The organism is Amycolatopsis sp. NPDC043885 (assembly GCF_056435685.1).
Genome location: NZ_JBWKEA010000008.1, coordinates 1 through 54,429, shown reverse-complemented (window position 1 = coordinate 54,429; position 54,429 = coordinate 1). Strand labels below are relative to the sequence as shown.

The 54,429-nt window shown below is 69.2% G+C and carries 56 protein-coding genes and 2 pseudogenes (1 of these 58 only partly in view); 30 read left to right on the top strand and 28 right to left on the bottom strand.

Annotated elements, in window-relative coordinates; genetic code table 11:
• Both AC069I_RS23310 and AC069I_RS23305 read left to right on the top strand, forming a co-directional pair.
• Window positions 1-470: the 3' portion of a helix-turn-helix domain-containing protein gene (locus AC069I_RS23310; RefSeq protein WP_478266394.1), read on the top strand. 349 nt of this gene lie to the left of the window's left edge; the window shows 470 of its 819 coding nt (coding positions 350-819); its start codon lies off the left edge, out of view; the stop codon is at window positions 468-470.
• A gap of 27 nt (window positions 471-497) precedes the next feature.
• Window positions 498-923, top strand: a complete 426-nt coding sequence (locus tag AC069I_RS23305) for an acyl-CoA thioesterase (protein WP_478228578.1) — start codon at window positions 498-500, stop codon at window positions 921-923.
• Here AC069I_RS23305 and AC069I_RS23300 read toward each other — a convergent pair.
• The gene (locus AC069I_RS23300; protein WP_478228513.1) at window positions 894-1,247 is read right to left on the bottom strand and encodes a GNAT family N-acetyltransferase; all 354 of its coding nucleotides are present in this window, start codon (window positions 1,245-1,247) and stop codon (window positions 894-896) included. The genes AC069I_RS23305 and AC069I_RS23300 overlap by 30 nt on opposite strands.
• A 181-nt stretch (window positions 1,248-1,428) precedes the next feature.
• Here AC069I_RS23300 and AC069I_RS23295 point away from each other — a divergent pair, with 181 nt between their 5' ends.
• Window positions 1,429-2,307, top strand: coding sequence for an aminoglycoside phosphotransferase family protein (locus AC069I_RS23295; RefSeq protein ID WP_478266393.1), 879 nt, complete (start codon window positions 1,429-1,431; stop codon window positions 2,305-2,307).
• A 21-nt stretch (window positions 2,308-2,328) separates the two neighbouring features.
• Window positions 2,329-2,841, top strand: coding sequence for a GNAT family N-acetyltransferase (locus tag AC069I_RS23290; protein WP_478266392.1), 513 nt, complete (start codon window positions 2,329-2,331; stop codon window positions 2,839-2,841).
• A gap of 479 nt (window positions 2,842-3,320) precedes the next feature.
• Here AC069I_RS23290 and AC069I_RS23285 read toward each other — a convergent pair whose 3' ends face one another.
• Window positions 3,321-4,577, bottom strand: coding sequence for an HNH endonuclease signature motif containing protein (locus AC069I_RS23285; RefSeq protein ID WP_478231708.1), 1,257 nt, complete (start codon window positions 4,575-4,577; stop codon window positions 3,321-3,323).
• A 415-nt stretch (window positions 4,578-4,992) separates the two neighbouring features.
• On the opposite strand from AC069I_RS23285, the gene AC069I_RS23280 reads away from it, so the two are divergent.
• Both AC069I_RS23280 and AC069I_RS23275 read left to right on the top strand, forming a co-directional pair.
• Complete coding sequence (locus AC069I_RS23280; RefSeq protein ID WP_478266391.1) at window positions 4,993-5,844, top strand: nitroreductase/quinone reductase family protein; 852 nt, start codon at window positions 4,993-4,995, stop codon at window positions 5,842-5,844.
• Window positions 5,845-6,304: 460 nt separating this feature from the next.
• The gene (locus AC069I_RS23275; RefSeq protein ID WP_478228508.1) at window positions 6,305-7,291 is read left to right on the top strand and encodes an acyl-CoA desaturase; all 987 of its coding nucleotides are present in this window, start codon (window positions 6,305-6,307) and stop codon (window positions 7,289-7,291) included.
• A 5-nt stretch (window positions 7,292-7,296) separates the two neighbouring features.
• On the opposite strand, the gene AC069I_RS23270 is transcribed toward AC069I_RS23275, so the two are convergent.
• The 5 genes from AC069I_RS23270 to AC069I_RS23250 all read right to left on the bottom strand — a co-directional run bounded on the left by AC069I_RS23270 (window position 7,297) and on the right by AC069I_RS23250 (window position 10,794).
• Complete coding sequence (locus AC069I_RS23270; protein WP_478228507.1) at window positions 7,297-8,091, bottom strand: alpha/beta hydrolase; 795 nt, start codon at window positions 8,089-8,091, stop codon at window positions 7,297-7,299.
• A 2-nt stretch (window positions 8,092-8,093) separates the two neighbouring features.
• Window positions 8,094-9,041, bottom strand: a complete 948-nt coding sequence (locus tag AC069I_RS23265; RefSeq protein WP_478266390.1) for a sigma-70 family RNA polymerase sigma factor — start codon at window positions 9,039-9,041, stop codon at window positions 8,094-8,096.
• A 5-nt stretch (window positions 9,042-9,046) separates the two neighbouring features.
• Window positions 9,047-9,703 carry an enoyl-CoA hydratase-related protein gene (locus tag AC069I_RS23260; protein WP_219149199.1) on the bottom strand — a complete coding sequence of 219 codons (657 nt, stop codon included), beginning with the start codon at window positions 9,701-9,703 and terminating at the stop codon, window positions 9,047-9,049.
• 1 nt (window position 9,704) lies between these two features.
• Window positions 9,705-10,313, bottom strand: coding sequence for a TetR/AcrR family transcriptional regulator (locus AC069I_RS23255; protein ID WP_478228505.1), 609 nt, complete (start codon window positions 10,311-10,313; stop codon window positions 9,705-9,707).
• A gap of 61 nt (window positions 10,314-10,374) precedes the next feature.
• Window positions 10,375-10,794, bottom strand: coding sequence for an alpha/beta fold hydrolase (locus AC069I_RS23250; protein ID WP_478228504.1), 420 nt, complete (start codon window positions 10,792-10,794; stop codon window positions 10,375-10,377).
• 84 nt (window positions 10,795-10,878) lie between these two features.
• Between AC069I_RS23250 and AC069I_RS23245 the strand changes: the two genes are divergently transcribed.
• Complete coding sequence (locus AC069I_RS23245; protein ID WP_478228503.1) at window positions 10,879-11,226, top strand: DoxX family protein; 348 nt, start codon at window positions 10,879-10,881, stop codon at window positions 11,224-11,226.
• A 22-nt stretch (window positions 11,227-11,248) separates the two neighbouring features.
• Here AC069I_RS23245 and lexA read toward each other — a convergent pair whose 3' ends face one another.
• Complete coding sequence (lexA, locus tag AC069I_RS23240; RefSeq protein ID WP_340683553.1) at window positions 11,249-11,905, bottom strand: transcriptional repressor LexA; 657 nt, start codon at window positions 11,903-11,905, stop codon at window positions 11,249-11,251.
• Window positions 11,883-12,344: a nuclear transport factor 2 family protein gene (locus tag AC069I_RS23235; RefSeq protein ID WP_478228502.1), complete on the bottom strand. Its 462-nt coding sequence runs from the start codon at window positions 12,342-12,344 to the stop codon at window positions 11,883-11,885. The genes lexA and AC069I_RS23235 overlap by 23 nt, the downstream gene beginning before the upstream one ends.
• Window positions 12,345-12,472: 128 nt before the next feature.
• Here AC069I_RS23235 and AC069I_RS23230 point away from each other — a divergent pair, with 128 nt between their 5' ends.
• Window positions 12,473-12,907 (top strand): hypothetical protein, encoded by a 435-nt coding sequence (locus AC069I_RS23230; protein WP_478228501.1) that lies wholly within the window; start codon window positions 12,473-12,475, stop codon window positions 12,905-12,907.
• 1 nt (window position 12,908) lies between these two features.
• Here AC069I_RS23230 and AC069I_RS23225 read toward each other — a convergent pair whose 3' ends face one another.
• A complete protein-coding gene (locus AC069I_RS23225) occupies window positions 12,909-13,358 on the bottom strand; it encodes a MarR family winged helix-turn-helix transcriptional regulator (RefSeq protein WP_478228500.1) in 450 nt (149 codons plus the stop codon).
• 53 nt (window positions 13,359-13,411) lie between these two features.
• Here AC069I_RS23225 and AC069I_RS23220 point away from each other — a divergent pair, with 53 nt between their 5' ends.
• Window positions 13,412-13,783, top strand: coding sequence for a VOC family protein (locus AC069I_RS23220; protein ID WP_478266389.1), 372 nt, complete (start codon window positions 13,412-13,414; stop codon window positions 13,781-13,783).
• Window positions 13,784-13,807: 24 nt separating this feature from the next.
• Here the strand turns inward: AC069I_RS23220 and AC069I_RS23215 are convergent.
• Window positions 13,808-14,626 (bottom strand): annotated as a pseudogene (locus AC069I_RS23215) (helix-turn-helix domain-containing protein); the annotation flags it as partial.
• A gap of 102 nt (window positions 14,627-14,728) precedes the next feature.
• Here AC069I_RS23215 and AC069I_RS23210 point away from each other — a divergent pair.
• The 3 genes and pseudogenes from AC069I_RS23210 (at window position 14,729) to AC069I_RS23200 (ending at window position 17,985) form a co-directional block, all read left to right on the top strand.
• Window positions 14,729-15,634 carry an MBL fold metallo-hydrolase gene (locus AC069I_RS23210; RefSeq protein WP_478228499.1) on the top strand — a complete coding sequence of 302 codons (906 nt, stop codon included), beginning with the start codon at window positions 14,729-14,731 and terminating at the stop codon, window positions 15,632-15,634.
• 10 nt (window positions 15,635-15,644) lie between these two features.
• Window positions 15,645-16,910 (top strand): carboxylesterase/lipase family protein, encoded by a 1,266-nt coding sequence (locus AC069I_RS23205; RefSeq protein ID WP_478228498.1) that lies wholly within the window; start codon window positions 15,645-15,647, stop codon window positions 16,908-16,910.
• A gap of 98 nt (window positions 16,911-17,008) precedes the next feature.
• Window positions 17,009-17,985: pseudogene (locus AC069I_RS23200) on the top strand (FAD-dependent oxidoreductase).
• Between the two features lies 1 nt (window position 17,986).
• Here the strand turns inward: AC069I_RS23200 and AC069I_RS23195 are convergent.
• Entirely contained in the window at window positions 17,987-18,511 is a 525-nt protein-coding gene (locus AC069I_RS23195; RefSeq protein ID WP_478266388.1) for a TetR/AcrR family transcriptional regulator, read from the bottom strand.
• 88 nt (window positions 18,512-18,599) lie between these two features.
• Between AC069I_RS23195 and AC069I_RS23190 the strand changes: the two genes are divergently transcribed.
• From AC069I_RS23190 to AC069I_RS23175, 4 genes are all read left to right on the top strand, one after another.
• A complete protein-coding gene (locus AC069I_RS23190; RefSeq protein WP_478266387.1) occupies window positions 18,600-19,949 on the top strand; it encodes a carotenoid oxygenase family protein in 1,350 nt (449 codons plus the stop codon).
• Between the two features lie 27 nt (window positions 19,950-19,976).
• Window positions 19,977-20,891, top strand: a complete 915-nt coding sequence (locus AC069I_RS23185; RefSeq protein WP_478266386.1) for an RNA polymerase sigma-70 factor — start codon at window positions 19,977-19,979, stop codon at window positions 20,889-20,891.
• A 112-nt stretch (window positions 20,892-21,003) separates the two neighbouring features.
• Window positions 21,004-22,170, top strand: coding sequence for an NAD(P)/FAD-dependent oxidoreductase (locus AC069I_RS23180; RefSeq protein ID WP_478266385.1), 1,167 nt, complete (start codon window positions 21,004-21,006; stop codon window positions 22,168-22,170).
• A gap of 30 nt (window positions 22,171-22,200) precedes the next feature.
• On the top strand, window positions 22,201-23,055 hold the full coding sequence (locus AC069I_RS23175; protein ID WP_478266384.1) for an NAD(P)H-binding protein: 855 nt from the start codon (window positions 22,201-22,203) through the stop codon (window positions 23,053-23,055).
• On the opposite strand, the gene AC069I_RS23170 is transcribed toward AC069I_RS23175, so the two are convergent.
• Complete coding sequence (locus AC069I_RS23170; RefSeq protein WP_478266383.1) at window positions 23,031-23,237, bottom strand: hypothetical protein; 207 nt, start codon at window positions 23,235-23,237, stop codon at window positions 23,031-23,033. The two genes, AC069I_RS23175 and AC069I_RS23170, sit on opposite strands and share 25 nt — an antisense overlap.
• Between AC069I_RS23170 and AC069I_RS23165 the strand changes: the two genes are divergently transcribed.
• Complete coding sequence (locus tag AC069I_RS23165) at window positions 23,226-23,471, top strand: hypothetical protein (protein ID WP_478266382.1); 246 nt, start codon at window positions 23,226-23,228, stop codon at window positions 23,469-23,471. The two genes, AC069I_RS23170 and AC069I_RS23165, sit on opposite strands and share 12 nt — an antisense overlap.
• Window positions 23,472-23,569: 98 nt before the next feature.
• On the opposite strand, the gene AC069I_RS23160 is transcribed toward AC069I_RS23165, so the two are convergent.
• Window positions 23,570-24,208: a TetR/AcrR family transcriptional regulator gene (locus tag AC069I_RS23160; RefSeq protein ID WP_478266381.1), complete on the bottom strand. Its 639-nt coding sequence runs from the start codon at window positions 24,206-24,208 to the stop codon at window positions 23,570-23,572.
• A gap of 101 nt (window positions 24,209-24,309) precedes the next feature.
• Here AC069I_RS23160 and AC069I_RS23155 point away from each other — a divergent pair, with 101 nt between their 5' ends.
• On the top strand, window positions 24,310-25,329 hold the full coding sequence (locus AC069I_RS23155) for a hypothetical protein (RefSeq protein ID WP_478228491.1): 1,020 nt from the start codon (window positions 24,310-24,312) through the stop codon (window positions 25,327-25,329).
• Window positions 25,330-25,376: 47 nt separating this feature from the next.
• Here the strand turns inward: AC069I_RS23155 and AC069I_RS23150 are convergent, their stop codons facing one another.
• The 3 genes from AC069I_RS23150 to AC069I_RS23140 all read right to left on the bottom strand — a co-directional run bounded on the left by AC069I_RS23150 (window position 25,377) and on the right by AC069I_RS23140 (window position 30,136).
• Window positions 25,377-27,983, bottom strand: a complete 2,607-nt coding sequence (locus tag AC069I_RS23150; RefSeq protein ID WP_478266380.1) for a hypothetical protein — start codon at window positions 27,981-27,983, stop codon at window positions 25,377-25,379.
• A gap of 66 nt (window positions 27,984-28,049) precedes the next feature.
• On the bottom strand, window positions 28,050-29,177 hold the full coding sequence (locus AC069I_RS23145) for a C40 family peptidase (protein WP_478266379.1): 1,128 nt from the start codon (window positions 29,175-29,177) through the stop codon (window positions 28,050-28,052).
• Complete coding sequence (locus tag AC069I_RS23140; protein WP_478228488.1) at window positions 29,177-30,136, bottom strand: nucleoside hydrolase; 960 nt, start codon at window positions 30,134-30,136, stop codon at window positions 29,177-29,179. Before AC069I_RS23140 ends, AC069I_RS23145 begins: the two co-directional genes overlap by 1 nt.
• A 53-nt stretch (window positions 30,137-30,189) precedes the next feature.
• Between AC069I_RS23140 and AC069I_RS23135 the strand changes: the two genes are divergently transcribed.
• Entirely contained in the window at window positions 30,190-30,948 is a 759-nt protein-coding gene (locus tag AC069I_RS23135) for an acyltransferase (protein WP_007031648.1), read from the top strand.
• Window positions 30,949-31,092: 144 nt separating this feature from the next.
• Here AC069I_RS23135 and AC069I_RS23130 read toward each other — a convergent pair whose 3' ends face one another.
• Window positions 31,093-31,659: an NADAR family protein gene (locus tag AC069I_RS23130; protein WP_478228487.1), complete on the bottom strand. Its 567-nt coding sequence runs from the start codon at window positions 31,657-31,659 to the stop codon at window positions 31,093-31,095.
• 56 nt (window positions 31,660-31,715) lie between these two features.
• Entirely contained in the window at window positions 31,716-32,972 is a 1,257-nt protein-coding gene (ilvA, locus tag AC069I_RS23125) for a threonine ammonia-lyase IlvA (protein WP_478266378.1), read from the bottom strand.
• A gap of 2 nt (window positions 32,973-32,974) precedes the next feature.
• Between ilvA and AC069I_RS23120 the strand changes: the two genes are divergently transcribed.
• Window positions 32,975-34,267 carry a serpin family protein gene (locus AC069I_RS23120; protein WP_478228485.1) on the top strand — a complete coding sequence of 431 codons (1,293 nt, stop codon included), beginning with the start codon at window positions 32,975-32,977 and terminating at the stop codon, window positions 34,265-34,267.
• Window positions 34,268-34,278: 11 nt separating this feature from the next.
• On the opposite strand, the gene AC069I_RS23115 is transcribed toward AC069I_RS23120, so the two are convergent.
• Together AC069I_RS23115 and AC069I_RS23110 are read right to left on the bottom strand one after the other, a co-directional pair.
• Window positions 34,279-35,103: an NAD(P)H-binding protein gene (locus tag AC069I_RS23115; RefSeq protein WP_478231685.1), complete on the bottom strand. Its 825-nt coding sequence runs from the start codon at window positions 35,101-35,103 to the stop codon at window positions 34,279-34,281.
• Window positions 35,104-35,182: 79 nt separating this feature from the next.
• Window positions 35,183-36,610 (bottom strand): short-chain fatty acyl-CoA regulator family protein, encoded by a 1,428-nt coding sequence (locus tag AC069I_RS23110; RefSeq protein WP_340683536.1) that lies wholly within the window; start codon window positions 36,608-36,610, stop codon window positions 35,183-35,185.
• Between the two features lie 228 nt (window positions 36,611-36,838).
• Here AC069I_RS23110 and aceA point away from each other — a divergent pair, with 228 nt between their 5' ends.
• From aceA to AC069I_RS23090, 4 genes are all read left to right on the top strand, one after another.
• On the top strand, window positions 36,839-38,125 hold the full coding sequence (gene aceA, locus AC069I_RS23105; RefSeq protein ID WP_072030536.1) for an isocitrate lyase: 1,287 nt from the start codon (window positions 36,839-36,841) through the stop codon (window positions 38,123-38,125).
• Between the two features lie 102 nt (window positions 38,126-38,227).
• Complete coding sequence (gene aceB, locus AC069I_RS23100; protein WP_478228483.1) at window positions 38,228-39,832, top strand: malate synthase A; 1,605 nt, start codon at window positions 38,228-38,230, stop codon at window positions 39,830-39,832.
• A gap of 262 nt (window positions 39,833-40,094) precedes the next feature.
• Window positions 40,095-40,880: a class I SAM-dependent methyltransferase gene (locus AC069I_RS23095; RefSeq protein WP_478266377.1), complete on the top strand. Its 786-nt coding sequence runs from the start codon at window positions 40,095-40,097 to the stop codon at window positions 40,878-40,880.
• A 119-nt stretch (window positions 40,881-40,999) separates the two neighbouring features.
• The gene (locus AC069I_RS23090) at window positions 41,000-41,131 is read left to right on the top strand and encodes a hypothetical protein (RefSeq protein WP_478231683.1); all 132 of its coding nucleotides are present in this window, start codon (window positions 41,000-41,002) and stop codon (window positions 41,129-41,131) included.
• Window positions 41,132-41,448: 317 nt separating this feature from the next.
• Here AC069I_RS23090 and AC069I_RS23085 read toward each other — a convergent pair whose 3' ends face one another.
• Window positions 41,449-42,702: a glycosyltransferase family 4 protein gene (locus tag AC069I_RS23085; RefSeq protein WP_478231682.1), complete on the bottom strand. Its 1,254-nt coding sequence runs from the start codon at window positions 42,700-42,702 to the stop codon at window positions 41,449-41,451.
• A 108-nt stretch (window positions 42,703-42,810) separates the two neighbouring features.
• Between AC069I_RS23085 and AC069I_RS23080 the strand changes: the two genes are divergently transcribed.
• Window positions 42,811-44,577 carry a glycoside hydrolase family 2 protein gene (locus AC069I_RS23080; RefSeq protein WP_478266376.1) on the top strand — a complete coding sequence of 589 codons (1,767 nt, stop codon included), beginning with the start codon at window positions 42,811-42,813 and terminating at the stop codon, window positions 44,575-44,577.
• Here AC069I_RS23080 and AC069I_RS23075 read toward each other — a convergent pair.
• From AC069I_RS23075 to AC069I_RS23055, 5 genes are all read right to left on the bottom strand, one after another.
• Window positions 44,565-44,792 carry a hypothetical protein gene (locus tag AC069I_RS23075; protein ID WP_478228480.1) on the bottom strand — a complete coding sequence of 76 codons (228 nt, stop codon included), beginning with the start codon at window positions 44,790-44,792 and terminating at the stop codon, window positions 44,565-44,567. The two genes, AC069I_RS23080 and AC069I_RS23075, sit on opposite strands and share 13 nt — an antisense overlap.
• Complete coding sequence (locus tag AC069I_RS23070) at window positions 44,792-45,853, bottom strand: chymotrypsin family serine protease (RefSeq protein WP_478228479.1); 1,062 nt, start codon at window positions 45,851-45,853, stop codon at window positions 44,792-44,794. The genes AC069I_RS23075 and AC069I_RS23070 overlap by 1 nt, the downstream gene beginning before the upstream one ends.
• 281 nt (window positions 45,854-46,134) lie before the next feature.
• Complete coding sequence (locus AC069I_RS23065) at window positions 46,135-46,620, bottom strand: glutathione peroxidase (RefSeq protein ID WP_478228478.1); 486 nt, start codon at window positions 46,618-46,620, stop codon at window positions 46,135-46,137.
• Between the two features lie 13 nt (window positions 46,621-46,633).
• Complete coding sequence (locus AC069I_RS23060) at window positions 46,634-48,145, bottom strand: 1,4-alpha-glucan branching protein domain-containing protein (protein ID WP_478266375.1); 1,512 nt, start codon at window positions 48,143-48,145, stop codon at window positions 46,634-46,636.
• A gap of 76 nt (window positions 48,146-48,221) precedes the next feature.
• Window positions 48,222-48,995, bottom strand: coding sequence for a class I SAM-dependent methyltransferase (locus AC069I_RS23055; protein WP_478228476.1), 774 nt, complete (start codon window positions 48,993-48,995; stop codon window positions 48,222-48,224).
• A gap of 135 nt (window positions 48,996-49,130) precedes the next feature.
• Here AC069I_RS23055 and AC069I_RS23050 point away from each other — a divergent pair, with 135 nt between their 5' ends.
• Window positions 49,131-49,553 carry a hypothetical protein gene (locus AC069I_RS23050; protein WP_478228475.1) on the top strand — a complete coding sequence of 141 codons (423 nt, stop codon included), beginning with the start codon at window positions 49,131-49,133 and terminating at the stop codon, window positions 49,551-49,553.
• Here the strand turns inward: AC069I_RS23050 and AC069I_RS23045 are convergent.
• A complete protein-coding gene (locus tag AC069I_RS23045) occupies window positions 49,534-50,385 on the bottom strand; it encodes a DegV family protein (protein ID WP_478228474.1) in 852 nt (283 codons plus the stop codon). The two genes, AC069I_RS23050 and AC069I_RS23045, sit on opposite strands and share 20 nt — an antisense overlap.
• Before the next feature lie 243 nt (window positions 50,386-50,628).
• Here AC069I_RS23045 and AC069I_RS23040 point away from each other — a divergent pair, with 243 nt between their 5' ends.
• From AC069I_RS23040 to AC069I_RS23025, 4 genes are all read left to right on the top strand, one after another.
• Window positions 50,629-51,414: an electron transfer flavoprotein subunit beta/FixA family protein gene (locus AC069I_RS23040; protein WP_016336566.1), complete on the top strand. Its 786-nt coding sequence runs from the start codon at window positions 50,629-50,631 to the stop codon at window positions 51,412-51,414.
• A gap of 26 nt (window positions 51,415-51,440) precedes the next feature.
• Window positions 51,441-52,400: an electron transfer flavoprotein subunit alpha/FixB family protein gene (locus AC069I_RS23035; protein ID WP_465435382.1), complete on the top strand. Its 960-nt coding sequence runs from the start codon at window positions 51,441-51,443 to the stop codon at window positions 52,398-52,400.
• Window positions 52,401-52,577: 177 nt separating this feature from the next.
• Window positions 52,578-53,360, top strand: a complete 783-nt coding sequence (locus tag AC069I_RS23030) for a GNAT family N-acetyltransferase (RefSeq protein ID WP_478231675.1) — start codon at window positions 52,578-52,580, stop codon at window positions 53,358-53,360.
• Window positions 53,357-54,259 carry a lysophospholipid acyltransferase family protein gene (locus AC069I_RS23025; protein WP_478266374.1) on the top strand — a complete coding sequence of 301 codons (903 nt, stop codon included), beginning with the start codon at window positions 53,357-53,359 and terminating at the stop codon, window positions 54,257-54,259. Before AC069I_RS23030 ends, AC069I_RS23025 begins: the two co-directional genes overlap by 4 nt.
• Window positions 54,260-54,429: the final 170 nt, after the last annotated feature.

Below are 54,429 nucleotides of genomic sequence, written 5' to 3'. Positions count from 1 at the left end.
CCACCCCGTTGCGCGACCTGTTGCCCGCTGGTGCTCGCCGCGCGGAGGCCAGGCTGGCCGAATGCGGAGCGCCTGGTGAGGCGCGATCGGTGCTGGAATCGCTGGTCGCCGAAAGGCTTCGGGACGTCGAGGTGGACGGGCTGTCTCTCGCGGCCGCTAGCGCGCTGCGTGCGCCCGGTGCTCGTACCGACCGGGTGGCCGCCGCGCTGGGTGTGAGCGAGCGCGGCCTTCGGCGGCATATGCGGCACGACGTCGGTGTCGGTCCCAAGGAGTTGCAGCGGGTGCTGCGGTTCCACCGGTTCCTCGAGCGCGTCGAGGCCGTGGCACGGGATCAGGCGTCGCTCGCTGACATCGCCGCCGACGTGGGCTACGCGGATCAGTCGCATCTCGGGCGCGAGTGTCGTCGGCTGTCGGCCGCGTCGCCGGGCGCGCTCGTGCGGTCCTGGACTGGCCGAAACGTTCCAGACTGAGCGGCCCGCCGGGGCGAAGATCGAGAGGTGCCCGAACCTTTCCGCGTCACCATCGACATCCGCACCGACGATCTCGACATCAACGGTCACGTACGCGGCCCGGCCTACTTGGCGTACGCCGACCACGCGCGCTGGGAGTGCGTCTGGGCGGCCGGCGTGGACCCGTTGGAGCTCAAGGCCGGGAACCTCGGCCCGGTCAACCTCGAAACGACGATCCGGTTCCGCCGGGAACTGCGTGCCCGCGCGCGGATCGACGTCCTGACCAGGTTCACCTGGGAGCCGGGCAAGGTGTCCCGGGTCGTCCAGGAATTCGTGACACCGGACGGCGCCGTCGTGGCCGAGGTGGAGAGCCTTTCCGGACTGCTGGATCTCGAAAGGCGACGGCTGGTCCCGGATCCGGGACGGCACTGGCGGAAATACGCTTCACGGCCGGAGATCCTCGGCTTGCCGTGACCCGGCCGCCTTTTCGTAGAGGCTGGTGGGCCATTTCGCCTCGGGCGGGTCGGCCACGTGCTCGAAACCCCTGCGCTCGTAGAGCCCGCGCAAGGCCGGATTGTCCCTCGTGGTCGCCACCCGGACGAAGGCCTTGTGGTGAACCGCGGCCTTCTCAGCGACCCAGTCGATGATCCTGTTCCCGAGTCCGGCTCCGGCCGCTTCCCGCGCCACCGCGAGGCGGCCCAGACAGTAGGCCGGTTCCGTCTTTCCGCCCCAGAGTCCGGGATCCGCCTCGGTCACCACACAGGTCGCGATCGGCTTGCCGTGCCTGACGACCAGCAACGCTCGCCCGCCTGGATCTGGTGGTGTACCGACTCCCGGGGAAAGCGTTGCGGCCACAGGTGGATTCCGCGTCCGGCGAGCCAGGCGGCGTCCTCCTCGCCCGGCCGGGCCGGACGGACGGTGAGTTCCGGGGTGAGCGGCTCGGAGCCGGTCAGGATCGGCATGCCCGCGCGGTGGTTGGATGTCCGTCGTGGTCGACGAGAACCTGGTACGGAAGCTGCTCGCGGCACAGTTCCCGCGGTGGGCCGGACGGACGGTCGAACGGTGGCCGTCCGGTGGCACGGTCAACGCCATGTTCCGGTTGGGCGACGACATGGTCGTACGGCTGCCACTGACCAAGGGCGGCGCGAAAGACGTGGCGCTGGAGCAGGAGTGGCTGCCGCGTATCGCGTCGCGGCTGCCCACGCCGATCCCCGAGGCGCTCGGCGCGGGGCTGCCCGCCGACGGCTACCCGTGGCCATGGTCGGTGTATCGCTGGCTGCCGGGCGAGAACCCGCGGCCGGACGCGCTCGGCCGGCCCGTACCGCTGGCCGAAGACCTGGCCGAGTTCGTGCTCGCGATGCGGCGTATACCCACCGCGCAGGCGCCGAAAGCACACCGCGGCGGACCGCTCACGACACTGGACGCGGAGACGCGATCGGCGATCGAACGCCTGCGTGCGATCCCTGAGGAGAACGTCGACTGCGACGCCGTCCTCGCTCTCTGGGAGAACGCTCTGGGGATGCCCGAGCCATCGGCGGCGCCGGTGTGGCTGCACGCGGACCTGGTGCCGGGCAACCTCCTGCTGGACGGCGACCGGCTCTCCGCGGTGATCGATTTCGGCTGCATGGGCGCGGGCGATCCGGCCTGCGACCTCTTCCCGGCGTGGAACCTCTTGCCCTCTTCCGGGAGGGAAGTCTTCCGGGAGGCACTGAGCGTCGACGACGCGACCTGGAACCGCGGCCGCGCGCGGACGCTCTCGCAGGCACTGATCGCGCTGCCGTACTACCGGAAGACCAACGAGGCGATGGCGGGAAACGCGCGGCACGTGATCCAGGCGGTGCTGGACGAAATGAGTTGATCACCGGTTTACGGTGCGAGTATGACGAGGACACTCAGGCTGGCCGAGGTCACCGCCGCCAACTTCGACGCCGCGATCGAACTGAAGGTCCAACCGGAGCAAAGCCATTTGGTCGCGCCGGTGGTGAAGTCCCTCGCCGAGGCCTACGTGCATCCCGGCATCGCTTGGCCCCGTCTCATCTTCGACGGTGACCGGCTGGTCGGTTTCCTCATGGCCTTCCTGGACATCGACTTCGCCGGCGACGGCACGGGTACGGACATCCGCTCGGGCCTCTGGCGGCTCAACATCGCGGCGGGCGAACAGGGCCGGGGCTACGGTCGTTTCGCGGTCGACGCCGTGGCCGCCGAGATCCGCCGCCGGGGCGGTGACCGCCTCACCGCTTGCTGGCACCCCGGCGACGACGGGCCCGAGCGCTTCTATCTGAAGCTCGGGTTCCGGTTGACCGGGGAGATGAGCGGGGACCAGGTGGTCGGTGAGTTGGCGTTGGATCAGGGATTTCCGCCTGGTGTCACGGGTTTGGATGGGGGCAGGTGAGGTGAAGGGGGACTTTCCTCGCCCACGCCGGGGTTTCCGATGGGTGGCGGGGCGCTGTGGCTGAGGTAGGGGCGCGCGGTCGTGTCGCTAAAGAAGCTTCGCAACGTGGCGAAGGCGGGGCAGTCGCCTTGGGGGTGGGATATCGAGGGCAGGGCAAGGTGTGAACAAGCCCCTGTCTTGTAGGCATTCCGCGCTGGCCTCAAGGGCTGAGAGCCTTCGTGGGTGGGCTGGGCGGCGGGTCGGCCGTGCCCTCTGTGTCCACACTGGACACTCTGGTCGCCAGATGCCTGATTGGCGCCGCTGGGCATGCTTCTTTCTGGGGTCGTGAGTGATAAAGAGCGTTAGAACGCTCTTTATCACTCACGACGCCTTGCGAAGTGTCAAATCGGTGCTTTGACTCGGGACCACGTCTCACGTGGACAGTCAGAGATCTGGTAGGTCTCTGTGTCCGGTGTGCGACCGGGCCCGATCGGGTCGGCTTATGTCCTGAGGTGCATGGTGTTCCGCCTTGGTGTTCCGGTGGGGTCGAGGTAGGTGGGTGGGGTGAACTCCGGCAGGCCGTCTTGGGCGATCTGGACTTTCCATTCGCTGTGGTGGATCAACCGGTGGTGCTTCGTGCACAGCAGGACGAGGTTGTCGATTTTCGTTTCGCCGTGGTGGCGCCAGAAGACGATGTGGTGGGCGGTGCAGCGGGGTACGGGCATGTCGCAGCCCGGGAACGAACACCCACCATCGCGGAGGGTGAGTGCGTATTTCTGGGCGAGGGATACGGTGCGTTTGGAGCGTCCGATGTCGAGGGGTTCGCCTGCGGTGCCGAGGACGCCGGGTCGGACGCGGGCGTCGCAGGCGAGGATGCGGGCGTCAGTGGCGCTGATCGGGCCGACCAAATCGAGGTGCGCTTCGCCGATGTCCCGGATGAGGTCGTCGTAGGACATGGTGACCAGGATGTGAGTCGCCTCGCCCGCCTGGCCGGGAAGGTTGCGGCTGGTGGTCTTCAACCGCACGTAGTCGGTGAAAGCATCCCCGTAGCGTTCGTCCTGGCTGCGGGAATCCCGCACCCCGTCGATGGCCTTGTGAGGTTTGGCCATCGGATCGAGGTCGGACTTCAGGCGGGCGTAGGTTTCGAGGTCGAGTCTGGCTTTGAGGCCGAGGGTGCCGTCGCGGTGTTTGACGAACCGCAGCTCCGGGCGGGTGTCTTTGGGGTCCTCGTTGCGGGGTTCTTTCCCGTCGGGGTCGAGCTTGTCCAGCAGGCGGCGCCCGGCGCGGGCGATCTGCCGGGGCCCGGCGCGGCGGGCGAGGTCGACGAGGATCTTCTCCCCCGCACGCACGTCTTCTTCGGGGACGGAGGAGGGGATGCGTGCCAGGGTGCGGATGATGGCGTCGATCTGACTGCCGCCGATCGCGCCCTCGGCGGCAGCTTCGGCCGTCAACGGCGCCAGGGGTGGTTCGGGGTCTCCGCCGATGGACGGGCCGGGATGCAAAGCGAGGACCCGGTCGGCGCGGGCGTCGGCTTCCTTGTCGGTCACGAGGAAGTCCTCGAATATCAGGGCCGACAACGTCGAATGACCACTACACCCGCGAATCCCACGGGAATTGATTTCAGCCAGGATCGCGTTCTGCTCTGCGTCTATCTGACGTTTTTGGATCTCAAGTTCCTGTTTACGGGCATGTAGCGTCGCGGTATCGACGCGCCACCACTCGGTGGACGTCCTCGGGGATGTATCGTCGCTGGCCACGACACCGACATTACTCCGAATCGAACACCTGCGCTAGCCCAAACGGTCTAGCGGAGAAAATTGCCAAAAATGGCAGCCGCGAAGGGGATTTAAAGCAGCGAAGCGCCTTAACGGTGCGAAGAGGCTTAGTTCGCCGAGTGTCTTTCGGTTAAGCGAAAGAGGCAAGGTAGGTGCGCATCGGCCCGGTCCCGTGCTAACGTCGTCGTCGAGCCCCGTATGGGCCTACGCATGGAGGTAGCGGCTACTCGGCCACCAGAGATCGGCACACACCGTCTCTCGTTTTCAGTCATCCCCGCGTCGTGGGATGACGCCTCCATGCGATGCGCCCGAAAATCGGGTGCGTCCAGGCTTGTGTGCGCTCTTTCGGTGGCGGTTCCGCGCCCTCCTGTCGACACATCGACGGGAAAGGATCGCATTGACCGGCTTCAACGACCAGGTGATCGAAGAATTCAGGCGGAGCAAGGGAAAGCTCGGCGGCATGTTCGAGGGGTGGCAGCTGATCCTGCTCACCACCATCGGTGCCAAGAGTGGTGAGCGGCGGACGAATCCGCTGGGATATCTCGAAATCGACGGCAAGATCGTCGTCGTCGCTTCGAACATGGGGGCGCCGGCGCATCCGGGCTGGTATCACAACATCCGGCGTGACCATCGGGTCACGATCGAGACGGGGACCGAGACCTACGAGGCCGTCGCGGCAGTTCCGCCCGCGGCGGAGCGTGACGCGCTGTTCGCGAAGATCGTCGCCGTGGAGCCGGGTTTCGCCGAGTACCAGGCGAAAACGACGCGCGTGCTGCCGGTCGTGATCCTGTACCGGATCGACGACCGGGTGCGGGGGTTGGGGGACTTCCTGGTGGAGGTCCACGACTGGCTGCGGGAGGAGCTCAAGACGCTGCGCACCGGGGTGGACGACATCGTGGCCGGGCGCGCGGACGCGCTCTTCATGGAGAAGTCCCTGCGGGCGCACTGTGTTTCGTTCTGCGAGGCGTTGACCAAACATCATACCGGCGAGGACATGGGAGCGTTTCCCATGCTGGCGCAACGGTTCCCGGCGCTCGCGCCGGTGTTGACCGAGCTCGGGGAGGACCATGTCGCCGTCGCGGACCTGCAGAAGCGGATCCGGAAGCTCGTCGAGGGGTACGTCCACGGTGAGAGTGACCCCGTTCGCTTGCGCGACGAGTTCGACGCGCTCGCGGGGACGCTCGAAGCACATTTCGCCCACGAAGAGCGGACGCTCGTGGCGGCGCTCAACGTGACGGCACCCGGCTGATCGATGCGGACGCCCTGGGGTTCCGGCCCCGGGGCGTGTATCGTGGGTGATGGCGGCGCCTTCACAGCGCGACGCCGATCCGGCACGAGGCGGGTGGAATTCGCCCCCGGCCTCGCCGAAGACCGCGAATCCGCGGTCCCTTCGAAAGGGTTTCACCGTCAAAACTCACAGCACCGACAGTGCGCTGTTCAGCCACCCGCTCGACACCCAGGTCGAGCGTCACGATCCCGCGACCCCTCAAGGTGAGCGATACCGGGATCTTTTTCGCGAACCCTCTTATCCCGCACCGGAACCTTCGGCCGACGCCGTTCGTTGACCGGAGCAGACCAACGTTTTGGGTGTCGTGTTGTCCAAGCACGCTCGCGCAGAATTCGTCGCGGGCGTCGCGTTCCGTGCGTCGCGCCGTGACATCGGCTGACACCGCCGATACCAGTCCTGGCCATCGACAAGAAGCGACGATATGACTTCAGTTCTAAGACACCCGGACAGCGAAGAACGGCAGGCGCCACAGCCCCTGCTGTCCGGGGAGCAGACCACCACCGAAAACTTTCTCGTCAAGCTGTTCGCGGTGGTGCCCCTGCTGGCGCTCGCCGCCTCCGTCCCCTTCGCGTGGGGCTGGGGCCTCGGCTGGGTGGACCTCGGCCTGGCCGCCGGGTTCTACTTCCTCACCGGTCTCGGCGTGACCATCGGTTTCCACCGCTACTTCACCCACGGCGCCTTCAAGGCCAACCGCGGCCTGCGGATCGCCCTCGCGGTCGCCGGCAGCATGGCCATGCAGGGCCCGGTCATCGGCTGGGTCGCCGACCATCGGCGCCATCACGCCTTCGCCGACCGCGAGGGCGACCCCCACTCCCCGTGGCGGTTCGGCACCACCCCGGCCGCGCTGGCCCGCGGCTTCTGGCACGCCCACATGGGGTGGCTTTTCGAGCGCGAGAAGACCAACGCGCAACGGTTCGCCCCCGATCTGCTCGCCGACCGTGACATCGCCCGGATCGATCGCCTGTTCCCGCTGCTCACCGTCGTCACGCTGCTCGCGCCCGCCGTCCTCGGCGGCGTGATCACGATGTCGTGGTGGGGCGCGGTCACCGCCTTCTTCTGGGCGAGCCTGGTCCGCGTGGCGCTGCTGCATCACGTCACCTGGTCGGTGAACTCGCTCTGTCACATGATCGGCGACCGCCCGTTCGCCGCCCGCGACAAATCCGCGAACTTCTGGCCGCTCGCGATCGCCTCGATGGGCGAGTCCTGGCACAACTCCCACCACGCCGACCCCACCGGCGCCCGGCACGGCGTCCGCCGTGGCCAGCTCGACATCTCGGCGCGGCTGATCTGGCTGTTCGAGAAGGCGGGCTGGGCGACGGACGTCCGCTGGCCCAAGGCCGATCGCCTCGGCCGCAAGCTCAACCCCGGCCACTCCCTGTCACTGGGCCGGAGCGCAAGCCGGGTCTGAGCCCGTCAGCGAACCGCGCCCGCGATGGCGCCGATCAGTTCCGGTCCGTCGGACAACGCCGGATCGTTGTGATCGGCGCCGGGGACCTCGATCACCTCGGCACCGGCCGCCCGCGCCACGGCGCGGCTCTGCTCGGCCGGGACGATCGAGTCCGCGGCGCCGTACACGACGGTCACCGGTGCCTTCACCCGCGCGACGTTGTCCCTCGTCGGGAACTCGTCCCGCAGGAGCCAGCGGACCGGCAGGAACGGATAGTGCCGCTGTCCGACCGACGCGAGGTCGGCGAACGGCGAACGCAACACGAGTGCGGACGGCGGCCGCTCGACGGCCAGTTCGGTGACGACCGCGGAGCCGAGGCTCTCGCCGAAGTAGATCAGCGGCGTCCCGGCCTCGCGTACCAGGAAGTCCTGCGCGGCACGGACGTCCAGCGCGAGGCCGTCCTCGGACGGCTCTCCGGGATTGCCTCCGTATCCGCGATAGTCCAAGAGCAGCACCGAGAGCCCGCGCGCGGTCAGCGCGCGGGCCATCGGCACGCGGTACGACCGGTTCCCGGCGTTGCCCGGCGCGACCAGCACGGCCGCCTTCGCGCCGGTGACCGGGAAGTACCAGCTCGCCAGGCCCAGCCCGTCCGCGGTGGTGAGCGTGACGTCCCTGCCGCCGGGCAGGACGTCGGCGGCACCGGCGAGCGGACCTGCCTCGGGGAGGTAGATCAGCTTGCGCTGGAAGGCGAACGCGCCACCGAAGACCACACCGACGATGGTGACGGCCACCGCCAGCGTGATCAACACCCTCTTGCGCATGCTCAGGCCTTCGCCGGGGGAAGGCCGAACCGCGCGAACAGGTCCGCGTCGAGGAACGAGGTGATCTCGCGGATCCGGTCTTCGCGCAGGGAAAGCACGTTGATGGACCAGGCGCGATGGACGGCGTCGGCCGATTCGCCCAGGTAGCAGGCGACGGCGGGCTGCCCGTTGGCGGTGAGGACCTCGGTGCGCCAGCTCGGGCACCGGCCCAGCGGGACCGCGACGGCGAAGCCGGTCACGGCCTCGATGCCGCTGTACCAGCGCATGAGCGGGGGCATGGACCAGGTGACGTCCTTGGTCAGCAACGCCACGAGCGCGTCGGCGTCGCCACGTTCCAGCGCGGACGCGAAGTCCGCCGCGATCTCGCGTGTCCGGGTGTCTTCGAGCTTCCGCTGCTCCTCGGGCGCCGGGACCTTCTCGGCCACGATCGCCCGCGCGCGTTGCAGCGCGCTGTTCACCGCCGCGACCGAAGTGTCCATTGTGGACGCGATTTCGGCGGCGGAGAAACCGAGCACGTCGAAGAGCACCAGCGCGGCCCGCTGGTTGCCAGGCAGGTGCTGCAACGCGGCGACGAAGGCCAGCTCGACGGCCTCGCGCCGCTCGTACCTGGCGTCCGGCGCGTCGGGGTACGGGCCGAGCCACGCCACCTCGGTCGCCGGGGCGTCTTCGAACACGACTCGCTCGCTCGACGGGCCCAGGTCCATCGGCAAGGCCCGGTTGCCGCGGGCGGCCGCGATGTCCAGGCAGGTGCGGGTGACGATGGTGTAGAGCCAGGTGCGCATCGAGCTGCGGCCCTCGAACCGGTCCATCCCCCGCCAGGCTCGCAGGAGCGCGTCCTGCAGCGCGTCGTCGGCGTCGTGGGCCGAGCCGAGCAGGCGGTAGCAGTGGGCGTGCAGCTCGCGGCGCAACGGCTCGACCAGGCGATCGAACGCCGCGTCGTCGGTGCGCACGACGGCTACTTGGCGCGAAGCGCGGTGACGGCAGGGCTGAACATCGTCGTCTTGATCGCGGACAGCGTGCCGCGATCCTTGCCTGCCAGCGGGCGGACGAGGTCGGTCGCGTACTCCAACAGCGCGGGCTTCTCGGCGACGGCGTCGACGAGCCCCAGATCACGCGCGTCCGTCCCGCCGAACCGCCGCCCCGTGGTCATCGACGCGATCGCGGCGGCGGGAGTGAGCTTGCCCTGGATCAGCGCCGCCATCCCCGGCGTGAACGGGATGTTGATATCCGCTTCGGGGAAGCAGAAGTACCCGCGGTCGGCGCGCATCACCCGGAAGTCGTGCGCCATCGCCAGCATGGCCCCGGCGCCGAACGCGTGCCCGTTGATCGCGGCGACCGTGTGCACGCCGAGGGTGAGCACGCGGGCCAGCAGTTCGTGGACGTCGGCGACGTACTGCGCGGCCTGTGCGGGGTTGCTGGTGAGCCATTCGAGGTCGAGGCCGTTCGAGTAGAACTTCCCGGAGCCGACGGTGACCAGCACGGCCGGATCCGGATAGGCGACGACGGTGTCCAGCTGGGAATGGACGGTTTCCAGCCAGGAGGGCGAGAAGCGGTTCTCGTCGTCTCCGAGGTCCAGCAGGAACACCGGGGCGTCTTGGCGCAGGGTGGGCATGTCAGTCCTTTCGCGGGGGTGGGAGCAGGAGTATGGCGCGGACCGCGGCGGTGAGCCGGGTGCGGGAGTCTTCGGAGATCGGCTCGCCCGCGGCGAACGCGCGGCGGAACAGGGCTGTCGGCAGATCGACCACGCAGGTGGTCAGCACCTCGACGGCCTGCGCGTCCCGCCGGTCCCAGAGCCGCTCGGCGAGCCGGACCAGGAGCGCGATCAGGCGTTTGTCGAGTGCGAGGAGTTCGCCCGCGAGGTCGTCGGGGACCTGCGGGCCGAGTACGTCTTCCTTCTTGACGGTGATGAGCAGGCGGGCCGCCTCCGGCCTGCGGTCGGCGAACGCGGCCGGTGTGCCCGCCGCGGCCGTGACCGCCTCGACCGGGTCTTCCGCTTGATCCGCCAGCTCGGTCTGGAGGTCGAGGAACTCGCCCGCCGCACGGAGCCAGACGCGGGCCAGCAAGGCGCCGAGTGAGCCGAAGGCGTGGTAGATCGTGCCGTTGGACACTCCCGCGGCGGCCGCGAGGGACCGGACGGTGACGCCGTGGGCGCCCGTCTCGACGACGAGGCGTTCGGCCGCGTCGAGCAGCCTGTCCAGGTCGTGCACGCGGGGCCGGGGCATGGGGCGACAGTAACAGAGCACTTGCTCTAAAACAATAAGAGAGCGATTGCTCCAAAACGCGTCAGGCGAAGAAGTCCGCCAATACCTTCGCGAACACCTTCGGATCGGCGACGTGGCTCTGCCCCGCCACGATCCGCCTTGTCGCGTCCGGGAGCGCGGCGGCGACGGCGTCCGCGGCCGCTTCGAGGACGAGCGCGCCGCCGGACGACGCCCCGAACACCGACGCGGAGCCGCCGGCGGCCGTGATGAGCGCGTCGAGGTCTTCGAACTCCCGGTGCACCGAGTACGGCGGGGTGTCGCCGCTTTCGCCTCGCCCTTGCCTCGCGTAGTCGAGCACGGTGAACCGCCCGGCCAGTTCCGGGACGAGTGGAGCGTTCTCGGAGCCGTCGTCGAGGCCGCCGCCGACCAGGATGACGGCGGGCCCGGAGCCTGCCCGTTCGCAGGCGATCGGTGTGCCGTCCCGGGATGTGACATGGGTCACGGCGCCTCCGTCGCCAGGTTGTCACATCCGGCGAGCGGCGGGGGCCAACCCGGCGAACCATCGAGAACCCGAGGAGAAACCGAAATGACCACCGCCTATGTCATCGTCACCGTCGTCGGAGCCATCATGGCCGCCTTCTCGGCCGCCTCGATCTTCTTCCGCGCCAAGTGGGTCGTACAGCCGCTGGCCGACTACGGCGTTCCCCGCGGCTGGTGGACGCCGCTCGGCGTCGCCAAGGCGGCGGGCGCGCTCGGCCTGATCGCCGGCCTGTGGGTGCCCGTGCTCGGCGTCGCGGCCGGGATCGGCCTGGTGCTCTACTTCACCGGCGCCGTGATCACCGTGCTCCGCGCGCACTGGCCGTCGCACGCCGCGTTCCCGCTGATGTACCTGGCGCCCGTCGCAGCCTCGTTGGTGCTCGGATTCGTCGCTTGAGCACGCCGCCGCCCGGAAAGTGTCAGACGCTGCGCAGGACCGACACCACGACGCCGAGCACGCTCGCGCGGTCCCCGTCGATGACGTCGTAGGCGGGGTTGCGCGGTTCGAGGTACACGTGGCCGTCGCGGCGGCGGTAGACCTTGACCGTGGCCTCTTCGTCGATCATCGCGGCGACGATCTGGCCGGAGTGCGCCTCCTGCTGCTGCTTCACCACGACGATGTCGCCGTCGCAGATCGCCGCGTCGATCATCGAGTCACCGCGCACCCGCAGCCCGAAGACGTTGCCGCGCCCGGTGAGTTCACGCGGCAGGGTCATCACGTCGTCGACGTGCTCGACGGCCGAGATCGGCGTTCCCGCGGCGATGTCACCGACGACGGGCACCGGCACGGAGTCCTCTGTGGACGCTTTCGACGTGGTGCCGTGCAGGAAGGCGCGGACGTCGATGGGGCGGGAGATCGAGCTGCTGCGGCGGAGGAAGCCCTTCTCCTCCAAGGCCGCGAGGTGCTTCGACACCGAGGACGTCGAGCGGAGCCCGACCGCTTCACCGATCTCGCGTGTGCTCGGCGAGTATCCGTACTCCATCACCCATTCGCGGATGGTCAGCAGGATCTTCTGTTGCCGTTCCGGCAGGGAAGCGGCTTCCTCGAACAGCTCAAGATCTTGGTAGGCGGTCATCAGCGGAATGGTAGTTCGTGCAGGCCGCCGCGATCGCCGCGGTGTCCCAGTAGAACGGCCGCACCTCGGTGATGCGCCCGTCCTCGACGGTGATCGTCTGCAGGATCGGGAAGCCCAGCTCGCGGCCGGTGGCCCTGGCACGGGCGTGCACGTGGGTCAGGACGACCAGCGGGCTGGTCTCGCTCAGGAAGCTCTGCTCCACCATGTCGAAGACGTCCCAGGTGTCGCTCATCGCGGCGAAGAACCGCTCCATTCCCTCATGGCCGCGCCAGATTCCGCCGTAGGGCAGGGAATCCGCCTGGTGCAGCACCACTGCGGGGGAGAAGAACGGGGCGAGCGGCGCGAAGGCGGCCTCGCCGGGGCCGCCCGCGGTGAGGTACTCGGCTTCCGCCGCGTACATGCCCTTGAGTACGGACAGGGCGTCTGTTGTCGTTGTCACGACGACCACTGTGGTGCGCCGCGTCGCCGATCGCTGGCGGTTATCCGTCGTGGAGATCGGCCGGATGGCGGCGCGGGCGAGCCGAAAGTCCGATCCCGCGGACGGTTCCGCGAGGTTGACTCGATCGTATGAACACGAAGATCACCGCGGCGGTCCTCGCCGCCGCGACGGCCACGGTCGCCCTGTCCGGATGCGGTCTCAAGGAAGGGCTGACCGAAAAGGCGAACGGGCACGTCAAGACGGTCGGCTACGCGACCGGCGCGGAGGGCAAGCGGAACGAGGACGCCCGCCTGCCGGAGTGGGTGCCGGACGGGGCGACGTCGGTCACCGAAGTCATCCGGACCACGGGTTCGGAGCGGCTCCTGAGGTTCACCGGTGGGACTCTGCCCGCCGTCTGCGTGCCGGGGGCGGCCGCGACACAGCCTGCCACCCTCGCCGCCCAGTGGTGGCCGCAGGGACAGGAAAGCCGGACCGACAAGGTCTGCGGTGAATGGCACGTGCTGGTCCAAGGCACCGACGTGTACGCGTTCAAACCGGAAACGCTGGTGAGCAAGAGGTCTTGAGTCATTCCTCGGACGCGAGCGCGTCGGCGCAGGCGGCGAGGTCGTGGAGCAGCCGGTCCCGCTCGTCCGCCGAAAACGGCGTGAGCATCCGGTCTTGGACCGTGCGCACGACGCCGCTGGCGGCGCGGAGCCGTTCGCGTCCGGCGGGGGTGAGCGTGCTGGGCAGGGCGCGGCCCTGAGGCGCCGTCGTCGGGCGGGTGATGAGCCCGCGGTCCTGCAATCCGCGCAGGACCAGGTTCATCGACTGCCGGGTGACGAACACGGCCCTGGCCAGTTCCGCGTTGGACAGCCCCGGCCGCTGCGAGAGCACTTCGAGGCAGGAGTACTGCGGCACGGTCAGGTCGAGGGGGCGCAACGCGGTGTCCATCGCCGTCCGGAGCGCCGTCGCCGCTCGTTTCAGCATGTACCCCACCGCTTGGTCCAGAGGCCCGACCTGCTCACCTTGACTCATGTCAGCATCATGACATACGTTGGCTATGTCAACACACTGACATGGAGGACGACATGACCGTGACCGGACCCGATTTCTTCTCACTGCAGGTGCGCGACCTCGACCGTGCCGCCGCGTTCTACGAGACCCACCTCGGGCTGAGCAGGCTGCCCGTCGCACCGCCGCACGCGGTGGTGTTCGGCACGAAGACGATCCCGTTCGCGGTGCGGGAACCCGTGCCGGGCACGGATCTCGACGCCATCTCCCCGCGGCCGGGATCAGGGGTGGCGATGTGGCTGCACGCCGACGACGCGCAAGGCCTGCACGACCGGCTGGCCGACGCCGGCGTCACCATCCTCACGGAGCCGTTCGACGGGCCGTTCGGCCGCACGTTCACCTTCGCGGACCCGGACGGCTACGCGATCACCGTGCACGACAAGGCCTGAGCCCGCCTGCCGGAGCAGCGCGAGGGCCTGCGCGTCGGACGAGCCGGCGGGGGTCGTGCACACGATCAGCAACTGATCCGGTGAACGGGCGATCGACAGGGTCTGCTGGGTCACCGTGACCGCGCCGACGACCGGATGCCGTAGTTCGTAGCTCTCGGCGTCACAGGGCCGCACGCGATGGTCGCTCCAGAGCGCGACGAACTCGGGACTCTTCATCGTCAGTTCGCCGATCAGTTCCGCGAGCAGCGGGTCTTCGGGATGCCTGCCGACCGCGATCCGCAGGCTGCCGACCACCGCGCGGACCTTCCGCTTCCAGTCGGTGTACAGGTCCCGGCAGTGCGGGTCCAGGAACAGCATCCGGCTCATGTTCGGCCGTCGCGCCGGGTCGTCCGGGGCGTGGAAGTCCAGATGCCCGCCCAGCAGGGCGTGGCCGAGGGCGTTCCACGCCAGGACGTCCGAGCGGCGGCCGAGCACCAGGGCGGGAGCGTCGACGGTACCCAGGAGATCCCGTGTCTCGTCGTGGAGCGTTTCGGGCCGTGGACGGCGTGCCCGCGGGGTGCGGCGGGCGGCGGTGGCGAGCCTTTCGAGGTGTTCGCGTTCGTGGCCGTCGAGCCGGAGCGCGCGAGCGATGGCGTCGAGCACCTCGGCCGAGGCGCCGCGCGACATGCCCTGCTCCAGCCGCGCGTAGTAGGAGACGCTGACTCCCGCGAGCTGGGCCAGTTCCTCGCGCCGCAGCCCGGCCACCCGGCGGCGTGCCCCGAAATCGCGCAGGCCGACGTCTTCCGGGCGCAGCCGAGCCCGTCGCGCCTGCAGGAAGTCGCCGAGCGGGCCAGGTCCGTCCATGAACCCGAGTATCCGTGGCGTGGCCACACTCAGCCACACCCTCCCAGTGGGAGGAAAAGCGGGGCGTGGTCCGGGCGCGCACGGGCCGCCAGGCTCGGTGGCATGGACGAGATCATCATCGGAGACGTCACGGTCACCCGGGTCAAGGAGTTCTACGGTTCGCTCGGCATGACGCCGGCCGAGTTCATGCCGGACAGCCCAGGCGGCGCGTGGGACGAACACCGCGACTGGCTGGCGCCCGATTTCTGGAACCCCGAGACGAACGAGTGCCGTGCGGCGCTGCAGTCGTGGCTGATCCGCAGCGAAGGACGCACGATCCTCGTCGACACCGGGGTCGGCAACCACAAGGACCGGCCGTACGCGGCGGTGTGGAACCGCCTCGACACCGCCTACCTCGACAACCTCGCGGCCGCCGGTGTGCGGCCCGAGGATGTCGACGTCGTGGTCAACACCCATCTGCACATCGACCACGTCGGCTGGAACACGCGGCTCGACGGCCGCACCTGGGTGCCGACCTTCCCGAACGCCACGTATCTGATGCCGCGGCCCGATTTCGACTTCTGGAATCCGGCCGAAGCACACGATTCCGTGCTGGGCCGCGGAAACCAGAACGTCTTCGAGGACAGTGTCGCGCCGGTGCACGAGGCGGGGCTGACCCATCTGTGGGACGGCACGCACCGCGTCGACCGGAATCTGCGGCTGGATCTCGCGCCCGGCCACACCCCCGGCTCGTCCGTGCTCACCCTGGAATCGGGCGGGGAGCGGGCGTTGTTCGTGGGTGACCTCGTGCACACCGCGCTGCAGATCGTGGAGCCGGACACCAATTCGCCCTATTGCGAAGACCCGGCCGGCTCCCGGGCCACCCGGCACAAACTGCTCGGCCAGGCCACCGACGACAACGCTCTCGTCTTCCCGGCGCATTTCGGCGCTCAGGGCGCCGTGCGCGTCGAGCGCCGAGGATCGAAGTTCGCGATCGCGCGGTGGGCCGGGTTCTCCGCCCTCTCCTGAGGAGTTTTTCGTGTACGTGCAAGCAGAAACCCCATCCGGTGTCGTGCGCGGCCAACGCGACTCCTCCGGTGAGCTCTACCGCGCCATCCCGTACGCGGCGGCGCCGATCGGGCCCGGCCGCCTTCTCCCGCCGACGCCGCACCCGGGCTGGTCCGGTGTCCGCGACGGCACGCGGCCCGGGCCGACGGCACCTCAGCCGGTGCGCGACTTCGGCGGGCTCGACATGACCCCGTATTTCGGACCCGGCTGGGTGCGCGGTGACGAGTACCTCACCGTCGACGTCCGGACACCCGCCGCGGACGACGGCCGTCGTCCGGTCATGGTGTTCGTGCACGGCGGCGGTTTCGTCACCGGTTCGGCCCGCGCCGAACTGTACGACGGACGGGCGTTCGCGCGTGACGGCGTCGTCCTGGTGACGGTGAACTACCGCCTCGGCGTCCCCGGTTTCCTCGATCTGGAGGGTGCCCCACCCAACCGGGGGCTGCTCGACGTGCTCGCCGCGCTCGGCTGGGTGCGGGACACGGTCGCGGTGTTCGGGGGCGATCCGGACAACGTCACCGTCTTCGGGCAATCCGCGGGGGCGACGCTCACCGGCGCGCTGCTCGCGACGCCGGAGGCCAAAGGAACGTTCCGCCGGGCGATCGTCCAGAGCGGCAGCGGAACCGGCGCCTTCACACCGGAACAGGCCGCCAGGGTCACCGCGGCGGCCGCTTCCGCGCTGAGAACCGAGCCCACCGCGCGAGCGTTCGGCGAGATCCCGGACGAGCGGTTCGTGGAGATCCTGCCCGCGCTGGCCGGTCTCGATCTGCGGACCGAAACCGCCGAGGATCCGCTGGCCGGGCTGAGCCCGTTCAGCCTGGTGTCGCCGGTCCAGCCCGCCGACGGTCCTCTCGACGGCGACGTCGCGCTGCTCATCGGCACCAACACCGAGGAAGGAAACCTTTACGGCCGAACAGATCTCGGGCGGACACTGTTCGGCGCCGGTACCGAGCGGCTGGCAACGGCACACGCGCGGATCTCGGACGGCCACACCCACCGGTACTCGTTCGGCCATCGCTCGACGGCGTTGAACGGACGGCTCGGCGCCGCCCACACCGTCGAGTTGCCGTTCGTCTTCGACGTCGCCGGCGAGCCGTGGCTGCACGGGGAGACGGGCCTGCTCGGGCCCGATCCCGCCCCGGAAGGTCTCGCGGCCAGGATGCACGGCGCGTGGGTCGCCTTCGCGAGGACCGGCGACCCCGGCTGGTCCGGAGACACCGTCGAATTCTTCGGCTGACAGCGCCTGCCAGCCCGGTGCCAGCGTCGTGTGCGCCGCCTGCCAGCGGCCCGGAGCACGCTCTGGAATGTCATTCCAGAAGCGCCTCGAGGGGCACCATGAACACATCTGTCACGATCATCGGCGCCGGGCTCGGCGGCCTCACCCTGGCGAGGGTCCTGCACGTCCACGGCATCCCGTCCGAGGTCTATGAAGCGGAAGCGTCCCAGACTTCGCGTCTGCAGGACGGGATGCTCGACATCCACGACTACAACGGCCAGCTCGCCCTCCAGGCAGCCGGGCTGACCGAGGAGTTCCGCGGCATCGTCCTGGAGGGCCGTCAGGCGCTGCGCGTCCTCGAAGGGGACGGGGACCGTCCTGTTCGAACGGGGCGACGACGGCACGGGCGGGCGCCCCGAGGCGCAACGCGGGGATTTGCGGCGGATGCTGCTCGACTCGCTCCCCGAAGGCACCGTCCGGTGGGGTCGCAAGGCCGTCGGCGCCCGGACACTCGACGACGGCCGTCACGAGGTGACCTTCGACGACGGCACCACCGTCGTCGCGGGGCTCCTGGTCGCGGATCCGGCCGCTGCTCACCGACGCCGTTCCCGAGTACTCCGGCATGTCGTTCGTCGAGACCTAGCGGAGGGCGCGAGTATCAACGCCCACCGGGAAAGCGGCGACACGCTGCACGCCTACGTGGAGCTCACCAAACCGCTGGAGTGGTTCGACGCCATCGACCTCACCGACGCCGAAGCCGCCAAGGCGCGGATCGCGGCGGAGTTCGACGGCTGGTCGCCGGAGCTCACCGCGCTGATCACCGAAAGCGACGTCGCGCCGATCCATCGTCCCGCCTTCGCCTTGCCGTCCGGGCCGCGCCGGGGAAGGCGCCAACCTTGCGATGCTCGACGGCGCCGAACTCGCCAAAGCCCTCGCCGCGTGTCCCGGCGACGTCGAGACCGCCCTCGCCGAATACGAGCAGGCCATGTTCGTCCGCTGTGAAACGCCCATGGAGGAGGACTTCCTGCTCGAAAGCGTCTTCGGCGACGACATCCCCGAGCGGCTGCTGAACCTGTTCGAGGAAAGGAAGGCCTGAGTCAGGCCGTGCCGACGGCGAGGGCCTTCAGGCCGCGGACGATCGTTTCCGCGCCGGGGGCCCGGTCCGGCGCGACGAGGTGCTGCATCATCACGCCCGCGATGAGGGCGAACTGGACGGCACCCGCCGCGTCGGCGTCGGTGGCGGACAGCCGTTCGCCGAGGACCTTCCGGGCTTCGTCCTGGGCGTCGGCGAGCCGTTCGCGAAGTTCCGGGAAGCGGATGGCCTGGGTGGCGCTCTCCAGGACGGCGGTCCACAGGTCGCGCTGCTCGGTGAAGGAGTCGACAAGGCCCTGCCAGATGGTGGTGAGCGAAGCGTCCTCGGGCTCCCGCAGGCGCTCGACCACTTCGGTGGAAAGCTCGATCATGGCCTCGTTCATGAGGGCCTCTTTGGAACCGAAGTGATACCCGATGGAGCCGAGGTTCGCCCCCGAGGCCGCGGTGATGTCCCGCGCGGTGGTGTGCGCGTAGCCGCGTTCGATCAGGCAGCGCTTGGCCCCGTCGAGGAGGTCCTCTCGTTGTCCCATGCGGTGATCCTAGCGGCAGGCTGTGACAAGCGTCTTATACAAATGTATTATACAAATGTTCAAGACGCTTCGTAGCAAGGGAACGACGATGAATCGCTATGTCCTCGGCAACTTCGCCCCGGTCACCGAAGAGATCACCGCCTTCGATCTGCCCGTCACCGGGAAGCTCCCGGACGACCTCGACGGCCGCTACCTGCGTATCGGCCCGAACCCGCTCGGCATCGAAGACGCGTCGGCGCACATCTGGACCCTCGGGGAGGGCATGGTCCACGGCGTGCGCCTGCGCGACGGCCGCGCCGAGTGGTACCGCAACCGCTGGGTGCGGTCGGCCTCCGTGGCCGACCGGCTCGGGGAACCGCGGCGTGGGCAGGTCGCCGACGAGCGCCTCGACTTCGCGCCGAACGTCCAGGTCGCGGGACACGGCGGCCGCCTCTACGCGCTCATCGAAGGAGGCCTGGCCCCGTACGAGCTGACCGACGAACTCGACACCGTCGGGCCCGCCGCCCTCGGTGCGACGGAACAGGGTTTCTCCGCCAACGCGCACAGCAAGTACGACCACGCGACCGGCGAGCTGCATTCGCTGGCCTTCCGGTACGGCGCGGATTTCGTGCAGCACATCGTGATCGGCCCCGACGGGCGCAACCGGAGCGTCACTGACATCAAGGCGCCGACGCTGCCGTACATGCACGACTTCGCGCTCACCGAGCACTACGTGGTGTTCTACGAGTCCCCGATGGTCTTCGAGGCCGAACGTCTGGCGACGGGCGTGCCGTTCCACTGGAACCGGGAACTGCCGTCACGGCTGGGGCTGCTGCCGAGAGCGGGCGGGACGGTGCGGTGGTTCGAGACCGCGCCCGTCATGGTCGGTCACACCCTGAACGCCTTCGAGGACAACGGAACCGTGGTGGTGGACGTGGTCGTGCATCCCCGGCCGATCGACTTCGCCGACGTCGGCGCCTCGAAACCCGTGCTCGAACGCTGGACGGCGGACCTCACGGCCGACCGGGCCACGCGCACACTGCTGCACGGCCGCCCGCAGGACTTCCCTCGCCTCAACGGCCGGTTCGGCGGAAAGCCTTACCGCTACGGCTATTCGGCGGCGGCCGAGCTGTACGCCACGCCGAGCGCCACCGAACCGGACCGCCCCGACGAAGGCTTGAGCAGCGCTCTCCTCAAACACGACCTCCTGACCGGCGTCACCGAAGCCCACGAGTTCGGCCGCGACGCGAACGCGGGGGAGACCGTGTTCGTCCCGTCGGCCCGCGCGGCCGCGGAGGACGACGGCTACAACCTGGTCTACGTCCACGACCGCGACCGGGGTGCGGCGGATCTGGTGATCCTGGCGTCGCAGGACTTCACCGGCGAACCCCTGGCGAGGGTCCACCTGCCCACCCGTGTCCCGCTGGGACTGCACGGCAGCTGGATTCCCGCCGCCTGACTCCGGTGTGATGGCTAATCTGGAGCGATGCTGACCGGTGCGCGCGAGGTCGAGGTGTTCGAAGGGGCCCGTGGCCGGCTGGAGGCGATCGCGTATCGCCTGCTGGGGTCGGCGAGCGACGCGGAGGACGCGGTGCAGGACACTTTCCTGCGCTGGCAGTCCGCCGATCGCGAGTACGTCGAGACGCCGGAGGCGTGGCTGACGAAGGTGCTCACCAACCTCTGCCTCAACCGGCTCACCTCGGCGCGGGCCCGGCGGGAAACCTATGTGGGCCAATGGCTCCCCGAGCCGGTTTTCGCGGGGGACCGGATGCTCGGCCCGTCCGACACCGTCGAGCAGCGTGAATCGGTCTCCATCGCGATGCTCACGCTGATGGAGCGGCTCTCGGCCAAGGAGCGCGTCGTGTACGTGCTGCGCGAGGCGTTCGGGTACTCCCACGCCGAGATCGCCGAGGTCCTCGACGTCGCCGAGTCGAACTGCCAGCAGATCTACCGGCGGGCCAAGCAGCATCTGGCCGCCGACCGGCGCCGGGTGGAGGTCGACACGGCCGCGGCCCGCAAGATCGTCGAGGAGTTCCTCGCCGCGGCGCTCAGCGGCCGGACCGACGCGCTGGTGCGGATGCTGGCCGACGACGCGATCAGCGTGGGCGACGGTGGCGGTGTGCTCTTCTCGCTGCCGCGGCCGATCACCGGCGCGGTCCGGGTGGCGAGGTTCCTGCGCGGCCTCTTCAAGCCGAGCGCGGCCAAGTGGTCGTTGATCGGCGGCAAGCCCGAGCTGTTCTCCACCGTCGCCAACGGCGTGCCCGCGCTGGTGCTGACGGTGGAGGGCAGGCTCGTCGGCGTTGTCTCCTTGGAGGTCACCACCGACGGCATCACAGCGGTCCACGCCCAGGTGAACCCCGCGAAACTCGACCGCGCGGCGAGCCAGTGGGGCACCTCCTAGCACGGGGAACCGCTCACCGTCGCTTGGTGACCCGGATCACAGTCCGCCGCTGTCAGGTTTCGTGTCGCCGTCCGGTTCAGGAAGCGAACACCGACCGGACAGGAGTGAGACCATGAAGCACCGAATCGTCGTTCTCGGAGCCGGATACGCCGGAGCCAACGCCGCCGGGCGCCTTGCCAAGCGGCTGCACCCCGCCGACACCGAGATCACCCTCGTCAGCGCCGATCCCGAGTTCGTCGAGCGGGTCCGCATGCACCAGCTCGCGACCGGCCAGGACCTGAAACCCCGCCTGCTGACCGACGTCTTCGCGGGCACGGGCGTGCGGGTGCGGACGGCGCGGGTCACCACGGTCGACACCGAACGCAAGACCGTCGCCCTCGACGACGGCGAAATCGCCTACGACACGCTCGTCTACGCGCTCGGCAGCGCGGCCGCGGACCGCGGCGTTCCCGGCGTCGCGGAACACGCTCACCACATCGACGGCAAGGGTTCCGCGCTGCGGCTGCGTGACCGTCTCGCCGCCCTGGCGGCGGGCGGGACCGTGCTCGTCGTCGGCGGTGGACTGACCGGCATCGAAGCCGTCACGGAGATCGCGGAAGCGCGGCCGGATCTCGAAGTCTCCTTCGCGGTCCGCGGCGGCCTCGGCGCCTGGATGAGCGAGAAGGCCCAGCGTCATCTGCGCGGGACCTTCGAGAGGCTCGGCATTACCTTGTACGAGGACACCGACATCACACGTGTCGGGCCGGACGGGGCGATGACCGCGGCCGGCCGCGAGATTCCCGCCCAGGTGACCGTTTGGACGGCCGGTTTCGCCGTCCATCCCATCGCCGCCGCCACGACCCTGGACGTCTCCGCGACGGGACAGATCGTCGTGGACGACACGCTGCGGTCGGTCTCGCACGCGGACGTCTACGCCGTCGGCGACGCCGCGCTCGCGCCGGGCGTGAACGGCATGCCACTGCGCATGTCCTGCGCCTCGGGAGTTCCCACGGCTTACCGCGCGGCCGACGCCATCGTCGCCGTTCTGACCGGAGGCTCGCTCCCCGAGAACAAGATCGGGTACACCGGCCAGTGCGTCAGCCTCGGCCGCCGCGACGCCGTCGTGCAGTGGGTGACCCCGGACGACCGGCCCAAGGACTCGGCGCTCACCGGCAAGACGGCCGCACGCCTCAAGGAGATCATCTGCAAGGCCGCGGCCTGGAGCATCTCGCATCCGACGTCGATGCTTCCCGTGCGCCGCCGCCGGATCGTCCCGGCCCCAGCACCCGTCAGCGTGTGACACCCCGCCCCGCCGAACAAGGGAACGATCATGATCCTGATCACCGGAGCGAACGGCGTCGTGGGACGTCAGGTGATGAATGTGTTGCTGAACCAAGGAATCGACGTCGCCGCGGTCACGCGCGGCGACGGGTCCGGGCTTCCCGGCGACGTGGAAGCCGTTGCCGGGGACCTGTTTCGCCCTGGCTGGATCGAGACGGCCCTGGAAGGTGTCGAAGCGGTCCAGATCAGCCCGCGTGCCACCGGTCCCGGCCTCGAAGAGCTGCTGAAGCTCGCGGCCGAGCGAGGTGTACGGCGTGTGGTGCTGCTGTCGGCCACCACCGTGGAGTACCCGGCCGGGGAAGCCCGTTTCGCCGCACAGTTCCAGTACGCAGAAGACCTCGTCACGCGTTCAGGTCTGGAGTGGACGGTGCTGCGCCTGGCGGATTTCGCCGCCAACGCGCTGGCTTGGGCACCGCAGATCAAGGCGGGCGACGTGGTGCGCGGCGCGTACGGCCGGGCCGCCACGTCCCCGATCCACGAAACCGACATCGCCGCAGTGGCCGCGCGAGCACTTCGCGGCGATCTCCCGGCGGAGTCGGTGTACACGCTGACCGGCCCGGGATCGGTGGACCAGCACGAGAAGGTGCGGCTCATCGGTGCGGCCATCGATCGGCCACTGTCCTTCCAGGAGCTTCCACCCGAGCAGGTACGGCAGGGCATGCTCGCGCAGGGACTCCCCGAGGAAGTCCCCGCCCGCCTGCTCGGCTCCCTGGCCGACTACAGCGAGCGTCCCGGACCGACGACCACCACGGTGGAAGCACTCCTCGGCCGTCCGGCGCTCACGTTCGACGGCTGGGCGCGCGACAACGCGGCGGCTTTTCAGGCCCAGCCGATCTTTTCGTAGAACGGCGTGATCCAGGCCCCGAACCGTTCCCCGTGGGCCTCCTGAGCAGCGGCCACGACGCCGTCCGGATCCTCGGCCGGCGTCAAGCCGCGCTCCCGGAGCCACTCGACGAACAGCTCGTGCGAGCCGCTGTGGTCGTCGTCTTCCTCGCGGTAGTAGTAGGCCGAATCGTGGTCGACCATGATCTCGGCGTCGAAACCCAGCAGCCGCAGGAGATCCGTGAACTCGCGGGCGACGACGTGCTCACCACCTCGTCGCCGAAGACGACGACAGGCGACCGGGCGAGGTCCGTCTCGTCATCGGCTCGCCAGATCGCGTACGTCGAGCCGCTCCCGTTCGCCTGGGCGAAGGGGACCACCCGCGAGAGGAACTCGGGGTCGTCCAGTTCCTGGGGGAAGCGGCTTTTGTCGTCGTAGTCGTGCAGCTCGAAACCGTCGGCGAGGTAGTCGCGCGTCGAGTCGTAAAGGTCCTTCAGCTCGTTCAGGACCGGAATCGGTGAGTACACGCGGTCACTTTATTCCGCTCGGACTTCGGCGGCGTCGAGTGCGGGCGCGAGTGGTGCGAGTGCGGTGCGGAGCAGGTCGGGCAGTGAGCCGGACGGTACGACGAGCCCGCCGGCCGTGAGAGACGCGGCGCTCGGCTGGAGCCATCGCTGCAGCGCGATGCGCACCGCGGCGGTCACGCTCGCCGCGAGCACAAGGGCGATGTGCGGCGGGATGTCGCCCTGGCGTTGGGCGATCGCGTCGGCGAGGGGGAGTTCGAGCGCGCTGGTGGTGTCGGCGAAGGCGTCGCGCAGTGCTGGACGGGTGGTGATCAGCAGCAGCGCGTCGCGATGGTGTTCGCCCGGGTCGGTGTACTGCTCGACGATCGCTTCGATCACGGCGTCGGCGAGGCCGACTTCGGCGGGCCGGGCCACCACCGCCGCCGCGATCCGCGCTTCCCGATCGGCGGTGACGGCGGCGACGATGGCGTGCTCGCGGCTGGAGAAGTAGTTGTTGTAGGTCCGGGGCGAGACTCCGGCGGCTTCGGCGATGTCGTCGACGCGCACGTTCTCGGGACCACGCTCCAGGGCCAGCCGCAGCGCCGCCTCGCGCAAGGTCTTTCGGGTGGCCTGCTTCTTCTGATCGCGCAATCCGGTCCGCCGTGTCGTCACCGGCCGAGTATCCCAGCATACTTGCGCGAACGCAAACTTGCGCGCGCGCAAGTTTCTGCCTAGCCTCGGGCACCACATTCCGACACGAGAGGACCGAACCCATGCGTGCCAAAGGCATCGCCTACGACACCGGCTTTGTCCGGGGCGGCGAGAACTCCCGCGAGAACTTCGATCTCGACCTGGTGAAACGGGAGCTGGCCATCATCCGTGACGACCTGCACTGCAACGCCGTGCATCTCGTCGGCGGCGATCCGGAACGGCTGGAACAGGCCGCTCACCTCGCCGCCGAGCTCGGGCTGGAGGTCTGGTTCTCGCCCTACCCGCTGGAGCTGACGGCCCAGGAGATGCTGGCGTTGTTCACCGACAGCGCGCGGCGGGCGGAGCGGGTCCGGCGGACTGGAGCCGAAGTCGTGTTCGTCACCGGCGTCGAGCTGAGCCTCATGGACCACGGATTCCTGCCCGGTGACGACATCGCCGAGCGGCTCGAACGACTGTTCAGCATGCCGGAGAGCCTGGGTGAGCGAGTCGCCGAGGCGAGTGCGCGCCTCAACGACTTCCTCGAGGAGGTCGTGGCAACGGTCCGTGAGCGCTTTCACGGGAAGATCACTTACGCCTGCATCCCGTTCGAGCGGGTCGACTGGACCCTCTTCGACATCATGTCGGTCGAACTCATCCGGTCCGCGGAGGTGGCCGACCGGTTCCAGGAAGGGGTGCGCGCCCTTGTGGCGCAAGGAAAACCGCTCGCGATCACCGGCTTCGGCACGGCCACCTGGCGCGGCGCGGGCGACCTGGCGCCGCGCAGTATGGAGATCGTCGAGCACGACGAGATCGGCCGCCCGGTCCGGCTGAACGGGGAGTACGACCGCGACGAGGCCGGGCAGGCCAAGTACCTGCGCGAGCTGCTGGAGATCTTCGACGCCGAAGGTGTCGACGGCGCCTTCGTCTACCTTTTCGCGCTCTCCAACTACCCGCACCGTCCCGACGACCCTCGCCGTGACCTGGATCTGGCCAGTCTCGGCATCGTCAAAGTCCTCGAAGACCGCGACGGCGAAACCTATCCGGGCATGCCGTGGGAACCCAAGGCCGCGTTCGCGGCCCTCGCCGACTACTACCGCGGCTGAACACGGCGGCCCCGCTCCCTGGGGGAACGGGGCCGCCGGTCACGCGGTTATCTGACGTACACCGAGTAGCCGATGCCACCCGACTTGGCGCCGTCGGCCGTATTGCCCCGCACGTGGACCGAGTAGATACCTCGGTCCGGTGGGGTCCACGTCATCGTCCCCGCACCCGAACCGTCCGCCGGTACGGTGATCTCCTCGGTCACGGCACCCCGGTCGTTCCGGACGGAGTAGGTGTACGAGACGATGCCCGGCATACCCGGCGTGAAGGTGAACGTCCCCGGCACACCGGCACCGCCCGACCATGTGCTTTCCGGGTATTCCTTCGACGACACGTACGGCGCGCTCAATATGTTGAAGTAGTACGTTTTCTCCTGCGAGGAGACGTTGTCGGCGGTCACCGTACGCACCCGCAGGTTGTGGCCGGCCGAGCCGGCCGGTGGCAGCGGGGGAGTCCACGCCAGCACGGCGCGCCCGTTCTCGGCGGCCGTCCGCTGGAACGGACCCCAGTTGAACGAGTATTCGAACGCCACCGCGCCCGGCTGGCGGGCTTCGAACGTGAAGCTGCCGGGGAACACCCGCCCGTTCGCCTGGAACTCCTTCGAGGTCACCGTCGGATCGTTCGTCACCGTCCACGTGATGTTGCCCGTCGAGGACCACACGCCCGCCGTGTTCCTCGCGCGCACCAGCATCTCGTAGTCGCCGATCCTCGGCGGGGTGTAGCTCACCGTCGCGGTGTTCCCGCTGACCGGCACGGTCCACCTGGTCGCCGGGTCCGCCGCCGGCCAGTACTCGAACTCCACGGCGTTCGGCATCGGGGTGGTGAACGTGAACGTGACGGCTCTGCCCTCCGTCCCGATGTCGCCCACGTAGCCGATCGTGGGTCGCCAGGTGTTGAGCCACAACCGTTTCTCCGTCACCGGGGACAGCTCGCCGGACGCGTCGCGGGCCTGGACCCGCAGCAGGTTCTGGTCGGCCGAGGCGAATTCGACCGGCAGCGCGGCGGTTCCGTCGGCGTTCGCCTTGACCGTCCACTTCGTACTCTCGGCACTCGCGAACCAGTAGTCGTACTCGACGACGTGCGGCATTCTCGGTTTCGCCGTGTACGTGACCGACGTGCCCAGGTCGACGTTTTCGGGCCCGCTCACCACCGGTGACGCGTCGACGAGGAATCGGTACTCCCGTTCCGGCGACTTCACGCCCGACGTGTCGGTGCTGCGCACGAACAGCACGTGATCACCACCGGTGGCCGGCGTGATCGTCACCTCGGCGACGCCGTCCTGGCCCGCCGTGACCGTGGCGGACGCGCCGTCGTCCAGCCGGTAGCCGTACGCCACGACGTTCGGCATCCCCGGCGCGAACCGGAACACGCCCGGCACGCCGATGCCGCCGTCCGGGCCGCCCTGCGGCGGGTAGCGGTCGGACGTGACCGTCGGCCGCGTCTCCTTGACGATGAACGAGTAGTAGGTGCTGAGCGAGAGGTTGCCAGCCCGGTCCCACGCCCGCACGACCACCGACTGCCAGCCGTTGGCCGTCGGCGTGAAGCTGACCGTGCCCGTGCCATCGGGGCCCGCGGCGATCTCCCGCGTCCCCGCGCCGAAGTTGTAGTCGTACCGCACGACGTCGGTGGAACCGTTGGGGGAGAAGGTGAACTCGCCCGCCACACCGACCCCGCCGCCCTCGGCGCCTGCCGGGTACGTCGCGGAGACGACGGCAGGCGCGTTCGGATCCGTGCGGTCGACGGTGAACCGGCACGGGGCAGTCGTGGACGACTTCGCCCCCCAGCTGTCCTGTGCGTACACCTCCCACGCGTAGGTACCGTCGGCGAGGCCCGAGGTGTCCGGGTACGCCGCGGCGGGATTGCCCGACCCGGTACCCGTGTGCCGTTGCGCCGGGTCCGCCACCGGCCACCACGTGAACCGCCCGTACGTGGGGTCGCCGTCCGGGTCGGATATCTGTGCGCTCAGCTTCGCCTGGTCGCTCACCAGCGCGCCGGCGCCGTCCTTGGCACAGGGTTCGTCATTGGTGCGCAGGTCGGTCGGCGTCGCGGGCGGAGCGTTGTCGACCACCCGCAGCGTCGCCGGGGCCTTGATCATCCGATAGAACGCCGGGTCCGCCTCGTGGGCTTCGGCGACGCGGAAGCCCAGTGTGAGGTGACGGACCTTGTGTTCGATCGCGTCCCGCACCGCGGTGGTGACGTCGAACGTGGCGTCGTTGTCGATGCAGGTGCCATCGGCACCCCTGGACGCCACCCGTGTCCGCTCCGCCGGGCGGCTCTGCCAGGTCGATTGCTTGGTGTAGGCGGAGGTCCGCCACACCTCGGTGGCGCGGCCGTCACAGCCGACGTAGTGCGTCTCGCCTGCCGACAGCAGCACCGTCGTGAACGGCACACCCCGCAACGAGCGCAGGTCGAAATTCACGTAGGAGCGTTGAAGGTGCGGTGTGCTGTCCCCGGTGCCGATCGGCAGGTTGCCGGATGGCTTGAAGTAGGCGGTGGTCGGTGTCGCCGAGTCGACGTAACCCCAGGACGTCGCGGACAGCGTCGCCTCTGAACGCTGTTGATCAGTGGTCGCCGCTGCCGCCATCCCGCCATCGGTGACGGTGAGCGCGATGGCGAGCGCGACAGCGGGCAACGTCAGTGATCTTCGTAAGGTCATGCTGGCCCTCCCCTTGAGGCATGCACGACGTACACGCCTCAAGGGGAGGGTTGGTTGCCCCTCGTCCTAAGCCGTCGGGCGGCCGGCCCCGGCGTAGTCGTCGCCCTGCTTCCGGTAGGTGTGCACCTGTACCGCCTGCCCGGTCTGCGGGGCGTCGATCATCTGCTGGTTCCCGATGTACAGCCCGACGTGGTGGATCTTCGTGTTCGGTTCGCCGTAGAAGATCAGGTCGCCCAGCTGGGGATCGGTCACCTTGTCCACGCTGTGGTACTGCGTGTGGGCGGTGCGCATGAGCTTGACGCCGGCGCTGGCGTACGCGGCCGTCGTCAGGCCGGAGCAGTCGAAACCGGGGTCGCTGCCACCGGTGCCGTTGCCACCCCAGACGTAGGGCAGCCCGATCTTGTCGATGGCGAAGTTGACCGCGCTCAAGGCCGCCGCGTTCGGCGGCTGCGGGCTCTGGCCGACCGTGCCGTAGACGTTCACCGTCGCGAGCGTGCGGTGCATCAGCAGCGGCGCGGGCTGCAGCGTGCTGACGGCGTTCCACCACGTCTGACCCTGGCCGAGGTCGCGGCCGCCCGCGCACAGGGCACGCCCGGCGGTGAGCGTGGCGTCGTCGATGTTCTGCGGGTTCGGTTTGCCGCCCGTCGCCGACGCCTGGAACCGGTCCCACACCGACGGCGTCAGCTGCAGCGGGCCGCTCGCGTTCGCGGACGAGACGACCTTGTTGTAGAAGTCGCGGACCTCGATCGCGCCGAGCGGCTTGGTCAGCACGCCGTCGGCGTTCAGCCCCGAACCGGTGGCGCGGCCGTGATCGGACGCGATCTTCCCGAGCGCGGCCAGCGTCACCCAGGAAAGACGGCACCCCGGCGTTTCCTTGCTCAGCGCGACGGTGGTCTTCGCGTACCCGGTCATCGCGCGCAGCGGGATGTCGAGCCAGCCGCTGGTCTTCGACACCCAGGCGTCGAACTCCTGCCCCATCTGCTGGGGGACCTTCGGCTGTTCCTTCGGCATTTCCGCCGGGGCGGACGACGGCGACGGCGGCGCGGGCGGGGCCGAGGACTGGACGGCGGCGGCCTCCGTCTTCGGCTCTTCCTTCGGGGCGAAGGTGATGGCGGCGACCAGGGCGGCGCCCGCGACGACGACGGCGGCGATGATCACCGGGAGTCTGCGGCGGCGGGAGGTTTCCTGTTCCATCACCGGCCCCCGGTGATCCGGCCGAGGACGAACTCGCGGAAGGCGTCGACGTCGGTGGTCAGCGCGACGTCGATGGTGCGGCCCGGCACGGCCTGCGGATCGGTGCTTCGTAGCCTTCGCCGGTCTACCAGTGTCGCGCCGCGCGCGGGGCCGAAGCCGCACTCGACGTCCACGGGGTACGACTCGAGGTCGAGGACGCCCGGCCGGATCGCTTCGGCCACCGCGACCGCGTCGTGCATGACCATCCCCGGCATGCCGAGGATCGGGGTGTAGTGCTTCACGTACGTCGGGGTCAGCGCTTCGAGTGCCGCGCCGAGCGGGCCGGACGCGGCGAGTTTGCCCAGCCAGTCCGTGTCGACCGAGCATTGGTGCGTGATGTCCAGCGGGACCAGCACCGTCGGGATGTCCTCGTCGACCAGCACCCGGCGCGCGGCCTCGGGGTCGCTCCAGATGTTGAACTCGGCCGCCGTGGTGGAGTTCCCCTTGGTCACCCCGCCGCCCATGACGACGATCCGGCCGATCTTCTCGCGGATGCCCGGATGGGCCGCCAGCAGCAGCGCGATATTCGTCAGCGGGCCGATCGGGGCGATGGTCACCGGCTCGTCGGCGGCTTCCAGCAGATCCACCAGCAGCCGGACGGCGCCGCGTTCGTCGAGCGGGCGCTTCGCCTCCGGCAGCGTCCCGGCGTGGCCGGAAAGGCCGTCCTGGCCGTGGACGTACCCGGCGGGCTTGGCGTTGTCGTACACCAGCGGCCGTGCGGCGCCGGCGGCGACCGGGACGTCGTCGCGGCCGAAGAGCTGCAGCAGGCGGCGGGCGTTGGCGGTGGTGTGGCTCAGCGGGACGTTGCCGAACACCGTGGTCACGCCGAGGAGGTCGACGTCCTCGGATTGCGTGGCCAGCGCCAGCGCGAAGGCGTCGTCGACCCCCGGGTCGGTGTCGATGATCAGCTTGGTGCCCATGCGCGTGCTCCCCTTTGCGGTCGGCGGCCTGAACACAGGTTACGGTCACCGGTATGACGTCCATGTGGGGTGCGCCCGCGCTGTCGCGGCTCCGCGCCTGGGGCCAGGCCCGTCGTGATCCGCGTCAGGCGAAGTTCCTGACCAAGGATTCGCTGCGCTGGGTGCTGCGAAACCGCGCGTACACGCCTTGGTACCTGGTCCGCTACTGGCGGCTGCTGAAGTTCCGGATCGCGAACCCGCACATCATCCTGCGGGGGATGGTGTTCCTCGGCAAGGACGTCGAGATCCACTGCCGCCCCGGCTACGGGCGGCTGGAGATCGGCCGCTGGGTGCACATCGGCGACGGCAACGCGATCCGCTGCCACGAGGGTTCGCTGCGCATCGGCGACAAGGCGGTGTTCGGGCGGCAGAACGTCCTCAACGGCTACCTCGACATCGAGCTCGGCGCGGCCACGCTCGTCGCGGACTGGGTGTACATCTGCGACTTCGACCACGTCACCACCGACATCACCGTCCCGATCAAGGACCAGGGCATCGTGAAGTCGCCGGTGCGGATCGGGCCGGACACCTGGATCGGCACCAAGGTCTCGGTGCTCAAGGGCACCCGGGTCGGCCGCGGCTGCGTCCTCGGCGCGCACGCCGTGGTGCGGGGCGAGATCCCGGACTACTCGATCGCCGTCGGTTCGCCGGCGCGCGTGGTGCGGAACCGGCAGGACGACTACGCCGCCGACGCCGCTCGCCGCGAAGCCGTCGCCGACATGGCGCGCAAGGCGAACAAGGCGCTGCAGAAGACCCTGGGCGTCGACTCGTAACTCGCGTGATCAAAGGCGTAACTCGCGTGCTCAGAGGCGGATCTCGCGTGCTCAGAGGCGTGACACGTGAGTTACGCCTCCAAGCACGCGAGTGCGGTGTCCAAGCACGCGAGTGCGGGCTTTGGTCACGCGAGTTACGCGAAACTAGCCGCGCAGTTGCTCCCGGACCTCCATGAGCGCGAAGCCCAGGAGGTTCTGCCCGCGCCAGTAGTCGGGGCGCGTGGCGTTCTTGTCCTCGCGGGCGAGGCCGCTGCCCCAGACCAGGTCCATCCTGGAGGCCTCGACGATCACCTTGTCGCCCGTGGCCAGCAGGAACTCACGCTCTTCGGCGTGCTGGCGGAACTTCTCGAGGTTGCCGTCGATGACGATGTCGAAGCGGTGCCGCTCCCAGACCTCGGCGTCGAAACCGGTGACCTCGCGGCCGAGGATCTTGGCGGTTTTGGGGTCCGGCGCCCGACGGATGTTCGCCGCGGCCTCGTGATCGCCGAACAGTTCCGCCTTGCTCGCCATCATGAAGTGCTCGGCCGTCGGGTAGCGCTCGCCGTTCACCACGAACGGTGCCAGCCACCACTGGCTCAGGCAGGCCGCGTTGACCCGGCCGCTTTTGAGCGGGGTGTGGCCGTAGAAGAGCTGGTACTCGGGCTCCGCGCCGCTGTGGACCAGCTCGCGCAACGCATCGAGACTCCGGACTCCGTCGACCTTGCTCACCATGGCGACCAGTGGACCACAGGCCACCGACACCTTTCGCAGTGGCCCACCACGGAAGTTCAGACCAGGAAGTGGAACAGCGGGCTGCCCGGCTCCACCCGCTCGACCTGCAGCGGGCTCACCTCCAGCCGATGCAGCAGCCCCTCCAGGTCACCGGCCCGCGCGAGTTCGATGCCGATCAGCGCCGGGCCGGTCTCGCGGCTGTTGCGTTTCACGTACTCGAACCGCGTGATGTCGTCGTCCGGCCCGAGGACCTCGTCGAGGAACCGCCGCAGCGCGCCGGGCTCCTGCGGGAAACCCACCAGGAAGTAGTGCTTCAGCCCTTCGTGGATCAGCGACCGTTCGAGCACTTCGCCGTAGCGGCTGACGTCGTTGTTGCCGCCGGAGACGACGCACACCACGATCTGCCCGGGATCGATCTTCACCGTCGTGCCCAGCGCGGCGGTCGCGAGCGCGCCTGCGGGCTCGGCGATCACGCCGTCGGACTGGTACATCGCGAGCATTTCCGTGCAGATCGCGCCCTCGGCGACGTCGGTGAGCTCGACCCCGCCGTCACGGACCAGCGGGTACGTCACCGCTCCGGCCTGCGCGACCGCCGCGCCGTCCACGAAGGTGTCGACGCTTTCGAGCCGCACCGGCTCACCGGCCGCCAGCGCGGCCGCCATGCAGGTCGCGCCCGCCGGTTCGACGCCGACGATCCGCATCTCCGGCGCCCGTTCCGCGGCCCACGCGGCGATCCCCGCGAGCAGCCCGCCCCCGCCGACCGGCACCACCATCACGTCCGGGATGAACCCGAGCTGCGCGACGACCTCCATCGCGACCGTGCCCTGACCGGCCACCGTCTCCGGCGCGTCGAAGGCGGGGACCAGCGTCGCGCCGGTGCTCTCCGCGTCCTGCTTCGCGGTGGTGAAGGCGTCTTCGTAGGTCTCTCCGACGACTATGACTTCGATATGTGAGCCGCCCAGTGTCGCGATCCGCTCGCGCTTCTGCCGGGGAGTCGTGCCGGGAACGTAGACGCGGCCGTTCGCGCCGAGCCGGCGGCACGCGTACGCGACGCCCTGCGCGTGATTGCCCGCGCTCGCGCAGACGACGCCGCGCTCCCGGTGCTCCGCGTCGAGCTGGACGATGAAGTTGTACGCGCCGCGGATCTTGTACGAGCGCACGGTCTGCAGGTCTTCGCGTTTGAGCCAGACCCGGGCGTCGACCCGCGCCGAGAGCCGCTCGTTCGGTTCGAGCGGCGTGCGGGTCACCACCCCGGCCAATCGCTTGGCGGCCTCTTCGACCGTTCGGGCGCTCACCGTTTCGATCCCTTGCACGAATGCTGAATGTACTGACCGGCCCCGGCCACGACGGAGAGACGTCCGCTTTCCGCCTGGGCCGGTGCAACCGAACCGGGCACGGCGACCGTCTCCCGGTCATGACGGCGTTCACCCGGTCCCTCGCGCTCGGCCTGGTCATACTGCTCGCGGCCTGCGGAGCGGAACCCACCCGTGAGGAACTTCCGGCGCCGCTGCCCGTCACCCAGCAGGTGACGCCCGGCACGGCAGCGGCGGTCAAGGCGGCCGGCGGTTTCGGGCTTGACCTGCTCACCGCGCCGGCGCTGGCGGGCGGGGCGAACCTGGTGCTGTCCCCGGCGAGCGTGTCCACCGCGCTGCAAATGGTCGGCGCGGGCGCGAAGGGCGACACCGCCATGCAGATCCGGAAGGTGCTGCGACTTCCCGGAGACGGATCTCCCGTTCCGCCGGTCGCCGGTCACGAGGACCTGAAGGTGTCGAACACCGCCTGGATCCAGCGAGGGCTCGGGATCAAGCCCGGATACCGGGACGTTTTGCGCGACCGGTTCGGTGCGGCGACGAGCGAGGAGGACTTCGCCGCCGACCCCGGCGGCGCCCGCGACCGGATCAACCGGACGGTGGCGGACCAGACCGAGGGGAGGATCCCTGACCTTTTCCCGGAGACGGCGATCACCGACGAAACCAGGCTCGTCCTCGCCAACGCCCTGTACCTGAAAGTGCCCTGGGCGCGGGAGTTCCCCCGCGACCGGACGGCGGACGCGCCGTTCACCCGGGCCGACGGGTCGACGGTGACCGTCCCGATGATGCGTACCGCGCCGGAGGTTCAGTTGGGCTACGCCGAAGGGCCGGGCTACCAGGCGGTCACACTGCCTTACCGCGGCGGGCGGCTGGCCTTCACCGTGATCGTGCCCGCGGCGATCGACGCCTTGCGCGGCAAGGGAATCGCCGCGCTGCTCGGCGAGATCCGGCCGGCCACCGTGGACCTGGCCATGCCCAGGTTCACCGTCAGGTCCGCGCTGGACCTGACGGCGCCGCTCAAGGAGGCGGGCATGCCCTCGGCGTTCGAACCCGGCGCCGACTTCAGCGGCATCACCGACGAAGCCCGGCTGCGGATCGCTTCCGTGCAGCACAAGACCTTCGTCCAGGTCGACGAGGAGGGCACCGAGGCCGCGGCGGCCACGGGCGTCGATGCCCGCGCCGTGTCCGCGGAGGTGCCGCGCACCGTGACCGTCGACCGCCCGTTCCTCTTCGTCATCACCGACACGGCCACCGGGGCGCCGTTGTTCCTCGGCAGGATCGGCGACCCGGCGGCGTGACCGGCCGACGGCTAGCGGAAAGCGGCCAAATGCGTGCGTGCCCAGGTCGCGAACGGCCGCGGCTCCCGTCCCGTGAGGTCCTGGACGGCACCCGTGACCGCCGAGTCGTCGAACTCGCCCTCCGCGAAGAAACGGAAGAAGGCGTCGACGTACTTCTCCGGCATCTCCGCGCTCATCGTCACGCGGGCCTCGGCGTCCGAAAGCGGTTCCAGCCGTAGCTCCCGTCCGAGCAGTTCACTCAGGACACGGAGCCGGTCGGCGGGCCGGAGCGAACCCGGCCCGGTGATGGCGTACGCGAGCCCCTCGTGTCCCGGCGTGGTCAGTGACTCCGCGGCGACGGCGGCGATGTCGTACGGGTCGATCGTCGCCACCGGGACGTTCGCGAACGGCTCGCGGACGACGTCCCCGGCGCGAAGCTGCGGGACCCACTGCAGCGAGTTCGACATGAACCCGCTCGGCCGCAGAAACGTCCACGCCAGCTTCGAAGCGCGCACCGCCGCCTCGGCCGCCATGTGCATTCCCGCGACGGCGTTGTCCGCGTGCCCGCCGACGACCGAACGGGACGACAGCAGCGTGACGTGCTCGACGCCCGCGTCCCGCATCACCGCCAGCGCGCCGGGCATGTCCTCGTAGCCGCCGAGCAGGAAGACCGCCCGGACACCGGCCAACGCCGGTTTCAGGCTCGCCGGCTCGTCGAGATCTCCCGTCACTCCTTCGACGCCGTCCGGCAACGGCCGCGGCGTGCGGACCAGCGCTCTGACGGGATGCCCGCCACGCGCCAGGATTCCGGTCAGTTCCGAGCCGACGTTGCCGCCTGCCCCGGTCACCAAGATCATTATTTTCTCCCCCAGTGCGGTGGCCGCCGTCACAGGCCGCGGCCGTCGTCGGTCACCCTGCCAGGGAGATCAGGGCGGCTCAAGGCGACTTGGGCACCGCCGGGTACGGGACGAAGGTGCTCGTGTTCTCGTCGACGGTCAGCTGTTTGCCGATCGTCGGGAACGCGCGCTGCGAGCAGGCCGGGCGTTCGCAGACTTTGCACCCCATGCCGATCGGGGTGGCCGCGGCCCGGTCGTCGAGGTCGAGCCCGGTCGAGTAGATCAGCCGTTTCGCGTGCCGCAGTTCGCAGCCGAGGCCGACGGTGAACGTCTTGCCGGGGCTGCCGTAGCCGCCGATGTTGCGGGACACCGTCCGCGCGACCCAGAAGTAGCTCTTCCCGTCGGGAAGGGTCGCGATCTGGGTGAGGATCTTGCCGGGCTGGGCGAACGCCTCGTAGATGTTCCACAGAGGACACGCGCCGCCGACGCGGGAGAAGTGGAAACCCGCGGCGGACTGGCGTTTCGACATGTTCCCCGCCCGGTCGACCCGCACGAACGAGAACGGCACGCCGCGGTTCTTCGGACGCTGCAACGTCGAGAGCCGGTGGCAGACGGTCTCGAAGCCGACGCCGAAGTGGTCGCACAGCCGCTCGATGTCGTAGCGGAAGCGTTCCGCGCTCGCCAGGAACGGTCCATAGGGGAGGATCAGCGCGCCCGCGAAGTAGTTCGCGAGCCCGACGCGGGCCAGCGAACGCGCGGCCGGCCCGGAGAACGCCCACGAGTCGGCGAGCTCGGTGATCAGGTCGTCGTATTCCAGCAACGCGATCTGCGAGGCCATCCGGAACGCCTGCTGCCCGACGCGCAGGCTAGGCGCCAGCCGCAGCACTCGCGGCCCCGGTTCGTACCGGTGCTGTTCGCCGTTGGTCTCGTCGATGCCCTCGTTCGTGACGTCGACGCCGTAGCGCTGGATCAGGGTCTCCTTCAGCGCCGCGAGCACCTGGCCACGCTGCAGGGGGATGTCGTGTGCCATCCGTTCGGCGCGTTCGTCCAGCTCGGCGACGTAGTTCTCCCGTTCGTAGAAGAAGTCGCGGACCTCTTCGTGCGGCAGGGCGGTCGCGGCGCTGCCGTGCAGGCCGAGGCCGTTTTCCATGGTCAGCGCGGCGGTGTTCTCCACGGCGTTGCGGTAGCTGCGGTGCAGTTTGACCAGGGCCTGGGCGATCGTCGGCAGGTTCGTGGCGAGGTCGTTGAGCTCGCTGTTCGTGACGTCCACGCCGAGGACCTCGTCGAGCAGCGCCTCTTTCACATCGGCCACCAGCCGGGCGGTGTCGTTGTTCGCGAAGAACTCGGTGTCCACACCGAACGCCTGCGTGATGCGAAGGAGCACCGGGACGGTCAGCGGACGCGAGTTGTGCTCGATCTGATTGAGGTAACTGGGTGAGATCTCCAGCACACGAGCGAGATCCGCCTGGCTCATCGACCGGCTTTCGCGCAGATGCCGCAGCTTCGCTCCGGCGAAGGTTTTGTCCACTGAGGCCTCTCTGTCCGCAAGGTTTCCGGGCCTGAACGATTCAGTGAACGGTCAAGCCCGTGGATTTTGCCCCGGCTTGCGAATCTGCGATTCGCAACCTTTGCAAGATGCTACGGAAGCTTCGCAGAAATTGGCAAATTGGAGGCCTGGATCGGATTTCCCCAGTCATGTCAGGGTCGGATCAGGAAAGGCGATCACTCGCAAACTTCGCAACACCGGGAGAATCCGATGACTCAGCACGCGCAGCAGCTGGAGCAGGCGGCCGCCGAACTGGCCAAGCAGTGGGAGACCGACCCCCGCTGGGCGGGCGTGAAGCGTTCGTACTCCGCGGCTGACGTGGTCAAGCTGCGCGGCAGCGTGGTCGAGGAGCACACGCTCGCTCGCCGCGGCGCCGAGAAGCTGTGGGACCTCCTGCACAACGAGGACTACGTCCACTCGCTGGGCGCACTGACCGGTAACCAGGCGGTGCAGCAGGTCCGCGCCGGCCTGAAGGCCATCTACCTGTCGGGCTGGCAGGTCGCCGCCGACGCCAACCTCTCCGGCCAGACCTACCCGGACCAGAGCCTCTACCCGGCCAACTCGGTGCCCGCCGTCGTCCGTCGCATCAACAACGCGCTGGGCCGCGCCGACCAGATCAACTGGGCCGAGGGCAACACCGACATCGACTGGTACGCCCCGATCGTCGCCGACGCCGAGGCCGGCTTCGGTGGCCCGCTCAACGCCTTCGAGCTGATGAAGGGCATGATCGCCGCCGGTGCCGCGGGTGTGCACTGGGAGGACCAGCTCGCGTCCGAGAAGAAGTGTGGTCACCTCGGCGGCAAGGTGCTGATCCCGACCAAGCAGCACGAGCGCACGCTGAACGCCGCCCGCCTCGCCGCGGACGTGCTGAACGTGCCGTCGCTGATCGTCGCCCGCACCGACGCACAGGCCGCCACGCTGATCACCAGCGACGTCGACGAGCGTGACCGCAAGTACGTCACCGGCGAGCGCACCGCCGAGGGCTTCTACAACGTCACCAACGGCATCGACCCCTGCATCGACCGCGGTCTCGCCTACGCCGAGTACGCCGACCTGCTGTGGATGGAGACCTCCAAGCCGGACCTCGAGGTCGCCCGTCAGTTCGCCGAGGCGATCAAGGCCAAGTACCCGGACCAGATGCTGGCCTACAACTGCTCGCCGTCGTTCAACTGGAAGAAGCACCTGGACGACGCGACGATCGCGAAGTTCCAGCGCGAGCTCGGCCACATGGGCTACAAGTTCCAGTTCATCACCCTGGCGGGCTTCCACGCCCTGAACTACTCGATGTTCGACCTGGCGCACGGTTACGCCCGCGAGGGCATGACCGCCTACGTCGACCTGCAGGAGCGCGAGTTCGCTTCGGAGGACCGCGGTTACACCGCCACGAAGCACCAGCGCGAGGTCGGCACCGGCTGGTTCGACAACGTCGCGACCGCGCTGAACCCGGAGAGCTCGACCACCGCGCTCGCCGGTTCCACCGAGGCCGAGCAGTTCTGATCCCTCGCAAGTAGGTGCCAGGTGGCGGTCTCTCGACTCCCAGGGGAGACCGCCACCTCCCATCCCCTTCAATCTCTCGCGAAGCCCCAGCGGAGGCACACCATGGTTGAGAAGCTGAACTACCGGATCGACGTCTGCGGACCCGCCGGTGACCGGTTCGACGAGATCCTCACCCCGGCCGCACTGGACTTCGTGGCCAAACTGGACAACGCGTTCGCCGGCCGCCGCCGCGAGCTGCTCGACGCCCGCCGTCTGCGCCGCGAGAAGCTCCAGTCCGGTGAGGAGCCGCTGGGCTTCCTGCCCGAGACGCGTGCCATCCGCGACGACAGCAGCTGGTCGGTCGCCCCGGCCGCGCCCGGTCTCGAAGACCGCCGCGTCGAGATCACCGGCCCGACCGACCGCAAGATGACGGTCAACGCGCTGAACTCCGGCGCGAAGGTCTGGCTCGCCGACTTCGAGGACGCGACCTCGCCGACCTGGCACAACGTCATCGACGGCCAGCTCAACCTGTTCGACGCGATCCGCCGCAACATCGACTTCACCACCGAGGCGGGCAAGCGCTACACGATCGGCGAAGAGCCCGCGACGATCGTCGCCCGCCCCCGCGGCTGGCACCTGGTGGAGAAGCACATCCGCATCGACGGCCGCCCGGTCTCGGCGAGCCTGGTCGACTTCGGCCTCTACTTCTTCCACAACGCGCGCCAGCTGCTGGCCCGCGGCAGCGGCCCGTACTTCTACCTGCCGAAGCTCGAGAACCACCTCGAAGCGCGGCTGTGGAACGACGTCTTCCTGCTGGCGCAACGGGAACTCGGCATCCCGCGCGGTTCCGTCCGGGCCACCGTGCTGATCGAGACGATCACCGCCGCGTTCGAGATGGAGGAGATCCTCTACGAACTGCGCGAGCACGTCTCCGGGCTGAACGCCGGCCGCTGGGACTACATCTTCAGCGTCATCAAGAACTTCTCCTCGCACGGCGCGGACTTCGTGCTGCCTGACCGCGCGCAGGTGACGATGACCGTCCCGTTCATGCGGGCCTACACCGAACTGCTGGTGCGCACCTGCCACAAGCGCGGGGCGCACGCCATCGGCGGCATGGCCGCGTTCATCCCGAGCAAGGACCCGGAGATCAACGCGACCGCGCTCGAGAAGGTCCGTCAGGACAAGGAACGCGAGGCGAACGACGGTTTCGACGGCTCGTGGGTCGCGCATCCCGGTCTCGTCCCGGTCTGCCGCGAGGTGTTCGACGAGGTGCTCGGCGGCTGGCCCAACCAGCTCGGCAAGCTCCGTGAGGACGTCGTCGTCACCGCCGAGGACCTGCTCGACGTCGCCAGCGCGGGCGGCGAGGTCACCGAAGCCGGTGTCCGCGCCAACATCAACGTCGCGCTGCGCTACATCGACGCGTGGCTGCGCGGTACGGGCGCGGCGGCGATCCACAACCTGATGGAGGACGCCGCCACCGCCGAGATCGCCCGCTGCCAGGTGTGGCAGTGGATCCGCAACGGCACGAAGCTCGAAGACGGCACCGCGCTCACCCGCGAGCTGGCCGTGTCCTATTTGGACGAAGAGCTGGCGTCGGTGCGGGCCGAGCTGGGCGAGGGCAACCGGCTCGGCGACGCCTACGAGATCTTCACCGAGACCGCGCTGGGCGAGAAGCTGCCGAGCTTCCTCACCACCGGCGCGTACGCGCGATACCTGACCGCGCGGTGACGCAGGCTCCGGCCGCCTCTACCTGACGCGGGGCGGCCGGGTTCCACACCGGTTTGGGACGGTGTGGCCCAACGGGTCCGGTGGCGGCGGCTCCCCGCCACCGGACCCGCTTCACGCGCGCGCCCCTCCGGTAGCGCTGTCGGGCGTGCGCTTCGCCGCGGAGGCCCCGTCCTCACCACACCACCGTGGACGGGGCCTCCGCGGCCTTCCGCCGTGCGCGAAAGCGGCGGCGAGGGATCCTCGGGCAGGTCACGATCGCGGGATGACGATCCTGAAGTTCAGCGGCGAGGTCGCCGAGTTCTATCAGCGCTACCGCCGCGGCTACCCCGTCGAAGTCTTCGACAAGCTGGTGGCGGAATTCGGGCTGTCCACCGAGGACACGGCACTGGACCTCGGCTGCGGCACCGGTCAGCTGACCCGGCCGCTCGCCGCCAGGACCCGCTCGGTCATCGGGATGGATCCCGAACCGGACATGCTCGCCCAAGCCAGGAAAGTGGCGTCCGGGCTCACCAACGTGAACTGGCTCGTCGGTGCCGACAGCGACGTTCCGGCGCTGCGAACGTTGCTGGGGCGGGACGGTCTCGGCGCGGTCACGATCGGACAGGCCCTGCACTGGATGGACCACGCGACCTTGTTCCCCGCGCTCCGTTCGCTGCTGCGGCCCGGCGGCGGGGTCGCCGTGCTCACCAACGGGGCGCCGATGTGGCTGCACGAGAGTTCGTGGTCGAAGGCGTTGCGCGAATACCTTTCCGGCTGGCTCGGTCAGCCGCTCGTGCGTACCTGCGGGGCCGAACAAGAGGAACAGGACCGGTACCGCGCGAGCCTGGAGGCCGCCGGTTTCACCACCGGTTCGCGCGTGGTGGAGTACGAGGACGAAATCGACCTGGAGTTCGTCATCGGCGCGGTCTACTCCGCGACCCCGGAGGACAGGTTGCCGAAGCCGGCCGAGCGCGCCGGATTCGAGGAGCGGCTGAGCGCTGCCATTTCCCCGTACGCGCCGTTCGTGGAGCCGGTTCAGGTACGGATGCTGACCGGCAGAAAGGGATGAACCGGTCACGGACCGCGAATAGGTAGGGATACGTAGTGATTCCCCCGTTGTTTCGGCGGCGGGTCGCGCGGATGCTCGGCGCCGGGTGGGAATTCCGCCCGTTTCCCCGAGGAGCCACCATGAAGAAGCAGTTGAGGACCCTCTTGGCCGCGACCTTCGCCGTCCTCGCCGTCGCCCTCGCCGCCCCGGCGGTGTCCGCTTCGGCCGGGGTCTCGGTGCAGCCGGGCTGTGTTCGGCCCTGCCACTTCTGATCTTCGTCACCTAGAGCAGCCCCGGGGGTCGCGCCCCTCGCGACCCGCGACGCTCGTGAAGGGGGATCCGGGTCCCCCGACGTCCCGGATTCCCCTTCGCCCCGCGCCACCGCCGCAAAGCGGCTGCTCGGCCGAAGTAACTCGCCCTTCACACCTTTCCCAAGTACATGAAGGGGTCCTTCACGTACTTCGAGCGGCGCGAAGGGCATCAGGACAGCTTGGGCCGGGGTCGTGGGTGGCGATTCGGGTGAGAACACGAATCGCCACTCACGACCCACACGCGCGTCCGCGATTAGTCCTCTGAATGCGTCGAGCGATCAGGGCTCGAAGGCGTTCCCGGTCGCGATCTTCGGCCGCCCCAGTTCCACCGGCTCCCCGGCGCGAGCCCGCCGGTAGACCGCGACGGTCGCTTCGGCGATCCGCCCCCAGTCGAAGTCCGCGGCCAGGCGCGACTGCGCGCTCAGCGCGCGGCGGGCGGCCGCGACCTCGTCGTCCAGCACCGCTTCGACGGCGTCCCCGAGGGCGTCGACGTCGCCGGGGCTGAACGCCAGGCCGGTCTCGCCGTCGACGACGACCTCGCCGAGCCCGCCCGCGGTCGAAGCGACCAGCGGCGCCTTCGCGGCGGCCGCCTCCAGGGCGACGATCCCGAACGGCTCGTAGCGGCTGGGCAGCACGACGGCGTCGGCCGCGGCCAGTACGGCGCGCAGTTCGCGGTCGGACAGGTGCCCGACGAAGTCCACCGCGCGGCGGACGCGCAGCTTGCGGGCCTGGTCGACCAGTTCCTCCAGATGCCGTCCCTTGCCGGCGACCACCAGCCGCGTCCCCGGTTTGGCGCGGCGGATCCGGGGGAGCGCGGCGAGCAGGTCCTGCACGCCCTTCTCCCATTCCAACCGTCCGAAGTAGAGCAGCAGGGGCGCGCCGGAGGGGCTGTAGACCTCGCGCGCGTGCGCGACCTCCTCCGCGGGCACCTGCCAGGTGCGTTCCTCGATGCCGTTGTGGATCACGGTGACCGCGTCACCGTCGACCTCGAACAGATGCGCCACCTCGCGGCGCATGGCCTGCGAACAGGTGATCAGCGCGTCCGAGCGGTTCGCGAGCCACCACTCGACCGAGTGAACCTGCTGGTTCAGCGGATGCGAGAGCCAGCCGGAGTGCCGCCCGGCCTCGGTGGCGTGGATCGTGCCGACCAGCGGCACCCGCGCGGCCTCCGCGATCGCGATCGCGGGGTGGGTGACCAGCCAGTCGTGCGCGTGCACCACGTCCGGCTGCCAGGTGCGCAGCAGGTCGGTGGCGGCGCGGACCATCGCGTGCCCCATGGCCAGCGTCCACGCGACGAGGTCCCGTTCGAAGGTCACGTGCATCGGGTCTTCGGCGACCCGGATGATCCGGACGCCCTCGACCACGCGATCGGTCCTGGGGTGGGTCTCGGCGTCGGTGCCCGCCGTGTGACGGCACAGGACGACCACGTCGTGCCCCTGCCGGGCGAGATGCCGGGCCAGGGCGTGGACGTGCCGTGCGAGTCCGCCGACGACCACGGGTGGGTACTCCCACGACAACATCAGCACGCGCATGGGTGGAGGTTACTCGTGAGTCGGTCGTCACCGGGACGGGGCGATCACCCCTGCCGGTGAACCCGATCGAGGGCGACAGGAGCGACGATCTTTGCCACCATCGGGTTGATGACGTCCTCGGTGAACGCGGCCGGACCGGCCTTCGAAACCGTCGAACCGGTGCTCTCGACGCCGTGGTCCGCGCAGGTCGGGCCCGGCAACGCGCTGCCGGAGTATCCGCGTCCGCGGCTGGTCCGCGAACGCTGGCTGAACCTCAACGGCGTCTGGGAGTACGCGGGCAGCGGCTCGCCCGGCCGGAACGGGTACGGCGAGCGGATCCTGGTGCCGTTCCCGCCGGAGTCGGCGCTCTCCGGTATCGGACGGCGGGACGAAACCCTCTGGTACCGCAAGGTTTTCGAGGTCCCGTCCGGCTGGGACGGTCAGCGCGTGCTGCTCCACTTCGGCGCCGTCGACCAGTCCGCGACGGTCTGGGTCAACAACCAGGAGGTGGCCGCCCACGAGGGCGGGTACACGGCCTTCAGCGCGGACATCACCGGCGTGCTGCGCCCGTCGGGATCGCAGGAACTGACCGTCCGGGCCACGGACCGCACCGACGCTTCGACACACCCCGTCGGCAAGCAGCGGAACGACCCGAAAGGGATCTTCTACACCGCCGCGTCGGGTATCTGGCAGACCGTCTGGCTGGAGCCGGTGCCGTCCGAGCGCGTCCGGGATCTCCGGGTGACGTCAGACCTCGAAGGGGTGACGGTTGTGCCCAAGGTCACAGGCGGCGCCCGGGTGGAGCTGATCGTGAGCGAGCCCGATGGCCCCGAAGTGGCACGTGCCGCGGAGGACGTGGGACGCCGATTGCGTGCGGAGGTGCCTTCGCCGCGCCTCTGGACGCCCGATGATCCGTATCTCTACGACCTTCAGGTCCGTTTGCTCGACGAGAGCGGCAATCCGCTCGACGTCGTCGAGTCCTATACCGGGCTCCGCACGATCGGGACGGTCTCCGACGCCCAGGGCAGGCCGCGGATCGCGCTCAACGGCCGGATCACCTTCCTCCACGGCCCGCTCGACCAGGGTTACTGGCCGGACGGGATCCACACCGCCCCGACCGACGAGGCGTTGCGGTTCGACCTGGAGAAGACCAAGGAACTCGGCTTCAACTTCGTCCGCAAACACGTCAAGGTCGAGCCGGAGCGCTGGTACCACTGGACGGATCGGCTGGGCCTGCTCGTCTGGCAGGACATGCCGTCGCTCACCGTCTCGTTCGACGGCCCGCCCGGGACGGCGCCCGATCCGGTGCCGGAAGCGAAGGCGCGGTTCGAAGAGGAATTGACCGAGATGATCGAGCAGTTGCGCGGGGTGACCTCGATCGTCGGCTGGGTGCCGTTCAACGAGGGCTGGGGCGAATTCGACACCGCGCGGATCGCGAACCTGGTGAAGGACCTCGACCCGACCAGGCTCGTCGTCGCGAACAGCGGAGTGAACTGCTGCTTCTCGTGGCCGGACACCGGCGCGGGCGACGTCTATGACGACCACACCTACGTCGGGCCGGGAAAGCCCTCGGTGAAGGACCACAGGGTGATCGTCGACGGCGAGTACGGCGGCCTCGGCCTGGTCCTCGACGAGCATCGCTGGCCCGGGGAGCCGCAGGCCTACGAGATGACGCTGACCTCGGCACAGCTGACGAAGCGCTATGCCGAGGTCAGCGAGCATCTCGAACGGATCATCGCCGGAACCGGTCTTTCCGGCGCGATCTACACCCAGATCACCGACGTCGAGAACGAGGTCAACGGCCTGCTCACCTACGACCGGCGGGTGGTGAAGGCGGACGCGCCGACCGTCGCCACCCGCAATCGCGCGGTCATCGAGGCGGGTCAGTCCGGCTGAGCCTCCACCGGACCACCCGAATCCCGGACCCGGACGGGCACCCCGAGCAGCTGAGAAGGCAGCTGCCCGGGGTCGTGACCGGGGGTCATCCACACGTCGATCGTGGGTGCCCCCTCGGCCTCGCCCTGCCCGACGCCGACCACTCCGGGGACGTCGTCGAGCCACCGGGACGCCGCCACGAGCGCGGCATCGACGTCGGAGATTTCGTCGGCCACTACGGGTGCACCCGGATCCCGAGCGACGCTTCGACCAGCGAGATCCGGTTGATCACGGTGACCACCGGCGAGCCGGCGAACAGGAGGCCGACGGCGTTCTCGCTCAGGTCCGCCACGAGGCTGCCCGAGTCGCCACCGGCCGACATGTCGGTGGTCAGCAGCTGCTGCGCGAACCGGGCCACCCTGCCTCCGCCGTAGTTCACGTCGACGGTGGCGTTGATGTTCGTGATCCGCCCGGTCGTCCAGTTCGTGGTCCGGCCGGTCTTCTGCACGAGCGTGCCGACCGCGGGCGCCACGTTGGTGCCCTTGAGCTCGCCGACCCAGAAGATCCGCCGGTCGAGGTCGTGGAACTGGCCTTCGGCGATCGCGGCGTCGACGAAGTTCAACGGCACCGGCTGCCCCGGCTGGATGAACTTGATCGGCACGAACCGGCTCAGCCTGGCGATGACGTCGGTGGGGACGACGCCGCCGTCGAACGGGCCGGGCTGCAGGATCGGGTCGCCGATGGCGGCGGCGTTGGAGTTCGCCAGCACGTGGTTGTTGCTCAGGATGTAGTATCTCGGCGGTTTGCCGGGCAGTGCCGTCGCGTCGTAGACCGCGGTGCCGTAGGTGCCGGCGGTGATCTTGAAGTGGCCGACGCTCAGCCCGCCGTACGCCGGGCGGAACTTCTTGGCGAGGGTGAACGGGCCGACCTGCTCACGGGCGAGTTCGTCGGGGCGGGCGAGCGTCGGAGCCGGGGGCTCGTCGATCATCGTGGCGGCGCCGTTCACCTTCGGCGCGGCGATACTGCGGCCGGCCTGGAGCACCCCGACCTCCTGGACGTCGGTGGGCACGCCCGCCAGCGTCGCCGGGACGAGGTCGTCGTCACGCAGCATCTCGTGCGGCAGTTTCGTGTCGACCAGGACGGTGATCGCCTTTTCGCCGGTGTCCCTGCCCCCGGACCATTTGGTACCGAGCGCGACACCCACCACGTTCTGCCGGTTCAGCAACGCCTCCTCCTCGGCCGCCTGCACGCTCGCGAGGGAGAGGAAATCGTCCGGGATCATATTGTTTTCGATCATGTCGGCCACACTTTTCTGGTTGTCGGCGTTGACGAAGTGCGGGAGTCCCGACGAAAGAGTCTTCCCTTGTCCGCGGGGTGGCGCCATAGTGCAATCGGGTACGGCGCTTCACCCGGGAATGTCAGTATTTCCCTTATGTGACAGGGGTTTGTGATCGAGCAACCAGTCATCGCGCGAGTGGTGGGATATTCAGGGACTTTGGTCACCGGATCGCCGGAAAAGGAAACGGGCGGGGTTTCCGGATCGCTCCGGAAACCCCGCCCGTCTCGGGAAAGCGCGCGTCAGCCGATCGCGGCGTCGATCGCCTTGGTGATCACTTCGTCCTCGGGTTCGGTGCGCGGGCGGAATCGTCCCACCACCTCACCGGACGGGGCGACGAGGAACTTCTCGAAGTTCCACTGCACGTCGCCGGCGGCGCCTTCCGCGTCGGCCGCCTTCGTCAGTTCGGCGTAGAGCGGGTGACGGGTTTCGCCGTTCACGTCCAGCTTTTCGAACAGCGGGAACGAAACGCCGTACGTCGTCGAGCAGAAGGCCTGGATCTCCTCGGCGGTGCCCGGCTCCTGTCCGGCGAACTGGTTGCACGGGAACCCGACGACGGAGAAACCCTTGTCCGCGTAGCGTTCCTGCAGCTTCTCCAGCCCGGTGTACTGCGGGGTCAGCCCGCATTTCGACGCCACGTTCACCACCAGCAGCGTCTTGCCTTCGAACGCGCCGAGCGTCGTGTCCTCGCCCGCGAGCGTCTTCAGTGGAATGTCGTGGATCCCCATGCTCTCCCTTTCGTCATTTCCTCAGCAGGTCACGGGCGTCGACATGGCCGAAGGGCCCGTCGTCGCGCCGGAACGCGGACGCGGTCTCCCGCGCGCGGTCGAGCGCTCCCTCGCGGAGCAGCCCGGCGAGCGTGTCGAACCGTTCGGTGTGCACCCTCGCCCGCCGCCGCGCGTAGTCGGCGGCGGAATCCTTGGTGACCATGAACGCCCAGTCGCTCGACAGTGCCAGCATCGCCTCGGCGACGGCCTGGTCGCGGACGGCGTCACGCGTCGTCGTGTCCATCCCGGTGACCAGGTCGAGCATCCGGTGCTGCAGCGCGGTGTTGTCCCGCACCATGTCGGCGACCTGCTCGCCGTCCCAGACCCGCCAGTCCTTGCCCGAGCCCCACGACGACGCCGGGAGATCGACCTTCCCGCCGAGGTGGCCCGCTTCGAGCGCGCCCTTGAGCGTGGTGACGCGGACCCCCGCCTCGGGCAGCGCGCGCAGGACACCTTCGAGCCAGGCCGGGCCCTCGTGCCACCAGTGCCCGAACAGTTCCGTGTCGTAGGCGGCGACGACGAGCGATTCGCGGCCGTGCTCGGCCTTGAGCGAGCGCAACCGGGCGACGACGGTGTCGACGAAGTCCTGGACGTGGCCGCCGAGGGTGGCCGTCGCCATCGCCGGGTCGTACGGCGCCTTGTCCGGCGGCTCGACGGTCTTGCCGGTCACCCGTGACGGTTTGAGGCCGACTTCGTGCGCCCAGGTGTGGAAGTCGCGGTAGGCGGCGTGGCCGGGGTAGCCGGCCTTCGGCGACCAGACGCGGTACGTGACTTCGAGGTCGCGGCCGAAGCAGACGACGTCGGAATCGCCGACGGTCCGCGCCGCCGACGTGTCACCGTGCAGGGACGGTCCGTCGACCATGAACCACCGGACGCCCGCGGCGGCGTATCCGGCCTCCATTCCGGGCGCGTAACCGCATTCGGGTGCCCAAATGCCTTCGGGACGTTGTCCGATCCGCAGTGCGGTGTCGGCCAGCCCGCCGCGCAGCATGAAGTCGCGCACCGCCGGGTCGAGCAGCGGCTGGAACGGATGCGCCAGCGGGCCGCCGAGCAGTTCGATCGTCCCGTTGTCCACAAAGGACCGGAGGATCGGCGAGAAACCGTGACGCCAGCGCGTTTCGAGTTCTTCCGACGCCTTCAGCGCCGTCCGGTACTCGCCCGCCGCGAGGTCGCGCAGCAGCGGGTCGCCGCGCCAGAGCGTGGACGCGTGCCAGGCGCGCAGCTGCCAATGCCCGAGCCAGTCGTGGAAGGCGTCGATGCAGTAGGGGTCGTCGAGCTGTGCGGCGAGGATCGGCGTCATGCCGAGAGTGAGGACGTCCTCGCGGCCTTCGTCGGCGAAGCGGCGCAAGAGGTCGACCATCGGCAGGTAGGAATGCGCCCACGCCTGGTAAAGCCATTCCTCGCCGACCGGCCAGGAGCCGTGATGCGGCAGCCACGGCAGATGGCTGTGCACGACGAGGCAGAACGTGCCTTCGTACTCGCTCATGCCTGCTCCTCGTAGTGGGTCGCTTTGCGTCGCATGAGCAGGCGCACTGTGTTGAGTGATTCGCTCGCAAGCTCCCTCATGGGCGCACCGCCACGGCCACGAGGTCGAGGCTGGCGTCGAGGTCCTCACCGTGGATGGCGAAATCCGCGGCCTGGATGGCTTGGACATCGGCGAGCAGTTCCGCCGGCCAGGTCGCCTGCCCGGGCAGTTGCCCCATGACGACGTCGAGCTGCGCGTCGATGATCGAGCCGCCGTACTTGGCGTCGAGCTTCGCGACGCCCTCGCCGTGGTGGAGGCCGTGCAGCGTCTCGACCTCGAAACCGGCTTCACGCAGCAGTTCGTCCAATTCGGACGGTGCGAGTTCCCTGGTGTGGAACGGGTTGAGCGGGGTGTCGCTGTCCGGGGTGAAGGTCAGCCGGTTGGGTGTGGTGACGATCAGCCGTCCGCCGGGGGAGAGCACGCGGCGGCATTCGGCGAGGAAGGCGCCCTGGTCCCAGAGGTGCTCGATCACCTGGAAGTTGGCGACGACGTCGACCGAGGCGTCCCGAAGCGGCAGGAACACCAGGTTGGCCATGGCCACGCCGATGCCGGGGTAGCGGCGGGCGACGTGCTCGGTGGTGGGGACGTCGTAGTCGAGGGCGAGCACCCGCTCGGCGACGGTGGCGATGAGCCCGGCGCCGTAGCCCTCACCGCACCCGGCTTCCAGGACGGTCTTGCCTTCGCACAGGGGCAGGAGCGTTTGATACGCGGCCTCGTGGCGGCGGTACCAATAGTTTTCCTCGGCGATGCCCGGCACGGTGCGTTCACCGGTGAGGTGCAGCGCTTCGGCCCTGGTGGCTGGGGTGGTCACGCCGCGACCCTACCGGCCGGTCACTTCCCTCCCTGGCGCAGTTGGTCCTCTGGATGCGGTCCTTGCACGTGCAAGGACCGCATCCAGAGGACTAACTGCGTGTCACGTTTCGCGGTGCTGTCCAGTCCAGGAGGTATGCAACGGACATTCACCCGCGTACTGCTCGTCGTCTTCGGTCTCATCGAACTGCCCGTCGGGCTGTGGCCGCTGTTCAGCCCGGACGGCTTCTACCGGGACTTCCCGGGGTTCCGCACCGGCTGGGTGGCGATGGACGGCCCCTTCAACGAACACCTGATCCGCGACTTCGGCGGCCTCAACCTGGCGCTTTCCGCGATCCTGATCGGCGCCGCCGTGATCGGGACGACCGCCGTGGCCAGGCTCGCGGCGCTCGCGACCTTCCTCTTCGGACTGCCGCACTTCCTCTACCACCTCGGCCACGTCTCGCATTTCGAGCCGGTGGACCAGGTGCTGATCGTCGTGACGACGGCGCTGGGCGCGGTGCTCCCGGTGGTGCTGGCGCTGATCCCCTCGAAGCGGGCTACACCGGCGACACCGTGATGCCGATGGCGCCGGGACCGAGGTGGGCGCCGAGGATCATGCTGGCGTCCACCAGGGTGCTGTCGACCATATGCGGCAGCCGCGCCCGCAGCCGCCCGCCGATCTCGAGATCGCGTTCGTCCGGGCCGAACCGGGTGATGGCGACCTCCACGTCCTGATCGCCCGCGCAGTCCACCGCGAGGTCGACGAGTTTGTTGAGCGCCCGCCGCTGGCCCGGGACCCGGGTCAGCGGGGCGACCTCGCCGTTCTTCACCGTCAGCAGGGGTTTGATCGAGAACGCCGAGCCGAGGAAGGCCTGCGCGGCGCCGATCCGGCCGCCGCGGCGCAGGAACTCCAGCGTGTCGACGTAGAGGATCTCCCGGCTGCCGCGGAACCGGCGTTCGGCGGCGTCGATCACCCGGGTCGCCTGCCCGCCGGCGGCGGCGACCTTGGCCGCCGAGGTCGCCGCGAAACCGAGGCTCATCCCGGTGGTCCCGCTGTCGAGGACGTGGACGGGGACGCTCACCTGCTGGGCGGCCTCGCGGGCGGCGTTCACCGTCTCCGACATCCGGCCCGAGATGTGGATGCTGACGATCGCCGAGGCACCCTTGCTCGCGGCGTCCTGGAACGCCCAGAAGAACGCGGCGACCTCGGGCGGCGCGGTCTTCACCGGGGTCCCGGCGCGCAGATGGCCGATGATGTCCTCGCGGTCGTAGCGGTTCTCTTCGTCGAACTGCTCTCCGACCTGCAGTTGGACCTGAACGACGCCGATTCCCCAGCGTTCGGCGACCGGGGCGGGGAGGCAGGCGGTCGAATCCGTGATCACGGCGACGGGGCCGGGCAAGGAACGCATGGTCGGGCAGGCTATCGCCTCACCCCCGCCACGAGTATCCCGGAATACGGCCGTTCGGGTTAGTCGCCCGGTAACACTCACTTCCGGGTGAATTACCTGGACGATGGTCCCACTAAAACGTGCATCCAGGTGAATGAGGTCACCTCGGCGGGCCGCGGCACTGAAATGGCCCTAATCTACCGGCCAGTAGAGCTGTTGCCCCGTGGCCGACGCCGGCCACCAACGGGAGGTCGAAGTAGACCCATGACGAACATCGTTGTCCTGGTCAAGCAGGTACCGGACACCTACTCGGAGCGGAAGCTCTCCGGTGCCGACAACACTCTTGACCGCGAATCCGCCGACGCCGTGCTCGACGAGATCAACGAGAAGGCCGTCGAAGAAGCCCTGAAGATCAAGGAAGCGGGTGAGGGCGAGGTCACCGTCGTCTCGGTGGGTCCCGACCGCGCGACCGACGCGATCCGCAAAGCGCTGTCCATGGGCGCCGACAAGGCCATCCACGTCTCCGACGAGGCCCTTCACGGCTCCGACGCCATCGCCACCGCCAAGGTGCTGGCCGCCGCGATCTCGAAGGTCGAAGGCTTCGACCTGGTCATCACCGGTAACGAGGCCTCCGACGGCCGCGGTGGCGCCGTCCCGGCGATCATCGCCGAGCTGCTCGGCCTGCCGCAGCTGACCCACGTGAACGAGCTGACCGTCGACGGCACCTCGATCAAGGCCGACCGCTACACCGAGGACGGCGTCACGCACCTCGAGGCGAACCTGCCCGCGGTGGTGAGCGTCGGCGAGAAGATCAACGAGCCGCGCTACCCCTCCTTCAAGGGCATCATGGCCGCGAAGAAGAAGCCGGTCGAGACGCTGACCGTCGCGGACCTTGGCGTCGACGCCGGCGAGGTCGGCCTCGGCAACGCCTGGTCGTCCGTGCTCGAAGCCTCTCCGAAGCCGCCGCGCACCGCCGGCGAGCGCGTCGAGGACGAGGGTGACGGCGGCAGCAAGGTGGCCGCCTACCTGGTCGCGCAGAAGCTCATCTGAGACAGGTTTCGAGGAGGAATAGGGAAATGGCTGAAGTACTCGTCCTCGTCGACCACGTCGACGGTGAAGTCAAGAAGGTCACGCTCGAGCTGCTGACCGCCGCTCGGGAACTGGGTGAGCCGTCCGCGGTCGTCGTCGGCCCGACCGGCACCGCCGCCAAGGCGAAGGAAGCCCTCGCCGCGCACGGCGCCGCCAAGGTGTACGTCGCCGAGGGCGACAACGCCACCGGCTTCCTGGTCACCCCGAAGGTGGACGTCCTCACCGCTCTCGCGGAGCGGACCTCCCCGGCCGCCGTGCTCGTCGCGGCCAGCGCCGAGGGCAAGGAGGTGTCCGCCCGGGTCGCGGTCCGCCTCGGCTCCGGTCTGCTGTACGACGCCGTCGGCGTGAACGGCGACGGCAGCGTCGACCAGTCCATCTTCGGTGGCGCGTTCTCCGTCAAGTCCAAGTCCACCAAGGGCGTCCCGGTCATCTCGGTCCGCCCCGGCGCGGTCGAGGCGGCCCCGGCCGAAGGCGCGGCCGCCGAGGAGACCGTCGAGGTCCCCGCGGGCGACCCGGCGAAGTCCGCCAGGATCACCGGTGTCGAGCCGATCGTCGGCGGCGACCGGCCGGAGCTGACCGAGGCCTCGGTCGTCGTCTCCGGTGGCCGCGGTGTCGGCTCGGCCGACAAGTTCGACGTCGTCGAGGCGCTCGCCGACTCGCTCGGTGCCGCCGTCGGTGCTTCCCGCGCCGCCGTCGACTCGGGTTACTACCCGGCGCAGTTCCAGGTCGGCCAGACCGGTAAGACGGTTTCGCCGCAGCTGTACATCGCGCTCGGCATCTCCGGCGCGATCCAGCACCGCGCGGGTATGCAGACCTCGAAGACCATCATCGCGGTCAACAAGGACGCCGAGGCGCCGATCTTCGAGATCGCCGACTTCGGTGTGGTGGGCGACCTGTTCAACGTCGCGCCGCAGCTGACCGAAGAGGTCCAGAAGCGCAAGGGCTGAGTCCTTCGTTTCGTGAAGGGACCGCCCGGGATTTCTTTCCCGGGCGGTCCCTTTTCTGTGATCCGAAAGTGATCTTCCAGCCTGAGAGAACCCTGAGAACCCGCAATTAACTGAACGTGCACTAATCGGCCATCAGGCGCATTGTCGTTGGTACCCCCCGAGGGGTAGACCTGGGTCATGACGACGTCACAGCTCCTCGTCAGTACTGACCAGGCAGGTGTCGAACTCCCGGCCGATGCGCCGCGTTACTCCCTCCTCGTGGCGAACGGGAACGAAGAAGTCGTTGCCGCGCAACGACTTCGCCATCAGGTTTTCGCCGAGGAAATGGGGGCGACGCTCAATTCGCTCGAACCCGGTCTCGACGTCGACTACTTCGACGAGTTCTGCGATCACCTCGTGGTGCGGGACGACAACACCGGCGAAATCGTGGGCACGTACCGGATGCTGCCGCCCGATCGGGCCGCGCGGGCGGGGAAGCTGTACTCCGACAGCGAATTCGATCTCACCGCGCTCGATGCGCTGCGCCCTTCGCTGGTCGAGACGGGGCGGTCGTGCGTGCATCCCGACCACCGCAGCGGCGCCGTGGTGAGCCTCGTCTGGGCGGGCATCGGGCGCTACATGCTGCTGGCCGGCCACCGGTATCTCGCGGGCTGTGCTTCCGTACCGCTGACGGACGGCGGGGTCTACGCGGCGGGCGTCTGGGATGTCCTGCGCGCCAAGCACTACGCGGAGGAATCCTTTCGGGTGACGCCGCTGAACCCGTGGCGGACCGAGGGTGTCGAGCGGCCCGCCCGCGCGATCCTCCCGCCGCTCATCAAGGGCTACACCCGACTGGGTGCGAAAATCTACGGCCCGCCCGCGCTCGACGCGGATTTCGGTGTCGCGGACTTCTTCGTCCTGCTGGATCTGCACAACGTCGACGAGCGGTACCTCAAGTTCTTCCTGGGAGTGCAGGGATGACTCACGCCTGGATGCCGAAGTCGCCGTGCGGCGACGGCTGCCTGAGCGAAGGGGCGCCGACGGTGGCGTTCCCCCGGCGCGTCCTGCGGTTCACCGCGGCGATCGGCGTCATCTTCGGCGCTTTCCTGTCGGCGCCGCTGGTGCTCGTGCTGCGCGGCATGCCACGGGAACGGTTGGTGCGCCTGCTTTTCGCGGGGATCTTGAAATCCTTCGGGGTGAAGCTGCGCGTACTCGGCGACGAGCGTTTCCGCGCCGTGCCGGGCCGTGGCGCGCTCGTGGTGAACAACCACATCTCGTGGCTGGACATCATCGCGGTGAACGCCGTCCAGCCGATGCGGGCGCTCGCCAAGAAGGAGGTCGGCGCCTGGCCGGTGCTCGGCCTGCTGGTGCGCCGCGGCGGCAGCATCTTCCTCGACCGGGAGAACCTGCGGAGCCTGCCCGCGACGATGGACGAACTCGCCGACGCGATGCGCGGCGGATCACTCGTGAGCGTGACGCCGGAAGGCACTACCTGGTGCGGTCTCGGTTCGGGCCGATTCCGTCCCGCGACCTTCCAGGCCGCGATCGACGGCGGCGTCCCGGTGCGGCCGCTCGCGCTGCGCTTCCGGCTCGCCGACGGGCGGGAGACGACCCAGCCGGCGTTCATCGGGCCGGAGTCGCTCATCGCCTCGCTGCGACGGGTCGCGGCGCTGCGCGGTCTGGTGCTGGAGGTGCACGTGTGCCCGGAGATCGCGCCAGGGCGCGCCGCGGACCGGCGGGAGCTGGCCGCGCTGGCGGAATCCGCGGTGCAGGCGGCGCTCGGCCGGGTGCAGATCCCGGTGCAGCGGCGGCGTCGCGTCGCGGCGGTTTCCCCGGTCGCTCCTTCGGTGCCCTCCGCTCCCGAGGCGGTCTCTCCGTAGCCCCGGATGTCCTGAACGACCCTTTCCTGACATCCGCCAGGGGTTGGCGCGACTGCGGTGACAGATGTGGCGTTGGTCGAGGATCGGTTTGGTGATCTCGCGGTAGGGCGACTCGATGACCTTCAGCGGGATGGAGAAGGGCTGTTTGGCCCACCGGTCGAGGAGTTCGT

Bases quoted from the DNA above. Each gene is read 5' to 3' on its own strand.
- AC069I_RS23295 (WP_478266393.1), top strand. From the start codon at position 1,429: ATGTCCGTCGTGGTCGACGAGAACCTGGTACGGAAGCTGCTCGCGGCA.
- AC069I_RS23290 (WP_478266392.1), top strand. From the start codon at position 2,329: ATGACGAGGACACTCAGGCTGGCCGAGGTCACCGCCGCCAACTTCGAC.
- AC069I_RS23275 (WP_478228508.1), top strand. From the start codon at position 6,305: ATGACTTCAGTTCTAAGACACCCGGACAGCGAAGAACGGCAGGCGCCA.
- AC069I_RS23270 (WP_478228507.1), bottom strand. From the start codon at position 8,091: ATGCGCAAGAGGGTGTTGATCACGCTGGCGGTGGCCGTCACCATCGTC.
- AC069I_RS23260 (WP_219149199.1), bottom strand. From the start codon at position 9,703: ATGCCCACCCTGCGCCAAGACGCCCCGGTGTTCCTGCTGGACCTCGGA.
- AC069I_RS23255 (WP_478228505.1), bottom strand. From the start codon at position 10,313: ATGCCCCGGCCCCGCGTGCACGACCTGGACAGGCTGCTCGACGCGGCC.
- AC069I_RS23245 (WP_478228503.1), top strand. From the start codon at position 10,879: ATGACCACCGCCTATGTCATCGTCACCGTCGTCGGAGCCATCATGGCC.
- lexA (WP_340683553.1), bottom strand. From the start codon at position 11,905: ATGACCGCCTACCAAGATCTTGAGCTGTTCGAGGAAGCCGCTTCCCTG.
- AC069I_RS23230 (WP_478228501.1), top strand. From the start codon at position 12,473: ATGAACACGAAGATCACCGCGGCGGTCCTCGCCGCCGCGACGGCCACG.
- AC069I_RS23225 (WP_478228500.1), bottom strand. From the start codon at position 13,358: ATGAGTCAAGGTGAGCAGGTCGGGCCTCTGGACCAAGCGGTGGGGTAC.
- AC069I_RS23220 (WP_478266389.1), top strand. From the start codon at position 13,412: ATGACCGTGACCGGACCCGATTTCTTCTCACTGCAGGTGCGCGACCTC.
- AC069I_RS23210 (WP_478228499.1), top strand. From the start codon at position 14,729: ATGGACGAGATCATCATCGGAGACGTCACGGTCACCCGGGTCAAGGAG.
- AC069I_RS23195 (WP_478266388.1), bottom strand. From the start codon at position 18,511: ATGGGACAACGAGAGGACCTCCTCGACGGGGCCAAGCGCTGCCTGATC.
- AC069I_RS23190 (WP_478266387.1), top strand. From the start codon at position 18,600: ATGAATCGCTATGTCCTCGGCAACTTCGCCCCGGTCACCGAAGAGATC.
- AC069I_RS23185 (WP_478266386.1), top strand. From the start codon at position 19,977: ATGCTGACCGGTGCGCGCGAGGTCGAGGTGTTCGAAGGGGCCCGTGGC.
- AC069I_RS23180 (WP_478266385.1), top strand. From the start codon at position 21,004: ATGAAGCACCGAATCGTCGTTCTCGGAGCCGGATACGCCGGAGCCAAC.
- AC069I_RS23175 (WP_478266384.1), top strand. From the start codon at position 22,201: ATGATCCTGATCACCGGAGCGAACGGCGTCGTGGGACGTCAGGTGATG.
- AC069I_RS23170 (WP_478266383.1), bottom strand. From the start codon at position 23,237: ATGGTCGACCACGATTCGGCCTACTACTACCGCGAGGAAGACGACGAC.
- AC069I_RS23155 (WP_478228491.1), top strand. From the start codon at position 24,310: ATGCGTGCCAAAGGCATCGCCTACGACACCGGCTTTGTCCGGGGCGGC.
- AC069I_RS23150 (WP_478266380.1), bottom strand. From the start codon at position 27,983: ATGACCTTACGAAGATCACTGACGTTGCCCGCTGTCGCGCTCGCCATC.
- AC069I_RS23145 (WP_478266379.1), bottom strand. From the start codon at position 29,177: ATGGAACAGGAAACCTCCCGCCGCCGCAGACTCCCGGTGATCATCGCC.
- AC069I_RS23140 (WP_478228488.1), bottom strand. From the start codon at position 30,136: ATGGGCACCAAGCTGATCATCGACACCGACCCGGGGGTCGACGACGCC.
- AC069I_RS23135 (WP_007031648.1), top strand. From the start codon at position 30,190: ATGACGTCCATGTGGGGTGCGCCCGCGCTGTCGCGGCTCCGCGCCTGG.
- AC069I_RS23130 (WP_478228487.1), bottom strand. From the start codon at position 31,659: ATGGTGAGCAAGGTCGACGGAGTCCGGAGTCTCGATGCGTTGCGCGAG.
- AC069I_RS23120 (WP_478228485.1), top strand. From the start codon at position 32,975: ATGCTGAATGTACTGACCGGCCCCGGCCACGACGGAGAGACGTCCGCT.
- AC069I_RS23115 (WP_478231685.1), bottom strand. From the start codon at position 35,103: ATGATCTTGGTGACCGGGGCAGGCGGCAACGTCGGCTCGGAACTGACC.
- aceA (WP_072030536.1), top strand. From the start codon at position 36,839: ATGACTCAGCACGCGCAGCAGCTGGAGCAGGCGGCCGCCGAACTGGCC.
- aceB (WP_478228483.1), top strand. From the start codon at position 38,228: ATGGTTGAGAAGCTGAACTACCGGATCGACGTCTGCGGACCCGCCGGT.
- AC069I_RS23095 (WP_478266377.1), top strand. From the start codon at position 40,095: ATGACGATCCTGAAGTTCAGCGGCGAGGTCGCCGAGTTCTATCAGCGC.
- AC069I_RS23090 (WP_478231683.1), top strand. From the start codon at position 41,000: ATGAAGAAGCAGTTGAGGACCCTCTTGGCCGCGACCTTCGCCGTCCTC.
- AC069I_RS23085 (WP_478231682.1), bottom strand. From the start codon at position 42,702: ATGCGCGTGCTGATGTTGTCGTGGGAGTACCCACCCGTGGTCGTCGGC.
- AC069I_RS23080 (WP_478266376.1), top strand. From the start codon at position 42,811: ATGACGTCCTCGGTGAACGCGGCCGGACCGGCCTTCGAAACCGTCGAA.
- AC069I_RS23070 (WP_478228479.1), bottom strand. From the start codon at position 45,853: ATGATCGAAAACAATATGATCCCGGACGATTTCCTCTCCCTCGCGAGC.
- AC069I_RS23065 (WP_478228478.1), bottom strand. From the start codon at position 46,620: ATGGGGATCCACGACATTCCACTGAAGACGCTCGCGGGCGAGGACACG.
- AC069I_RS23060 (WP_478266375.1), bottom strand. From the start codon at position 48,145: ATGAGCGAGTACGAAGGCACGTTCTGCCTCGTCGTGCACAGCCATCTG.
- AC069I_RS23050 (WP_478228475.1), top strand. From the start codon at position 49,131: ATGCAACGGACATTCACCCGCGTACTGCTCGTCGTCTTCGGTCTCATC.
- AC069I_RS23045 (WP_478228474.1), bottom strand. From the start codon at position 50,385: ATGCGTTCCTTGCCCGGCCCCGTCGCCGTGATCACGGATTCGACCGCC.
- AC069I_RS23040 (WP_016336566.1), top strand. From the start codon at position 50,629: ATGACGAACATCGTTGTCCTGGTCAAGCAGGTACCGGACACCTACTCG.
- AC069I_RS23035 (WP_465435382.1), top strand. From the start codon at position 51,441: ATGGCTGAAGTACTCGTCCTCGTCGACCACGTCGACGGTGAAGTCAAG.
- AC069I_RS23030 (WP_478231675.1), top strand. From the start codon at position 52,578: ATGACGACGTCACAGCTCCTCGTCAGTACTGACCAGGCAGGTGTCGAA.
- AC069I_RS23025 (WP_478266374.1), top strand. From the start codon at position 53,357: ATGACTCACGCCTGGATGCCGAAGTCGCCGTGCGGCGACGGCTGCCTG.